The following is a 57,671-nucleotide window of genomic DNA, read 5'->3' on the forward strand; positions in this document are numbered from 1 at the left end:
GCGTCCAAGTCACCGGCGATTTCCGCGCCGGCGACATTCGCTATGCTCTGGCCGATATCTCGAAGGCACGCCGCCTGCTGAACTGGTCCCCGCAGGTCTCCGTCAGGGACGGCCTCAACCAATTCAGCACATGGGCAAAAAAGGAGCAGGGGTGATGCGCGGGTTAATCTACAATTTGGAACTTCAAAAGGGTGAAGTCCTTGGGTACGCCACGCATTGCCTTGCGTCTCTGCGACCGGATTTCGATCGTATCTGGGTTGTAACCAACGGTGCGCCCGATTCCGACGGCCTGGCCGAACTGAATGCATGCAGCGACGAGGTCGTTGTTCTGGACAAACAACCACGGGACCACATCCGGGGGTATCTGGGCTGCATCAGCCAATTGGGTTTGGATCAGATCCAGGCGCTGGATGAACTGACCCTTATGGATTGTGACCTGATCGGTCCCGTCTACCCCTATGAAGCCATGCGGGCCAGCATGGCGGCGCAAAGCGATCTGGACTTCTGGTCAATCGCCAGCAGAAAAGACGAAGCGTTGTCAGAAAACGATCGGCAACTCGTTAGCATCTTTCTGAATTTGGGGCAGAACGTGCTGCAATCGGAGCCGTTTCAAAAGTTCCTGCAAAAACACACGCCAAGGAAAGGTTCGCCTGGCAACAAACCGGGTACCACTCCGGATCTGGCGGCCTATCTGATCAAGCACGGCTTCCAAGGCGGTGCGTTTATCAAACCTGAAGACTATGAGACGGACCATCCGCTTCTGCTGGAAATAAAAGAAACGCTGGAAGAAGCGCAGTGCCCCTTTATCCTGCTGCACCCGTTCTACAGCTCGCCGGCGCTTCAGGATGCATATCAGATCAACCTGGACCGGATCATTCCCTATCTGGAAGAAAACAGCGACTATCCGACGAACCTGATGTGGCAGGTTCTGTTGAAGACGACTTCATTGCGGTCGCTACACACCAATCTGGCCTATCAATTTACGTTTGACAGCAAATCATACGAAGGAACGCCAAAATGGGATTCTTCGCTCAAAATCGCGGCCTGTGCGCATCTCTACTACACCGAAGCGTTTGAAGAGATTTTTGATCGGGTCAGCAATATTCCACACCCGTTTGATTTCTATATCACCACCGCGTCGGACGAGAAGAAAGCGATCCTGGAAGAAAAATGCGCAGCCGCTGGAATTGAGGCAGATGTGCGTGTCGTGGGCGAAAATCGCGGGCGGGATATGTCCTCGCTGTATATCGACCTCAAAGATGTGGTGATGGAAAAGGACTATGACCTGGTTTGCCGCCTGCATTCCAAAAAGTCACCTCAAGTGCATCCAACGACTGGAAAATACTTCAAAAACTTCATTTTTGACTCGGTCTTGGCGAACAGGGAATACGTGTCTCATCTGTTGGATTTCTTTGCCACCCACCCTCATGTGGGCATGGCATTCGCGCCCATGATCCATACCGGTTACCGGTCGATGGGGCACGCCTGGTACGACAACCGGCCGATCTTCGCCGAAATCCTGGAGGACCTGAACTGCTCGGTCCCGGAAGAACCCTATTCACCTTTGGCCGCATACGGCACCGTATACTGGTTCCGTCCGGACGCCCTGCGGCCGATGTTTGACGATCAATACCAGTATTCGCAATACAATCAGGAACCCAATCATGTGGATGGCGGGTTGGCGCACGGCCAGGAACGGGCCATGACCTATGTCGCACAGGCCCGGGGTTACATGTCAGCGACCGTCTGGCCGGACTATGTGGCCGCCCAGAGCACGACGTTGATGGAATACAAGATGGACAGCCTGTATTCCTATTTCCCGATGGAGCACGTCGCACCGCACGGGCACCTGATTTCCTACGTCAATGGTGAAACTCACCGCAGCCGAACACCCAGCACATTGCGGCAGTTCGAAAGGTTTTGCAGGCCGGCGCTCAAATCGGTCGGTGCAGCGCTTGGTATCAAACGCCAGAAAAAGAACAAGCATCGCGACTTGTCGCAATTCCAGAAGTGAGCAGCCTGACGGATGTTATTCAGCAGCCCGACCTTTTTGTATGCGTTCCTACCGCTGATATTGGCAGGATGCTATCTGACCAGAACGGCCCACACGCGGAATATCCTTCTGCTGTGCGGTTCCGTGATCTTTTATAGCTGGGGAGAGCTGAAGTACCTTCCGCTCATCTTTACGGCCATTGCGATCACGCATGCTGGCACGGTCTATCAGATCAAGGGAACAAAGCATAAGCGGCTGGTAGTTTCGCTGTGTATCGCGGCCCTGCTATCGCTGCTCGGGTTCTTCAAATACTACGGCTTTGTAGCCGAAAACTTGCGCTCGGTCGGGGTCGGATTCCTGCCCGAACTGACAATTGCGCTTCCATTGGGCATATCGTTCTTTACGTTCCAGGCAATCTCGCAACTGGTCGACGTGTATCGACATAGCGACGAAGAAAAATACCAGTCCCCGACGTTGTTGCGCACTGCGCTGTATATCATTCTTTTCCCGCAGCTGATTGCCGGCCCAATTGTGCGCTTTGGGTCCGTTGTGACGCAGATGGGAAAGCGGCTTGATACCGGCAGCAGGCGCTCGGTTGGGGCCAAGCTCTTCGTCCTGGGCCTGGCGTCAAAGGTCATCATCGCAGATAAGGTCGCACCAATTGCAGACCACGCTTTTTCACTCGGGCCAGCGTTGGACATGGGGGAAGCGTGGCTGGGCGCTGTGGCCTATGCCCTTCAGATCTTCTTCGATTTTGCCGGATATTCGAACATGGCGATCGGACTGGGTCTGTTTTTCGGGTTCAAATTTCCAACCAACTTCCGCGACCCATATGTGTCCAAGTCCATGACCGAGTTCTGGCGGCGTTGGCATATGTCATTGTCCAGCTGGTTTCGCGACTATCTGTACATTCCACTGGGCGGAAACCGTCACGGTCAGGTCCGTACGGTCATCAATCTGCTGATTGTCTTTCTTGCGACCGGTATCTGGCATGGTGCCGCGTGGAACTTTGTCATCTGGGGCCTGTGGCACGGTAGTTTTCTGACGCTTGAGCGGTTCTTTGGAAAACCCCGTCAGATTGTTTTTGCACGAGTCTACACGTTGTTGGTCGTGCTGATCGGGTGGGTGTTCTTCCGGGCCGAGACGTTGGGTGACGCGGTTGACTACCTTGGCCACATGTTCGGCGCCTCGGGGGATGGCGTGATATCCCCCGAGTTCTTTCTGACGGTCAGCAATGAAGTCATGGCGATCTTCGCGATTGGTCTTTTCTTCGGCTTGGTTCCACGGCCGGTTCGCGACCGCATCTGGAAACGCCCCAACAGAATTGGCTGGCTCTCTAATATGTGGTTCACTTTCCTGCTGTTGGTATGTTTGATGTTCGTGGCCAACAGCACGTATAGCCCATTCCTGTATTTCCGGTTCTGACATGGACAAAATACTGCTCATATGCCTGCTCATACCCGTCCTGGCCGGGTTTTTCAGCAGTGATCTCAATCTTGAAAACCGCGCACAAACTGAGTTTCCTGCGTTCCCGGATTCACTGTCCGGACTGGACGACTTTTTTGCAGGGGTCGATGACTTTGTCTCCGACAATATCGGCCTTCGCAATCAGATGATTTTGGCCAAGAAGTCCTTGGATAAAAAAGTGAACCGCCAGGGCAACGCGAAGGTCATCGTGGGGCGGGAAGGCTGGATGTACTACAACGCGCCGTCGGTCATTGAACGAACAAGCGGGTTGGAATTCTTGCCTTGGCGCGTCACCAGTATCACAAACTATGTGCTCGAGGCGCAGGACCTGGCAGACAAGGTTGGGGCCGAATTTCTGGCTATTCCGGTTCCGACCAAGCACGCTGTCTACAACAAGTATATGCCGTCCTGGGCGCAAACAGACGAGTTCGAGAAATCTGAACAACGGGCCATCATCAAGAATTTGGCAGACCAGAACATACCCCTGACGGATCCCTATGTCGTTTATCAGGAATATGATCTTGACGAAACGCCTCTTTATTACAAACGGGATACCCACTGGAACAGTTTCGGTGCCTATGTCGTCTTCTATGACGCGATGAGCCGACTGGGCCTGGCCGAAAATCTTCCACCCCCGCAGGCTCTGTTGATCGGCTACAATGAAGGCACGTATTTCGGTGTTCTCGACCAGTTTATGGGGCTCAGCGAAGCCGCTGATAGTGAGGCAATTCCCGAATTGGACATGACCATGTTGCGGGCCGTCGAAGAACAAAGCGTTGAGGACTTCGAAGACCATGTTTCGATGAATTCGTACATTGTCAAATTCGATGACGGTAGCTCGGGCAAACCCAAACTGCAGATTATCGGGGACAGCTTCACGTTTGGGTTCTTTCGACCTTTCCTGGGCGCAGTTTTCAGTGAAGTACGGTGGTCGCATCATGCGCACGGCGCCTACGATAGAAACGCAGTCGAAGCGTTTCAGCCTGACTATCTCATCTTTGAGTTTGTCGACTGGGAAATACCGGGCTGGCACCTGCATGAAACACTCAAGGCGTTGAACTGATGCGGGTCTTTGATCACCAGATTGTCATGGCAACAATCTTTGAAGTTTACGGCGGAAAGGCCAGCATTCTCGCCGACAAGGCGGAACAGATCGCTTAACGAAGCGGCCGGATCACAAAGTAGCAGTTGTTATGCCGTTTTGGAGATGGTCCCGAACTCCGCCTATGGAAAAAACCGGAGAAGTTTGTAGGAATAACATCCTATCTGAAATATCCACCCACTCATACGAGAAACGATAAGTGAACGGCACCTTGACGCATCCTGACTGGTTCGACCCCGAATACTACCTGAACAGCAACCCTCAGATTCGCGAGAAAGGCATAGATCCATGGTCTCATTACTTGAAGCACGGTTATCAGGAAGGACTTAAGCCGTCAGCTGCGCCAACCCATCCTGACTGGTTTGATCCTGAGTTCTACCTGAGTACCAATCCGGCCGTCCGCGAGACAGGAATGGACGCATGGGCTCATTACCTGAAGCACGGTTATCAGGAAGGGCTCAAGCCGTCGGCGACGTCAGCCCATCCTGACTGGTTTGATCCCGAGTTCTACCTGAGTACTAATCCGGCCGTCCGTGAGACGGGAATGGACGCGTGGTCTCATTACCTGAAGCACGGTTATCAGGAAGGACTTAAACCATCGGCAACGCCAGCCCATCCTGATTGGTTCGACCCCGAGTATTACGTGAAAGCCTACCCGGAAATTGGCGCAAGCGGTCAGGATCCCTGGACCCATTTCGTCAACTATGGCTATCAGGAAAAACGTCGTCCATCCGAACTAAAGGGTGTGTATGATTTTGACGGGCTCAGCACCATTCACAGCTCTGATTTCATGCAGGATCCCGCCTTCAAAAAAGCGTATGAACGGGGTTCGAAAGCCGCCCGTGGCATCGACCATCACTGGTACTGGCGGTTCCATGTCGGTCTGTGGTGCATGCGAACCGCCATGGCGCTTCCGGGCGATTTTGCCGAGTTCGGAGTGAATTACGGCATGTTGGCATCCGGTGCCATGCTTGACCTGGATTGGAACAACCAGAACAAAACCATCTTCCTCTTTGACTCATTTGCCGGGATGAAGCCCGAACATATTGAAGGCGCGGAAGAAGGCAAAGAACACCTGTCCGAATACAACACCGCCGCGTTGTCTAATGGCTTCTATGCGATCAGTGCCGATGAAGTTCGCGCGAATTTTGCGGAATTCAAAAACACCAAGATTGTGGTTGGCTTTATTCCTGACACGCTGGATCAGTTGACGAGCGAACAACTGGCGTTTGTTCATATCGACCTGAATAACCCTGCACCGGAAATAGACGCCTTGCGGTTCGTTTGGGACAGAATCGTGCCCGGTGGAATTGTGCTTCTGGATGACTATGCTCAGAAAGGGTTCGAGCTGCAGAAACAGGCGATGGATGAGCTGAGCCGTGAGATGAATTTTCACATCTTGTCTCTGCCGACAGGTCAGGGCTTGATCCTGAAAACCTGAAATTTGAATGCCGGACACGTGGCGCGTCACGTGTCCGGTACTTTCGCCAAGCAAAGTGTATCAGATCCGTTTTGCTATTGCCGTAGAGCGCAATCCTTCAAAGCGGAACCTTTGAACCGGAACCTACGAACGGGCTGGCGAGATTCCGAGGCGGTTGCACTTCTGTGATCAGTAATCTCAAAGAAGTCCACGCGGGATTGTCTCGCGCCATTCCTTTGTCAGGACTTCGGATTTTTCGGAGCCTTCGGTCGCGCGCAATTTTCTGTCCAGGTAAAAATTCTGCTCATCACAGGTCATTTGGCCTTCCGTATGTATCTCAACCTGCCAATCGCCTCGTGCGAACGTAAATGACCAGTTGGCTTTGTACTGTGCCGTTGTCGGATCGTCCGGGTGGATCGCGTAACGCATGGCCACATGGCTGCCAACTGTCATGCCATGATAAGGATCGGTGGCCTTGCCGTAATCGTCAAATGTCGTAAGGACCACGGTTCCGTCGTCTTCCACCGAGCGCTCCGAACGTCCAGAAGGTGGCCGCAGTTGACCGGCCTGAAGTGTCGGATAATCCTGAACCGGCCCGGGATTTGATGGTGCGATTTCCTCGTGTACGTCCCGCACAGGCAACAGCAGGGCTGAGTGTTCCAGCAGCAGCGTCACTTGTGCAGCGTTGGGTGCAGGCCAGACTATTGGCCAATATGAGGTGGACAGCGCCAGACGAAGGATGTGTCCCGGTAGCAGGCGGTGGGCGCATTCGTTCAATACGATTTCCGCTTCATAGACCTTTCCGGGCACCAATACTTCTGGTGTCTCATGGCTGTTGCAATGCGTCAGGTTCAGCGCGCGGTAGGTAATCCGCTGCGACGTTCCGTCGGGGGCAACGTCACACAAACGCGCGACCAGTTGCGCCACCGGCTTGTCCGCGGTGAAGGACAGTTTCAGCCGGGCGCGCCCCAACAGGTCCAGCGGTTTTTGCATTGCTGTGCTGTCGAAGCAAAGTGACAGTGCATCATCCTGAGATTGATCCTCGGACAACTCGTTATCTATCCGCATGCCAGGACAGAAATACCCGCTTGCCTGTCCGATATGCGAGGGGCTGGCCACCATCGCTTTTTCGGCGATAGGAGCGTCCGCAAATCCACCCGGTCGCAGGTGCCAGTGCTGGGTACCAACATTGGGTGAGGGCCATTGGCTTTCGGCGATCCAGTGCCCCTGTCTTGGCTTGTTTTCCTTGGTCGGATTGAAATGTTGCTGCATATACGCCCGATAGGCGGGCAGATCCTCGGCCCCGTTCTGTTGCCCTTTCAGCCATCGATCGAACCACCTGATGACTTCCGAGTGGAAGTCCCCGGCATCCAGTTTGGCAATATGCGGATAGCGGTGTTCCCAGGGCCCGATTATAGCCTTTGCGGGTACTTCAAGATTGGCGGCCAGCGTGGGTGGTGCGTTGACATAGGCGTCCGCCCAGCCGGTGATTGCCAAAACGGGGGCCCGAATGGCTGACCAGTCTTCACAGACCGAGCCATGTTTCCAAAACCCATCTCGGGTGGGATGGCGCAGCCAGTCGGCGGCTGAAAATGGCACGTTTTCAAGCCGTTTCAGCCAGTCCTCGCGCCAATCAGGTCGCAAAGCGGGATCAGCCGGGCGCGTCAGGTAGGCAAACATCTGGCACCCCCAGTTGACGTTGTCGCTGAGCAGGCACCCGCCCATGAAGTGAATGTCGTCGGCGTAACGATCGACTGTCGAGGCGACACTGACGACCGCTTTCAACGCGGCAGGACGGCGGAAAGCCAGTTGCAATCCGTTGAACCCGCCCCAGGAAATTCCGATCATGCCGACGTTTCCGTCGCACCAGTCCTGTGCTGCGATCCAGTTCAGAACGGCTTCGCCATCGCTGAGTTCCTGCTCGGAATATTCATCATCGAACTGGCCGTCACTGTCGCCGGTTCCGGCGATGTCCACCCGGATGCAGGCATACCCGGCCTTGGCAAACACAGGATGGGTAGTTTCATCCCGCGGCGCACTCCCATCACGCTTTCGGTATGGAAGGTACTCCAGAATCGCAGGGGAAGGCCCTGTTTCCGGCAACCAGATCCTTGCGGCAAGTTTTCGCCCTTCCGGTAGTGGTATCCATGTGTTTTCGATGATTTCGACTGGCATTTTCGGACGTCACCCTTTCTGCGACCGGCTTGCATACCCGGATACCAGTGAATTCGGAACTTGGCGACGTTTTACATGTTTCGGTTCCACCGCGCCGGATTTTTTCACCACGGCGCGGTGGCGTCTTAGCTGCGCATCCGTGCGCCTTCCGGATCAAACGCACACGCATATTGAAGTTTCGCCGCAAACCGGCTGCCGGCTATGTCAAGCTGGACCCTGACGCCATCAGCGTCTTTCAGTTTGACATGGGCGAGTGCAACCGGCTTGCCGATACGATAGCCAAAAGCGGCGGACGTCGTATGACCCACAATCTTGTCTCCGGTGTAGATGGGCTCATGTCCCAGTGGCACCGCCGCCTCGTCGTCTATGATCACCGTGACCAGATGGCGTGAACTCGTTTCGCGCCGCCGCGCCAGCGCTTCGGAGCCGATAAAGGGCTTTTTCTTCGGCACCAGACTGTCCAGCCCGGCCTCGACAGGGGACGTGTCGCTGTCCAGTTCATGACCCATGGCGGCAAATCCTTTTTCGATCCGCATGGCGGTCTGGGCGTACAGGCCCGCCGGTTTTGCGCCCGCTGCCGTCAGCACTGCATAAACTGCGGGGGCGTTTTCGGCGCGCATGGTGATTTCCCAGCCCGGTTCCCCGACATATGACATGCGCACGGCCCGAACATGGCATCCGGCGATGTGCGCGGGACCGACCTTGAAATAGCCCAGTCTGGTCAGTTCGGGCGCACCGGCCTCGGTGATGATCCGTGCGGCGTCAGGACCCATCAGGCCCAGAACGGCGTAGTCCTCGGTGCTGTCGTTCAGGGTCACATCAAACCCTTCCGAGTGGCGGCAGAACCAGGCGAGGTCCCGTTTGGTCGCATTGGTGCCGACGAACAGGCGATAGTGGTTATCGGCAATCCGATGGGCGGTAATATCGCTTTCATAGGTGCCGCGTTCATTCAGTACCGCAGCATAGACGGCACTGCCCGGCGGCTTGGCCATGTTGGACGCGCATGTATGTTGCAGGAACGCCTCGGCATCCGGGCCTTCAACCTCGATCTTGCCGAAGGATGACGCATCGAAGACAGCCGCTTGCTCGTGCGCGGCTTTGACTTCATTCGCCACGTTTTCGAACCAGTCGGGTTTGCCGAAACTCATTGCGGGCTCGGCGGTTTTTCCGAAGTAGAGCGGGCGCTCCCAGCCATAAAACTGGCCAAAATGCGCGCCCGCAGCCTTGTATTCCGCCTCCAGTGGCAGGGCACGCAGGTTCCGCGCGGTTGTGAGCTGACGGCCGGGATATGCGATTTCGTAGTGGGTTCCCAGAATTTCCGGCGCCCGGGCCATCAAATGATCCAGCGAGTTGAACACAGGCGCAAAACGTTTGGCATCCGCTTCGCCCAAATCATACGCCGTGTGCCCATGAACGATGCAATGGGCCAGGTTCATCCCGGCGCCGCCACCCGAAGCGATCCCGACCGAGTTCAGACCACAGCCCAGATACAGCCCGCGTGTCTCCGCCGTCTCGCCCAGCATGAACATGCCGTCCGGGGTAAAGCTCTCGGGCCCGTTGAGCAGCATTTTGACCTCGGCCGTCTCAAGCGCCGGTAACCGGTGCAGCGCGTTCATCATCATCGGCTCGAAATGGTCCCAGTCCTCGGGCAGTAGGCTGAATTCAAAGTTTTCATCCAGAATGCCGGGTTTCACCGGTTTGCCCATGGGTTCAAAACAACCCACCAGCAAGCCGCCTGAATCGTCGCGGATGTACAGATGGCTGTCGTGGTCGCTGAGCGTTGGAGTATTTCCGACAATTCCTTCGATTGGCTTGGTCAGCAGGTAGAAATGTTCGCAGGCAAGCGCAGGCACGGCGGCGCCGGCCATGGCGCCCACTTGGCGTGACCAAAGCCCGGTGCACAAGGCAATGGCATCGCATGTGATCGTGCCGGCCGTTGTTTCAACGCCCTTGATGCGGCCATTTTCAGTCAGGATGCCAGTGACCCCGGTATCCTCGAAAATCCTTGCGCCCAAACCTTTCGCAGCCTTGATCAGTGCGGCGCACACGTCCGAAGGGCTGACTCGGCCGTCGTCCGGCGACCAGACAGCGCCGATGACATCTTCGGCATTCATCAGCGGCCAGCGTTCCTTGGCCTCGCCTGCGCTGATGGATTGCGCAGTGACCCCATAGGCTCTGGCCAGCGCCTCTTGCCGTCGGATATGTGTCATACGCCCGTCCGAGGTGGCGATGGACAGGCTGCCTTTCTGGATCCAGCCAACATTCTGGCCCGTTTCCTGTTCAAGCCGGGAATAAAGATCGACCGAATACTGGATCATACGGGTCAAGTTCTGCGAATGGCGAAGTGCGCGAACCTGTGCAGCAGAGTGCCACGTCGTACCGCTGGTCAGCTTGTTGCGTTCCAGCAGGATCGCATCGCCGACCCCCATTTTTGCCAGGTGGTACAGGGTCGAGCACCCCATAATTCCGCCGCCGATAACAATTACTGAAGCGTGGCCTGGGACAGTCATTTCGCTTTCCTGTGATTCTGATTCAAAGCCAATTTTACTCAGAATATTAAATTTGAAAAACTAGTCTAACGAATTTTATCATTCGTTAAATTATGTGAACAAGCGTACAGTTCACCACCATTCCGGAAATTTCCCGAGCGGTCCTGAGCCAATCGTTTGCGTATTGCGAGGTTTGTTAGGTCAGGGTCGGAAGACGATCATAGTCTTCCAGCCGGTCCCTCAGGAAAGAATAATCGGTGCGGGCCTGATTCAGAACGGATCGTTCCAAAACGATGTGTTTCAAGGCTTCTTCATGCTGTGGAAACGCGACGGGGCCCTTGTTTTCGTCCATCCAGGGCCAGCAGAACAGCGAATTTCCATACTGCTCACCGGCGCGGTTGAGTGACATCAGGAAAATTTGGTTCTCCATCGCTCGGGTGGTCGCGAAGGCGTGCCAGGTGGGGAAGGATTCATCCCGGAAATAGGCGCCGCAATGGGTTATCAGATCAACACCCCTGTCGACAACCAGGGTGCGGCATAGCTCGGGAATGCGGATGTCGTAGCAAATGATAGGGGCGATCCTGAACCCACGGACTTCGTAAGTCAGCAGATGCGCGCCGCGCTCAAAATACTCTTTCTCCATCGAGGCGCCGTATTGGGCCAGATGTAGTTTGTCATAATGCCCGACAAGATTGCCGTCCGGTCCCACAACCGCAATCGAGATATAGTTGCCGTCTGTCCCTCTGCGCGCGAAGCTGTAGGAAACGAAAACGCCGAACTTTAGCGCCACATCACGCCACGCGCGGAATGAAGCACCGTCCAGGGGTTCGGCAATATCGTCCAGACGCGAAAACGCCGCGCGGGAATAATCTATGCTCGACAATTCGGGCAAGACCACCAGGTCCGCAGGCCTGGCGGCCAGTTCCTCGGATACTCTTTGCGTGGACTGCGCCAGATGATCGTCGCGTTCCTGCGCAGAGTTCGTTTGCGGAATGCGGATCTGACACGCCAGAATTGCCAGTGTTTCTTCCTTCGACATTGTCAGACTTCCTTGTCCTTCCAATACTCGCCCAGCCTGATGCGATCCGCTTCAATCTGTTTGATTCTGTCTGTTGCGCTGGCCCGTTCCTCGATCGTGAAGAACCCGATCAGTGCCTCGATCAGCACCGTTACGCCGGCAAAGGAGCCAAAGAAAAACGGGGCCTGATCCTGAGCCAGCAGTGTGTGATCTGCCATGATCGCAATAGGCGACGCGGGACTGTCGGTGATCGCGATTACCTTCGCCTTTCGTTCCTGCGCAAATTCGGACACCTGAATGGCCGCGTTGGCGCAAGGTTGCAGGCTGATTGTTATCACGGTGTCCTTTTCCGAGATATCGGTGATTGAGTCGGCCAGAACACCGCCAGCGGCCTGAAGCAGGCGGAATTTGCCGCTGGTCATTCCCGCCAGATAGTGCAGGTAAGACGCGTGGGTTTGCGAAGCCTGCATTCCCACCAGATAGACATGTCTGCTTTTGCTTAACATGCGGGCGATCTCGGCGATGTGTTCCGGGTCGTTGGCTTCGAACAGAGAAGATACGTTGGTCAGCGCTGCGTCGCGCAACTGCTCCCAGAACCTGATGTTGCTGCGGCTGTCTTCCGAGTCGCTCATGGTTACGGCGCGCAGGTGATAATCCTTGATGTCGTGCTGCTGCACCTGTTTGCGATAGACGTCACGCAGCTCGCTATAGGTCTCGTACCCCAGAATTTTTGCCATGCGGGAAAAATTCGGCAGGGAAACGCCCGCATTTGTTGCCACACGGCGCATGGACAGTGTCGCGATGTCGCCCGGATGCTCAAGCATGTAGGTCGCGACGATTTTCAGAACGCGGGGAAGGTCGGGGTAAAGGTCCCTCAGGCGTTCGCCGATTTGCTGATAATCGCTCATACTACAAGTGCTCAGAACAGGAGGTTGCTCACGTTGATGTTTCCGGGTGTATTGACATGGCCCGAACCCAACAGCCTGAGCGCGATGCTAGGATGATTTTCACGTTCGTGCAATATTTCCTGACAACTGTATCATTTGAAAACATCCGGACCGGACGATGCCCTGTGTCGCGGTGTCGGCATGTCAGTCCGAGTATGTGCGTTTGCTTAGCGGAGTACTGGATATTCTGGCCTTCAACATTTCAAGAAAGGCGAGTTCTGCGGGGTTCAAACGCGCGTTACTGTGGTGAACCATGAAAAAATCGATCACCGGTTCGTTGGTGTAAGGCGGCAGGCGCCAGAGTTTGCCTTGCGCCACGTATTGGCTGGCGAAGTGGACGGGCAGGGGGCCAAACCCCAGCCCGGCAATGATCATCCGCAAGGCCTCGTCCAGGTTAGACGTGAATCCGATAACCTTCTTGTCCAGCGCCTGCTGCGCCCGCAAAAGGGCCACCGGCCTTAGGGCATCCCACAACTGGTCGGTTTTAAAGGAAACGGACGGATACTCTCTCAGGTCGCTCAGCTTCAAATCCGCTTGCCCAAAAAGAGGATGCGTCGGGCCGCAAAAGAAGCTGAAGAAAGATCTATACATGATCTCGTGATTCAGTCTGGGGTGAATTTCGTGGGCCAGGCAAAAGCCCACGGCCGCGTTCTTCTCCAGAACACTGCGCTGGACGTTTGCGCTGGACATGACGTTGATTTCAAATGTCACGTTGGGATTCTGTTCGTGAAAATCAGACAGAACCCTGTCGTAGAAAGGGCTTTCAATTCGGCTGGTTGTGGCGATGGAGACCTGACCGGTCAGATGATCCCGTGTGGTTTGGGCTGTCTGCACGGCGCGCGTGATGGTTCCGAACACTTCAACACATTCCTGATACAGGGTTTCGCCGGCCGGCGTGACCCGAAAGCTTGACGGACTGCGCTCGATCAGCTTGGTGCCGGTGCGGGCTTCAAGCCGCTGCAAGGCCTGGCTTATCGTCGGCTGGCGCAATCTCAGTCGGTTGGCTGCGCTGGTCAGGCTGCCTTCCTGGACGATAAACATGAAGGTGCGCAGCAGGTTCCAGTCCAGTTCCCGCGCCAGTCTTTCCGCCTTGGATTCCTTCATGTCATTAACCAGATCTATGATATCCATTCATATTATCTATTTGGTCTATGACAGATCTGCGCGCAACATCTTCTTGTCGTCCTGATACGTTCAGGGATTCTCGGAGGCCTGTCAGTGCAGAAATCGAATTTGTTCTATCAATCCCGTCTCCGGCGGCCTCAGGTCGACCGTGCCGAAGGGATCTATTTTTGGGATACGGAAGGCCGACGGTACATTGATGGCTCATCCGGTGCGATGGTCAGCAACATCGGACATTCGAACCCGAACGTTCTGGCTGCGATGAAGGCGCAAATGGACAGTGCCACGTTCGCTTACAGGCTCCATTTCGAAAACGCCCCGGCCGAAGACCTCGCGTCGGCCATCGCCGCGCGCATGCCGGGCGGTCTGAACCGGGTCTTCTTTGTGTCGGGTGGCTCAGAAGCGGTTGAATCCTGCGTGAAGTTTGCGCGCCAATGGGCGGTCGCCACCGGGCAGCAGGACCGCTGGAAAGTGATTTCGCGGTTCCCTTCCTACCACGGAAGCACCTTGGGTGCGCTTGCACTGACCGGGTACGGGCCCTTGGTAGATGTGTTTCGGCCAATGTTTCAGGACATGCCAAAGATCCCGGCACCGCGTTGCTATCTGGACAATGACAACCTGTCCGATGACGCGCGCGGTTTGAAATACGCCGAGATGCTGAGGGATGAGATCATCGCTCAGGGTCCTGAGACCGTGCTGGCCTTTATCATGGAACCGGTGGGTGGCGCGTCGACCGGAGCGTTGGTTGCACCGGACAGCTATTATCGCCGCATCCGGGAAATCTGCGACGAATTCGGTATCCTTCTGATCATGGACGAAGTCATGTCCGGCGTTGGCCGGACGGGCAAATTCATGGCGTCCGAACATTGGGATGTTCGTCCGGACCTGGCCGCCGTTTCCAAGGGCTTTGCCGCTGGTTATGCGCCGCTCGGCGCGATGATTGCCGACGAACGGATGGTGGACGCCGTCCTGGCCGCTGGCGGTTTTGCACATGGTCACACCTATGCAGGCAACCCGCTGGCCTGCGCGGCGGGTCTGGCCGTGCTGGGCGAAATCGAACGGCTGAATCTGCTTGAGAACGCGACCCGGATGGGTGGTGTTCTGACGACCGGCCTGCACGAGTTGATGGGGCGCTATTCCTTCATCGGCGACGTGCGGGGCAAAGGTTTGCTGATGGCGTTTGAAATGGTTTCGGATCGCGCAAGCATGACGCCGCTTCCCAAGCAACTGGATGCGTATTCCCGGTTTGTGGATATCTGCTACGACCGGGGTCTGATCACCTATTCCCGCCGGACCAGGGGCGGGCTGGAAGGGGATCATTTCCTGATTTGCCCGCCGATGATCGTAACCGAAGATCAGGTTGGCGACATTCTGAACATTCTGGATGACAGCCTTTCCGTATTTGCGCGGGAAGCCGGGCTGGAGAGCTGAATATGACAAGAAAAATCATCATAACCTGTGCGGTCACAGGTTCGATCCACACCCCTAGCATGAGCCCGTATCTGCCGGTGACACCGGATGAGATCGCGACTGCGGCTATCGGGGCAGCCGAAGCAGGGGCCTCGGTGTTGCATCTTCACGCGCGCGACCCGGAAACCGGGAAGCCAAGCGCGGATATCGACGTATTCCGGCAGTTTTTGCCGCGCATCAAACAGGCTACAGATGCGGTCATCAACATCACGACAGGTGGTAGTTCGCAGATGACGATCGAAGAGCGCCTGTCCGCTCCGTCGCAACTGTCGCCTGAGATGTGTTCGCTCAACATGGGGTCAATGAATTTCGGTCTTTTCCCGATGCGCGAACGTTTCTCGGACTGGCAACACGACTGGGAAGAGCCATTTCTGGAAAACTCTCGCGACAATGTTTTCAAGAACACGTTTCATGATATCGAGCGTCTTTTCACGCTGATGGGGGATGGGTGCGGAACACGGTTCGAGCTGGAGTGCTACGACGTTGGTCACATCCAGACCGTCGCCTACTATCTTCGGAAAAAACGGATCAAGGCACCCGTCTTCCTTCAGTTTGTCATGGGTGTCTTTGGCGGCATGGATGCCAGCCCCGAGAACTTGATGCACATGAAATCAACCGCGGACCGTTTGCTGGGTGATCAGTACCAGTTTTCCGTTCTCGCTGCCGGGCGCCAGCAGATGCCTTTGGGGACAATGAGCGTGGTGCTGGGAGGGAACGTGCGCGTCGGGCTGGAAGACAACCTGATGATCGCGAAAGGGGAACTGGCCACAAGCAATGCGCAGCAGGTGCAGAAAATTCGACGCATTGTCGAAGAATTGGGGTTCGATGTCGCATCACCCACGGATGTACGCGAAACACTGGGGCTAAAAGGCGCGGATCAGGTCGCGTTTTAGGGGGATGGCATGAAAGTCTTTGTTGATCAGGAAAAACAGCGCCAACACTTTCCTTCGGGATTTCTGGTGAATGGCCTCATGCAGCCCAATCCGGAAAAACCTGAACGGCTGGAACGGTTTTTGGATGGGGTCGCGACAGGCGGGCATGACATTCTGGCCCCCGAGGATCATGGCCTGGGTCCGATTGCGGCGGTCCACGCTCCGGCCTATCTGAAGTTTCTGTCGACGGTTTACCCGCGCTGGCAACGTATTCCGGATGCGGCGCCAGAGATTTTCCCGAACATTCATCCCGACCGCCGCACGGCGAGCTATCCGTTATCCGCCGTGGCGCAAGCGGGATACCACATCGCGGATATGTCATGTCCTATCGGAGAGCACACTTGGGAAGCGTCGCGCTGGTCTGCGAACTGCGCTGTTTCTGCAGCGCAGGCCGTGAGCGAAGGCGACGATGTCGCTTATGCGATGTGCCGCCCACCCGGGCATCACTGTTTCAGCGATCTGGCGGGTGGGTTCTGTTATCTCAACAACAGCGCAATCGCAGCGCAGTACCTTCGAAAGCAGCATGACCGCGTGGCGATCATCGATGTGGATCTGCACCATGGAAACGGTACGCAGGGCATTTTCTATGAACGCAGTGACGTCTTCACGCTTTCCATCCACGCGGATCCCGCGCGGTTCTATCCGTTCTTCTGGGGCCACGCGCATGAACGCGGAGAGGGCGCCGGATTTGGTTATAACCTCAATGTTCCCCTACCACGCGGAACCAGGGATGACGGGTTCATGAAAGGGCTGGAAAGCGGGCTTGAACATGTCCGGGCCTTTGCGCCGGGCGCTGTCGTGATCGCGCTGGGCCTCGACGCTTTCGAAGGTGATCCGTTTGGCGGATTGGCGGTATCAACGCCGGGCTTCACCAGAATTGCGGAGAAGCTGAATGAGTTGGCCGTTCCGACCGTCATCGTGCAGGAGGGGGGCTATCTCTGCGATGAACTGGGTGAAAATCTGAACGCATTCCTGTCCGGGTACTCAGGTTGATGTTGAAACGCCCCAGGGGATTTAGCAAGATGACGATCTGCAATTGTTGCAACGTCCGGTGCCAATGGAGTGGTCCGAATGAGTGCGATCCTTAGCTGTTCGGGATTCAGTTCAAATCCACCGCTGACGCGTGGACCTGCAACAATTGTTGGCGTGCTCACATTTACAGGGTTGAAATCAAACTGTTTTTCGTCGGCCAAATTCGCCTTTCAGATGTTTCAATCGAAAAAGATTCGCAAAAACAAATTGCAGATGATAAATTCCAGCTTTAGTGATAACAAAATATTAAGAACTGGCCACGTGGCGATGCTGCTGGCCAAAACGATTCTAAAAGCCCGGTGTTCAAGGGCAAAAACCCCAAAGGGAGGAAAATTCTCATGAAATTCGACAAACTGGCCAAAGGGCTGGTCATTGGCGCCACCAGCGCGCTGATGGCCACCGCTGCATTCGCCGAAGATATGACTTTGCGGTTTGCCGGTGTTTTCCCAATCGACCATCAGGGTACTAAGATGATGGAACAGGTTGCGGCAGACGTCGCGGCGGCGAATGTCGGTCTGAAGATCGAAGTGTTCCCCGCAAACCAGCTGGGCTCGGGCGAGGCGCTGTTTGAAGACGTAGCCCGCGGCAACATCGATCTGGCGGCGGCCTTTATCTATGCCGACACCGATCCGCGCCTGGAGTTCCTGTCGATGCCCTTCCTCGTGGGTGGCTGGGACGACATGAACAACATCATGCGCAACATGGATTCCGAATATAACAAAATCCTGCAGGAAATCACCGACGAGTATGGTGTGAGCGTGATGGCCCAGAACCCCGAAGGGTTTGTCGGCATCGTGGCCACGCAGGAGCCGACCAACTGGAACACCTTTGACGACAAAGGCATGAACATTCGCGTCTGGTCGTCTCCGGCTGTGAAAGCCATGGTAGAAGCACTTGGCTACAAGGCCACGACCATGGCATGGGGCGACATTTTCCCCGCGATCCAGTCCGGTATCGTGGACGGCGCGATCTGCTGCACCAAGACGGCAACCTACTCGATCTTCGCGCAGTCGGATGTCGGCACGCATTTCGTAGAGTACAACTCAATCTCGGAACTGACCACGTTCTATGCCTCGCAGCGCACGCTGGACAAGCTGAACGACGAGCAGCGTGCGGCATTGCAGGCCGCAATGACCAAGGCGTCCGACGACTTTTTCCAGTATAACCGCGACAACGATGCGGCCTTTGGGGAGAAGTTGATCGAAAAAGGCTATACTATCCTGTCCCTGAACGAAGAAGAGCAGGCCGCAATGGCTGCCCACATTCAGGAAAATATCTGGCCCATGATGGCGCAAAGCGTCGGTCAGGATGTGATTGACCGTTTGCTTGCAAGCAAAAACTGATAGTCTGAAACCCAGGTGGGCCGGCAAACTTGCCGGCCCTTTTTCTAATACCTGACAAAAAAACAAAAAGCGGGGACAGACATGTCGATAGAAGACGATGACATGACGAGATGGGTTGGCGACGAAGACGCCGATAAACCGCAGAAAGTTACCGACGAATTGCCGCCCGTCATCGGGTATCCCATGAAAGTGATCGCGTTTGTTTGCAGACAAATCGTCATGGCCTGCGGCTTCCTGATGGCCTTCACCTTTGGCGCTGTTGTTGTAATCCGATACGGTTTCGGCGGCGACCTGTTTGCTTATGAAGAATGGCTGTTGGCCTTCTCGATCATCGGCTTCTTTGCCGGTGCGGTTCTGGCCTCTGCGCGCAATCTGCATATCAACGCCGATATTCTGGGTATCGTGATCCACAATCCCAGGATGATCTGGTGGCGCGGCTTCGTGGTGCTGTTGGTCGAGCTTCTTGTGATCCTCTTTATGGTCTACGCCTGCTACGTCTCGCTGCTGGACGACTTTTCTTTCCCCCGGCTGCGATCCACTCCGGTCCTGCGTATTCCGTTCGTCTCCTGGCGCATTGCGATCATGTGCTCTTTCGGCTTCATGGCGATGTTCACCGCTGCATATCTCTACGTTCATATCCGCAAGGGGCTCGGGCTTCCGTTGCGCTCTGAAATTCTTAAGGGAGCCGCGAAATGATTATCGCCGGAAGTCTTGTTATTGTCTGCCTGATGCTCCTGCTGGGGGTCAGCGTCTATGTGGCGTTCGGAGCCGTCCTGATCTTTATCGCGATGGTGGGAGACCAATCCATCACGGGCTATTTGCCGACCGGAGCGACGGGGATCCGCTCTCTGGTGCTGCTCGCCATTCCGCTTTTCATGATTGCCGGTGGCATTATGGAGAAAGGCAGAATTGCGGCGCCTCTGGTGGCGCTGGCCGAAATGTTCATTGGCCACATCAAAGGTGGACTGAACGCGGCCTCCGTGCTGGCCTGCGGCGTGTTCGGCTCGATCTCGGGCAGTGCGAATGCGACCCTGACCTGCATCGGCGGCATTATGATGCCGCACCTGAAAAAGGCGAATTATCCGAAAGGGCAATCCGCGGCCCTGATTGTGTCGGCAAGCCCCCTGGGCCTTTTGATCCCGCCCAGTTCATCGCACATCCTCTACGGCTGGGTCGCACAGCAACACGTGCTGAAGTGCTTCCTGTCGACGGTCATTCCCGCGATCATCCTGATCACGCTGCTGATCATCACCAATCAGTTCATGCTGCGGAAGTATGACGATATCCAGCTGAAAGAGCGTCCGGATCCTTTCATGCCCGCATTGTTGGGCCAGGGTCGGTTGGCGGGTCCGGCGCTGATGATGCCAATCATCATACTGGGCGGTATCTACGGCGGTATCATGACCCCGACCGAAGCCGCTGGTATCGCCGTTGTTTACGCGATTCCCGTGGCAATCTACTTCTATCGCGGCCTGACCTGGAAAACCCTGGCCCAGACCATCCAGACTTCGGGTGTTACGATCGGGGTGGTCATGGTGATGATTTTCATGGTGCTGATCGTATCAGACAACCTGATCTCGCAGGGCGCGCCGCAGATGGCCAAGGATATGGTCTATTCGGTTTCGGACAACCCGGTCGTGATTTTGCTGATGATCAATGTCGTCATGATCCTGATCGGCATGCTGATGGACGATATCTCGGGGCTGCTGCTGTCCACGCCGATCCTGCTGCCGATTGCGCAGAGCGTGGGTGTGGATCCGATCCACTTTGCCGCGATCATCGGCGTCAACCTTGGGATGGCCAACATCACGCCGCCCACGGCGCCGCTGCTGTACTTGGGGGCGCAGGTTTGCGACACGCCGGTTGCCAAGATGCTGTGGCCGACTTTGATCTTCATCGTGTTTGCATGGCTGCCGACACTGATGCTGACCACGTTTGTTCCTGAACTGGCATTGTGGTTGCCGGACCTGTTGCTGGGCCGGTAATCCGACACTCAAAATCCAAAAAAGGCATCCGACCCGTGCGGGTTCGGATGCCTTTTTTCAGAGCGGCCGTTTCCGTTGAGGGTGTGCCTGCCTGACCTCACATGGGCACCGCTGAGAACACCCGGTTCAATGGCGCAAGCCCAATAAAAAAGCCGGAGTGTTCCTCCGGCTTTCAGACAATTCGAAAGTGATGCCTGTCTTTAGGCCGCTTTGCCCGATTAGCTGTAAAATAGGATCGAGAGTGCGGCAATGAATGCCAGCCCGGCAACAACAAAGCTGACGTAGTGTACGGTTTCACGTAGTTCTTTGGTCATCGTGTCATTCCAAGTGTTTCAGGGACAGAAGTTCTTGTTTCTGCATCTATCCCTAAAACCTATGAAAAATAAGTAGGTGCAATGCATGTCCGGCATGCGTTGCGGGCATGACTTGGTTGCAGGATCTGACGGGCAACAGGGGTTGCTGCACACTCTGTCTTACGCCTGACTCACTGCCACAGGTTTGCAGCGGCAGGAAAACGGCCAAGACCTGAGTTCGGTTTTTTCGAATGGCTGTGAAAGCGGATTTGTTCAACCGGCACCAACCAGTTGAAAGCCAGCCCAGTTCCCGGGATGCGCCAACGGGCGTTCGCGGTGATCTTCGCTGGTGTCCTGTATCAGCGCCTCAATTTCCTGACGCAGCGCTTCGCTGCGGACCCGCTCGGTCGAGGGCGTTACAACCTCGGTGATCAGGCGGGATGTCAGATCATCCCGAACCGGCCAGTGAGTCACCAGGAGGTTCCTGGCACCGGCAAAAAAGAATGCGCGGGCCAGCCCGGACAGCCCTTCCGCCCCCGGTTTTGCCCCCGCCGCGGTGTTGCATGCGGACAAAAGAACCCATTCTGTATCTAAGGACAACGTGGCCGCCTCGGATGCGGTCAAAAGTCCGTCAAACTTGGGACTGTCCGGCGAAGGCGGGGGCGAAAGCGCCAGGGCAGGCTCGTCCAGATTGTCGAAATCACCGGATATCAGCCCGTGCGTTGCGAAATGCAGAACGCGCGTCTGGCGCAATTGCCCGGAAGCGTCCAGTTTTCTGAGTTCACTTTCGTTGGCCCGAGAACCAAGAAAAACGGAATGCTCGCCTGCCCCAAACTGCGATGCCAGCGACAGGATCTCGGTCCGCGTTCCGGGCAGTCTTGGCAGGTTTTTCAACCCTTCGCGCAGGTCCTGGGCCGATCTGTGAAGATTGCGGGTCTCCAGCCGCAGGGGTTCGGGTGTCCCATAAAAATCGGGATCGCCGAACCCGACGTAACTGACGCGCGTGTCTGCCCGAGCCGTGGTGCTTGTGTTGTCTCGCAACGCCAGTTGCAGGGAAGGGATGACACTCAGGGCGCGTTCGACGCCAAGCCAGCGCGTATTTCGAAGGGTTTTCGCCACGGACCCGAATTCCTTTTGAGGGGCGGTCGCCAGCGCGCCGAATGGCAGGCTCAGCAGCGAACTTTGCGGGGCAATCAGCCACCGCTTCTTCGGCGCGATTGCCTCTGAAATCTCCGGTGCGCCGAACAGGTCAAGAAACAGATCGTGGGCCAGTTCAATGTCAAACCTGCGTGTGCTGTCCTGTTGCTCGGGACCGGAGGGGTTAATGGGTGCGCGTGCCGCGACAAGGAACTCCTCGTCTGGGTTGATGGAACGGCGAAGGGCCGAGACTCGGGCTTCCAGCTCTGTTGCATCGAATTCCAATCGGGACCATGTGACGCCTTCACGTGTTACGGCCCAGACAAAGCCGGGTCCGAAATGCGTTGAACGATCATTTCCACCTTCCGGAACGATCAGGATCAGCGCCTCGTCGTCATCGAGTTCGGCATCGCCACCCGGCAGGAAATCAGTCACCCGGACCACGCGCGGATTAATCAGGTCAAAAAACGCGGGAAAGGCATTCTGCAAGGCCTGCGTTGTTGTATCCAATCTGTCCATCAGCCGATCAAGCGTATCGGGCGCGGCCACTGTCGATGTCTCTGCGCCGGATGCGGCGGCAACGGACTTGGTCTCAAATGCCGCCAAATCGCGTTTGGCGCCAATCCAGTCGTTCAAAAAGGGCTCGACGCGGGCATTGTCTGCCGCAATGCGCCCGGCAGCCCGCGATATGGCAAAGGCCGAAGGCCCAAGCCCGATCGTTTGTGCTGCCTCGAAAGCATCCCGCGCCAACTGGTCAGCCTCGGCTTTGTCAGCCCGTTGGGAAACCGCCCAGGACGCCTGAATGAAAGCCCACGCCGCGCGGGAGGCCTGTTCCAGCGCAACCCGCTGTTCGTCGGCCGTGAGGTTGCCGGTGCGGCGCAATCGATCTGACAAGACGGAATGAGCGTGACGGGACAAGTGCAGTGCCTTCCGGAACGAACCCGAAGACAGAGAGGATTCGGCCAGCCGCAACCGGAACAATTGTGGCCTGACGGACGTCGGGCCGTATACGGCGTCCGCTTTGGGAATCATCCCCTCAAGCTCCTGTGCTGCTTCAAGTGGCAGTCCGGCATCGTGAAGGGTTGAAGACAGATTGAACGCCAACCGCAATTCCTCAACCGGTCCGAAATGCGGGTGCGTACCAAGATGTTTGCGGATGTCACGCAGCAAAGCGATGACGGCTTCGCTATCTCCGGCCTGTGCTTGAATGGCCGCAAGGTTTATGGCGGATTCTACCGTTCGGGGATGAGCAGCCCCGTACAATCCCACAAATCCATCCAGGGCGCGCTCCATCAACTCCCTTGCCTGCGCAACCTGACCGCTTTCCATCAGGTCGAGGGCAACATCGTTCATGGCAATCAACGTGTCTTCGCTACGCTCGCCATTGGTTTTCCGGGAAATCGCTAAAACGCGTTGGCGGATGGTTTGGGCATCCGCTAACCGCCCAACCGCCTCCAGCGCGCTGGCATAGTTTCGCATCGCCCGAACCGTATAGACGTGCTCCGGGCCTGCCGAGCTGATCATGAGGTCCAGATCCCGCCTGCGCAACGCAAGCGCTTCGTCCCCTCGGCCCAGTTTGGACAAAGCGTTTCCCAACATGATCCGCGCCGTCATCGTCTGAGGATGTTGAGGCCCCAGGGTTTGCTCATGCGCATTCAGGACCTCGGTAAACAACGGAACAGCCTTAAGCATCCGGCCCTGACTCATGAGGCTGAAACCAAAATTGTTCTTGGCCGTCAGAACTCTGGGTGAAGTCGGACCCTGCCGGCGACTGAGGCCAGCGATAATTCTCGCGTTCAAGGCGTTTGCATCTTCAAAACGCGCCATTGTGTCCAGTGCCAGAGCCAGATTGACGGACCAGGACAGGACCTCGGCATTGTCTTCACCAAGCGTTTGGCCGCCCAGTTCCACCGCGCGCCTCAGAACCTGCTCAGCCCGCTCTGGCTGATTGGCGCGCAACAGGGTATGGCCCAGCATGTTGATGCGGGCCAACGTCTCGGGCGCCGTCTCGCCGTGGGTAATGTTTGACCCTGCGATTGACGCGTCGAGTATTTCGACCGCTTCTAGAAACCTGTTGAGATCCCGAAGAGTGGTTCCCAGATTGCTCATCGCCCGAAGTGTGGCGGGTGAGTTTGGGCCAAGATGCTTGCGGCGCGTCTGAAGAACCAAGCGATGCAACGGTTCCGCTTCATCGGGTCGCCCTAGAATATCCAGCACAACGGCCAGGTTTTCGGTTGTGTCGACCGTATTCGGATGGGTTGGCCCAAGGTTCGCACGGTCCTGCGCCAGAGTTCTGCGCAAAAGCGCTTCGGCCTCGGCATAACGTCCCTGATTTGCCAGTTGTACGGCCAGTGCATCTTGCGGTCGGTCGGTTGCATATGACTGTGAAATCAGTGGCCCGGACCACACAACAGAAAATGCAATGACAATTGAAACAACGAAACCAAAACGCAACATGGACAGAGAGTGTAGCGTTTTGAAATGATTAGTCCATTGCCCCGCGGCGGACTGGTCAGGACAAGAGCAGCCTTCTGAGCTTGTCCGCCCCATCCTGCAAGGTGTTCAGGAATTTCTTCAAGCTTTCAAGATCGTGGCGTTGGGTGGGTGCGTGAACGGACAGTGTCGCGGCCAGCCTGTCCTGATCGTCGTTAACAGGCACGGCGACGGCGGCCATTCCCGGCATGAATTCCTCGTTGTCGGTGGAATACCCGTTTTCCGCAATGTGCCCGATCTCGGTGCGCAGGGTCTCGGGGTCCGTCAATGTCCGCTCGGTTTGCGGAAGAAGCTTCCGCGCTGAAAGAAAGCCGTCCAGCGTGGCCTTGCGCAAGGTGGACAGATACATCTTTCCGCTGGCGGTACAATGGAACGGAACCTGGGTGCCGATCGGCAACTGAATGCGCAGCGGCCATTTGGTTTCGACCCGATCCAGATAGATCATCCCCTCGCGATCCGGGATCGCAAGGTTGCAGGTCTCTCCGATTTCGTCCGCAACCCCACGCAGGATTGCTAGACGTGCAGTGCGCAGGTGTTCAGCAGACATAGTGTTGACGGACAGCCTGCGCAGACGTGGACCGGGCCCGAACGAGCGTCCGTCCAGATCGCGCTGCAGGAACCCCTCCGCTTCGGCTGTTTGCAGCAGCCTGTGAACCGTTGGTTTCGCCAGCCCCAGGGTGTCGATCAGGTCGGCCGGTTTAACAGCAACGCCGCGCTTTGCGACTTCTTCCAGGATGAGAAGCAATCGCAGATTTGTCGGTATCTGAGTTTCTCGTTCCGAAGTGTCCGTGTCGACCATCCCCTTACATTCTATTTGTTTGGCAGCAGGATCAAGGCCAGATCAGGTACCAGAGACACCAATATCCAGACGGACAGCAGTGCGACCAGATAGGGCACGGTGTAACGCAGCAGCCGGAAATAGGGCACGCCCGTTACGCCTGACGCGACATAAAGGTTCAGGCCATATGGCGGCGTAATGAACCCGATTGATGCGCCCACAAGGAAGATCACCGAGAAATGGATCGGATCTACGCCGACCGACGCCGCAATGGGGGCCAGAATCGGCGCGAGGATGATTGTCACCGGAAGGCTCTCCAGCACCATGCCCGAGAAAAAGACGATGACCATCGAGGTAAACAGCACCGCATGGTACCCGCCCATCGAAGTCACGAAGTCCCCGATGGTTTGCTGAGCGCCGAGCAGCGACAGGATTTGTTGCATGACGACCGAAATGGCGATCAGCGGTGCAAGTATCCCTGTAATTTGCGCGGAACGGATTACGATCGATGGGATTTCCGGGATCGTGAACCCTTCGACGACCATCATTTCCGCATAACTCTTGTCCGTCGGGGAAATGTCGTCGCGCGCACCCATGATGCGGTTGATCGGATAACTCACCAGACCGGCGATGACGCAGAAGCCGACGGTCACACCCGCCGCTTCGGTCGGAGAGAATTTGCCGGTGTAGATGCCCCACAGCACCAGCCCGATTGCAAAGAAACCCAGCCAGGCACCAAAGGCGGTTTTCAGAACGCGGTTCAGTTGCAGCGGGATCAGATGGCCCCAGCCGTTGATACGGCAGATGATCCAGCATGCGACCTGCATTCCGATAACCATCAGTGCACCGGGCAGGATGCCGGCCACAAACAGTTCGGAAATGGGCAGGTTCATAAGGAAGCCATAGACAATGAAAATGATCGACGGCGGAATGATGATCCCGACCGTGCCGCCTGCCGCCGCCGTGGCGGCGCTGAATCGTTCGTCATACCCGCCCTTGACCATCTCGGGGTGCAGCATCGATCCGATTGTTGCCGTCGTCGCCGAGTTCGAGCCCGAAATCGCGGCGAACAGCCCGCATGCGCCAAGCGAGGCCATCGCCAGCCCCCCGCGTATCCAGCCCAGACAGGCATATGCGAAATCGCTCAGCCGTCGTGCGATGCCCGATTTGTTGATCAGATCGCCGGTGAGAATGAACAGCGGCATCGCCAGCAAGGCAAAGCCCTTGTTGAACACATTCAGAAGCTCGGCCCCCATGTTGTCGAGTGTCAGACCCAGAACAAATGAACAGCCTATGACCCAATAGCCGATTACCAGCAGGACCGGCACGCCCAGCATGAACAAGAACGTCACGCCCAGTGAAATCAATGTAACCCAGGTTCCGTCTGCCATCAGTCCGCCCCAATCACGGCTTGCTTGATCAAGGGCTCGCCGTTTTTCCAGTTGTGTAAATCGTCCGCCAAATTCTGAAACACGCGGCCGACCATCAGAAAGAACGACAGTGGCGCTGCAAGCAGGAACCACCACTGCATCACGTTGTCGGTGCCAAGCACGATCTGGAAGTTCGAAGCCGACAGTGCCACCAGCCGAGATGTTGTTACGATGACGATCACCGCAAAGATGAACCACAGGATCGCATCCAGGATCAGGCAGGCCAGTTGCCCGCCGCGCGGCATCGAGGTGCGGAATTCGCTGAAACTCAGATGCGTGCGCAGGCGAACGTTGTAGGACGCGCCGAACCACGCCATCACCATGAAAAGCAGCGGCGGAATGGTTGTGGACCACGGCTCCTGATCGTTGAACACAAAGCGGTCGATCACGCCCCAGAAAATGATCAGCGCAATGGCCAGATAGGAATAGACCATGACCGACCGTTCCAGTTGGCGTTCAATGAAGGGAACCTTTCGATAGATCGCCATAACGATAAGACCGCCCAGGGCAGCGACCACAGTCCCTACTACCCATGTTGCGTCAGACTGCAGCGCAGACTGAATCTCGAACGAATCCTGGCTTAGAATGGCGCTGAATATTGCGCCAACATCGGTCCAAAATGACATGAACCCCGTCCTCCCAGTCGGTGTTTAGTGGAACCGGCCCGCGTGGGGCCGGTTCGGTAGTCTTATCAGGCTTCGCCTTTCCACCAACGGCGTGGCTCGACATTTTCCGGCAACATGTCCGCCGGAATCTCACGCGCGATGTCGTAGATTTCCTGATATGTGTCGATGCCGCCAGCCCATTTGTCCAACCGCTCGCGCCATTGTGCCCATGGATCGGGGTTGAAGTTCGGAGCGCACATCTCTTCGGCCAGTTTGATCTGATCGTCCGGCAGGAATGCGGGGCGGACCCCGTTTTCGGCAAAGATCGTCCCCGGCAATTGCGGGTCCGAGAACCCGACGGTGTTCAGCAGCGCGGCTTCGTTTGCGCCCTGAATCAGTGCCTGGGTGAAGTAGGACGATTCCATGACCGCGTCCTGCAGTTCACCGCCCAGACTGTCAAAGACCTTTGCGGACATCGAGGTATGTTCGGTGCCGCAGAAGAACTTGAGGTTCACGGACTGTGACACCACCGGCGACATGTTGGCGTAAGCCACCGCCGAAGCCCAGGTTTCAGCGCCGTCGATCAGCCCGGTCTTGAGCGCGTCCAGCGTCTCTTCCCACGCCACTGGCACCGGGTTCAGGTTCAGCAATTGCATCGCAATGCGGCCGAGCTGAGTTCCGGTAACACGGTTCTTGGTTCCGAACAGTTCCTCAAGCTTGGTGACCGTCGGCTTGTCCGAGAATGTCGAACCCATTTGCAGTCCACGCAGTTCACAGTGGGTGAACAGGAACTTCAGACCGTGCCGTTTTTCCAGCGGGTCCCGCAGAATGCGCTGACTGGCCGGGCTGTAGAAGAAATGATACTGGGCCGCGCGGCTGGGGAACATATAGGCATAGTCCAGCACGTTCAGATAAGGTGCGCCGCCTGCCGAGTTCTGCGTTGAAGCCGCGTAGATGTCGACAATGCCCTGTTGGGTTTTTTCGACACAGCTCAGCTGACCGCAGATCTGGTTGTCGCCGATGAACTCAACACGAATCTCGCCATCGGTCCGTTCTTCAAGGTCGCGTGCAAACTCGATGGCGCCTGCGCGCTCGATCAAAAGGTTGCGGGTGTTGAACCCGGCAGCGCCGAATTTCAGGGTGTGCTTGGGTTCTTTCGAGAACCGTTTTTCATAATTCGATTCAGCGGCCTGCGCCAGATTCGCCAGGCTCATCGCGCCACCGAACCCTCCTGCGGCCAGCAGCGTTGAGCTCATGCCGTATCGGCCCGCCACGCGGAAGAAATCCCTCCGTGAGATTCCGCTTAGTTTCCGACCAATCTCCATCTTTTTCCTCCCGATGAAAAATTATTGAGACGTTTTGTATCAAAAAATGCTAGTATATTTGATGCAACTTGCATAGACTTTTTTTAATTTCGCTAAGAGGAGACGGTTATGGAGGTGGATTATGCAGTTGTCGGGGCTGGCTCTTCCGGCTGTGTCATCGCCAACCGTCTGAGCGCCGATTCCGGTACGTCCGTTGCACTGCTCGAAGCCGGTGGGCCAGACACAAATCCGTGGATTCATATTCCGGTCGGCTATTTCAAAACCATGCATAACCCGTCGGTGGACTGGTGCTACCGGACCGAGCCAGACGCGGGTCTGAACGGTCGGTCAATCGACTGGCCGCGCGGCAAGGTTCTTGGGGGGTCGTCCTCGTTGAACGGTCTTCTCTATGTGCGCGGTCAGAAAGAGGACTACGACCGCTGGCGGCAGATGGGGAATATCGGCTGGGGCTGGGATGATGTCCTGCCATTGTTCAGGCGCAGCGAGGACCAGGAGCGCGGAGAAGACGATTTTCATGGGGTCGGAGGCCCGCTTGCCGTATCCAACATGCGTATCCAGCGCCCGATTTGTGATGCCTGGGTCGCTGCCGCGCAAGAAGCGGGCTACCCGTTCAATCCGGACTACAATGGCGCGCAGCAGGAAGGTGTCGGCTATTTTCAGCTGACAACGCGCAACGGACGCAGGTGCAGTTCGGCGGTTGCGTATCTGAAGCCGATCCGGAACCGACAGAATCTGAAGATCATAACGCGCGCCCTTGTAACGCGCATCAAGCTGGAAGGAAAACGCGCGGTCGGTGTGGTGTATCGGGACCGTTCCGGTGCCGAACAGACTTTGACCGTACGGCGTGAGATTATTCTGTCTGGCGGCGCGATCAATTCCCCTCAGATTCTGATGTTGTCAGGTATCGGCGATCCGGATCATCTGAGGGAAAACGGTATCGAACCGCGACACGCGCTGCCCAAAGTGGGGAAAGGTCTGCAGGATCACCTGCAGGCGCGGCTTGTGTTCAAATGTAACGAACCCACTTTGAACGACGAGGTGAGGAACCTGTTCAATCAGGCGCGAATAGCCTTGAAATACGCGTTGTTCCGTGCCGGCCCGATGACAATGGCCGCCAGTTTGGCGACAGGCTTTCTGAAAACGCGACCAGAAGTTCAGACGCCCGATATTCAGTTCCATGTTCAACCCTGGTCGGCCGACAGCCCTGGCGAGGGCGTTCACCCGTTCTCGGCATTTACCATGTCGGTCTGCCAACTGCGCCCCGAAAGCCGGGGAGAGCTGCGTCTGAATGGCCCCGACCCGTCGAGCTATGTCAAGATTTTCCCGAACTACCTGTCGACCGAGACGGATTGCCGAACCATTGTCGATGGCGTCAACATTGCGCGCGCCATCGCAAAGGCAAACCCGCTGGCGTCCAAGATTTCCGAAGAGTTCCGGCCATCTGCCGATCTGGCCATGGACGATTATGACGGAACGCTGGATTGGGTCAGGTCCAACTCGGCATCGATTTACCATCCGACAGGCACTTGCGCGATGGGAGTATCGGATGACGCCGTCGTTGATCCGCAGCTCAAGGTCAGAGGCATTGAAAGCCTGCGGGTGGCTGACTGTTCCATCATGCCCGAAATTGTCAGCGGAAACACAAACGCACCTGCGATCATGATCGGCGAAAAGGCCAGCGATCTGCTTTCCGCGGCAAGGTGAATCCCGGCCCTCGACGAAACCCACTCGTGTTTGCGCATTCCCAAACGCGCCGAGTAAGGACGTTCGGTTCCAAGAGTGATCCGGCGCGATCCTGAGTAATCTTCACTTCGCATCTTGAATATTTCATTTTTTGAAGTATATCGCGCCCAACCTATCCGAGGGCACCGAAATGACCGAGACGGTCGAACCATCAACGCAGAAGTACAGTCCTGAAATTCAATCGATGATGGGCGTCTACGCGCTGTATTGGAAGTTGGAGGAAAGCATCGATCTGTTGCGGACCGATCTGAGCCATCAGGAATGCCACATGCTGATCAAGCTGGAACAGCCCAAGCGGATGGGCGTTCTGGCACATGACATGTTATCTTTGCCCTCTACGATAACCGCGACTGCGGATTCGCTGGCCAAGGCCGGGTACCTGGTTCGACAGCGCGATCCCGAAGACCGCCGCGCGTGGCTGCTGGTTCTGACCGGGCAGGGCGAAGACGCCCGAAAACAACTTGTGACCGAAGCCGGGGAACTGTTTCGCCGTGCCTCGGGGCTCAATGATGAAGAAACCGCTGAATTCGCGCGATTGGCGCAGAAGATCCGCGAAACCGTCCTGAAAACAGGCATACCCGAAGGTTTGAAGAAATGAAGATCCTGTCAACTTTGGCTCTTGGCCTGATCGTGCTGGCGACATCGCTGACCGCACAGCAAGCCCCGAAACCGGTGAAACTGCTGATGGTCAGCGAAACGTCACCCGGCTTTTCGCGACAGTTCTTTGGCCGGGTCGCGGCCCGCCAAACGGTCGATCTGGCCTTTCAGGTGGCCGGACAGATTATCGAGATGCCCGTCACCGAAGGTCTGGTTATTCCGAAAGGTGGGCTGATCGCCAGACTCGATCAGGAACCGTTCGAGCTGCAGCTCAACCGCGCCCGACTGCAAAAGGATCAGGCCGACCGCACGGTTGCACGCCTGTCCCGGCTCAGGGGGACCACGGTCAGTCAGGTGGCCCTGGATGATGCGGATACAAACGCCCAGCTGGCGGCAATTGCCACACGTGACGCGGAATACGCGCTTGAACATGCGACCCTCACGGCTCCCTTCGACGCGCTAGTTTCCAGCCGCACGGTCGAGGCATTCACCACCGTTTCCGCCGGAACGCCCATCGTACGTATCCACGACATGTCGGAATTGCGGATCGAAGTCGATGTGCCCGAAATTCTGTTTCAGCGCCGGGGCAGTCAGGATGACGTGACGATCACTGCTAAATTTCCCGCCAGCGATGAAGTTTTTCCTCTGCAAATTCGCGAATTTGATGCTGAAACGTCCAGCGTCGGTCAGACGTTCCGGATCAACTTCGGATTGACACCGCCGGAAGGCATTCAGGTTCTTCCCGGCTCGTCGGTAACGGTAAACGTGCAGGTTCAGGATAATCAAACCGGCATCGTCGTCCCGCCGACCGCCATTGTTGCGGATGCCGAAGGTCGTCTGGGTGTCATGCTGTTTTCCCCGGCGGGCGCGGACGAAGGAACCGTGCAGCGCGTTCCGGTCGAGATCGAGCCGACCCAATCGGGGGATGTGCGTGTCGTGTCCGGTCTTTCCGACGGGGACGAAATCGTTGTGGCCGGCGGTAACGCGCTGAGTGACGGACAGGCGGTGCGTCGCTTTGCCGGCTTTGCGAACTGAAGGGCGGACCGATGAACATCGCGCGCGCATCCATCGACAGGCCGCTTTATACGTGGCTCATCATTCTCGTCGCACTGTTTGGCGGTATCTGGGGCTTTTTCTCGCTCGGAAGGCTGGAGGACCCGGCCTTTACCATCAAACAGGCCGTCATTGTGACAACCTATCCCGGCGCCACCGCCGAGCAGGTTGCACTGGAAGTGTCCGAACCGCTGGAATCGGCCATCCAGCAAATGGGCGAGGTGGACACCATCACCTCGGTCAACCGCCCCGGTCAGTCTCTGATCGAGGTCGAGATCAAGTCGACCTATGACGGCAGCGAGCTGCCGGATATCTGGACGCAGCTTCGGGCCAAGGTCAGGGACGCCGCCCGCGGATTGCCGCAGGGCGTGGACCAGCCATATGTGAACGATGGCTTCGGCGATGTGTTCGGCCTGTTCTATGCGGTGACCGCCGAAGGTTTCTCGGACGCCGAAAAGCACGAACTGGCCACTTACCTTCGACGGGAGTTGCTGACCGTTGACGGGGTTGCCGATGTCGAGGTTCAGGGCCTTCCCGAGGAAGCAATCTTTATTGAACCTGACCTCGCCATTTCCGTAAACCAGAACGTACCGTTGCAGGCGATCAACGAAGCGATTGCCAACGCCAACTCGGTCAACGCATCTGGTTCACTGCGATCCGAGAACAACCTTACGACGCTGCTGACGGCCGAAGGCTCGGACAGTGTATCCGCAATCGCCGGTTTGTCGGTCGGCTCTCAGGGCCACGTGATCAACCTGTTCGACATGTCAGATGTCTATCGCGGCCGCCAGAACGATCCTGACCTGATCGTCCGTTTTGACGGCGTCGAGGCGTTCACGCTTGGTATTGCGGGTCTGGCGACCGAGAACATTGTCGAAGTCGGCAAACGCGTTGACACCAAGATGGCAGAACTGGATCCGAACATCCCCTTTGGTGTCGATATTCTGCCAATCTACCAGCAGCACGTCGTGGTTGAACAGGCGTCCAACGACTTTCTGGTGAATCTGGCGATGTCGGTTGCGATCGTAGTTGCGGTGCTTGGCCTGTTCATGGGGTGGCGCGCCGCAATCGTTGTCGGCAGCACGCTGTTGCTGACCGTTGTGGGCACGGTTCTGTTCATGTCGATGTTCTCGATCGAGATGGAGCGGATTTCACTTGGCGCGCTGATCATTGCGATGGGAATGCTTGTCGACAACGCCATCGTTGTCGCCGAAGGCATGCAGATTGCCATGCTGCGCGGTAAAAACTCGCGCGATGCCGCAGACGACGCGGCCTCCAAAACCCAGATACCATTGCTTGGCGCGACTGTGATCGGAATCATGGCCTTTGCCGGCATCGGCCTGAGCCCCGATGCTACAGGTGAATTTCTGTTCTCGCTGTTCGCAGTGATCGGAATTTCGCTGCTGCTGAGCTGGGTTCTGGCGCTGACCGTCACCCCGCTGTTGGGCCACTACTTTTTCAAGCAGGGTAAGGAAGGCGAAATCGACGCCTATGGCGGTTTGCTGTTTCGGATCTATGGCACGATCCTCAGAGCAGCGCTCAGGTTCCGCTGGCTGGTAATCATCGCACTGGTCGCGGTGACGGCGGCCTGTTTTGCAGGCTTCGGTCTGATGAAGCAGCAGTTTTTCCCGAACTCGAACACCCCGCTTTTCTTTGTCCATTACAAGCTGCCGCAAGGCACCCCGATTGCGCGGACGTCCGAGGATCTGGCGCAGATCGAGGACTGGCTAAGCAAGCGCGACGATGTGGTCTCGGTGGCAACCTTTGTGGGGCAGGGGGCGACCCGTTTCATGCTGACCTATTCCGCTGAAAAGCCCAATCCCAGTTATGGGCATATGATCATACGTACGGAAACTCTGGACGATATCCCGCAGCTTCAGGCTGACCTGGAAGAGTATGGCATGGCGTTGTACCCCGAAGGAGAGTTCCGCACCAAGCGGCTGGTCTTCGGCCCCGGCGGTGGTGATCCGATTCAGGCCCGGTTTTCCGGCAGCGATCCGATGGTGCTCCGCCAACTCGCCGAAGAGGCCAAGCGGCGCATGGCTGATGCTTCGGACAATGTCATCGGCGTTCGTCACGACTGGCGCGAGAAGGAACTGGCGCTTCAGCCAATCTACGCAACCGAACGGGCGCAAACCGCTGGTGTAACGCGCGAAGACGTTGCGGCGACACTTTTGTTTTCCACCGATGGCATCACCGGCGGAGTGTTCCGTGAACGCGACCGCCTGATCCCGATCATCCTGCGCAGACCGGTTGATGGCGACTATTCCGTGGTCGATCAGGTTGTCTATTCAACGCAGGCCGAAAAGTGGGTGCCAATCGAACAGATGGTCGATGGATTTGAGTACAAAACCCAAAATACACGTGTACATCGCCGAAATCGTGTCCTTACGATAACCGTCGGTGCCGACATTCCGCCGGACATGACAGCCGCGCAAGTGCACGCCGAGGTGCGCGAAGCGATCGAGGCAATGGAAATTCCACCCGGATATAAAATGGAGTGGGGCGGTGAATACGAGAACTCGCGCGATGCTCAGGAAAGCCTTGGAAAACAATTACCGCTGAGCCTGCTGATTATGGTGCTGATATCGGTGTTGCTGTTCAACGCCATCCGCCAGCCTCTGATCATATGGCTGCTGGTGCCCATGTCCGTGAACGGAGTGGTGATCGGCCTTCTGGGTACCGGGTTGCCCTTTACGTTTACCGCGTTGCTGGGGCTGCTCAGCCTGTCAGGGATGCTTATCAAGAACGGGATTGTGCTGGTCGAAGAAATCGATCTGGTCCGCGCGACCGGAAAGCCGTTGAAAGACTCGATCATCGAAGCGTCGATTTCGCGCTTGCGCCCTGTCATTCTGGCCGCGATCACCACCATTCTGGGAATGGCGCCCTTGTTGACGGATGCGTTCTTTGTATCGATGGCTGTCACGATCATGGGAGGTTTGGCCTTTGCCACAATCCTGACAATGGTCGCCGCGCCGGTCCTCTACGCAGTGTTTTTCGCAAGGGATGAACGGCAAGAGGTTGCCGCGGTCGCTGCCTAGGTTGAGATATCAGCCAGGTTGACCGCGCCGTTTTGTACACGTCGCCCACCCCAAATCCATAGGTTTTGGGGTGGGCAGCGTTGCAAATCCACACCCGCAGGTCGAAGGTAGAGCGATCGTACTTCGATTGAGATTTGTGGCCGGAAAACGCGACCGTGAAGACTATGGATGGCAAAACCCGATTGTTGGTGATTGTTGCGCCAAATTTCAATTTGTCCGCAACCATGAGCTTTATTGACCCGTTTCGTGCGGCAAATTACCTGGACGGACGGTCTTATTTCAGTTGGGAATTTGTCTCAGCATCCGGTGGATATTGCACCTCAAGCAATGGTGCAGGGATTGAAACCAAGGTGATCGATCAAAGCGCTGCAGGTCAGCGGGATATCGTGATCGTTTCGACCAGCTGGACCCCGGAAAAACATCTGACGCCCAAGATCGGCAATACGTTGCGCGGTTGGGCGCGAGGTGGCGTAACGCTGGGCGCACTGGATACGGGTGCGTTCATTCTGGCGCAGGCCGGATTGCTTTCCGGTCGTCGGGCGACTGTTCACTATGAACATATCGACGCATTTCAGGAACTGTTTCCAGGCGTGGAAGTGGTTGAGAACCTTTACGTTTTAGACGGCAACCGAATCACGTGCTGCGGCGGCAGTGCTTCGGTGGATTTTGCGCTGCAGATACTGCAGGGTATTCACGGCAGCGCGCTGGCCAACGCGGCCGCCAGATACATTTTTCACGACCGCTTGCGGGGCCCCGCTTCGATGCAGCAACCTGAAGGCAGCGAGCCTTTAGGGGCGGTTGTTCCGGCGACGTTGAAATCTGCGATCCAGATCATGGAGGCACATCTGGAAGAAACGGTGTCTATCCCCGAGATATGCAGGCGCGCGGGTGTCTCGCACCGTCAACTTGATCGGATGTTTGCCACCTTTATCAAGAAGACTCCGGCGCTTTATTATCGCGATATCCGGCTGGACCGGGCGCGGGGGCTTGTGACGCAAACAGAAATGCCGATTTCCGAGATTGCAATGGCATCGGGTTTTTCCAGCCCGGTGCATTTCAGCCGCTCGTACAGAGACAGGTTTGGCTTGCCGCCCAGTCAGGATCGGATCGAAGGGCGGGTCCCGTTTGAATACCGGGCTTGGCCGATGCATCGCAAGCCCAGGCAGTCTTGATGCACAACTCTGCGGATGGCGAAAATAGTCATTTGAGAGGCGAAAAAAGGCAACAACGTGAGTTGATTTCAAAGGATCATACGCTTTGCAAGCCAGCCTACCGGACCGCAAGGGTCCGAAATCTTGGAGTCACCAATGAACGAGCTGCCAACCCAAGAACAATTCGAGCGGATTTCCGATGGTTTCAGTCCAGATCCATTCAACACAAGCTCGTTGAAGGCCGAGGCCTATGTTGATCCGGTTTGGCATCAGGTGGATTTGAATGAAATCCTTGCCAAGACATGGCAATGGGTTTGTCACGTCGAAAAGCTGCGCGCGCCAGGATCTTATGTGACGGTTGAAATCGCCGGTCGGCCCATTGCCGTCGTGCGCGACCGCGAGGGGGAATTACGGGCATTCTACAATGTCTGCAAGCACCGCGCGCATCACCTGCTGTCGGGTGAGGGGGAAACGACCCGCATTATGTGCCCCTACCACGCCTGGGTTTACAAGCTGGACGGCCAATTGGTGCGCGCGCCCGAAACGGAAAGCCTGACCGGGTTCAGCACCCGGGACATTTGCCTTGATCAAGTGCAAGTCGAAGAATTTGCAGGTTTCGTTTATGTCAACCTGGACCCCCAAGCGCGCCCCCTGCGCGAAGTGTCGGGCAACCTTGAAACGGAAATTCGCCATTGGGCCCCGGATATTGAACAGCTGACTTTTGGCCATCGCCTGACCTATGACATCAAGTCGAACTGGAAGAACGTCGTCGACAATTTTCTTGAATGTTATCACTGCCCGACCGCGCATAAGGATTTTTGCGATCTGGTGGATATGGACACCTATAAGGTTACAACCTACGGCATCTATTCCAGCCATATGGCCGACGCAGGCAAAAGCGCAAACTCTGCCTATGACGTGTCGAATGCGTCTGTGCGTACTCATGCCGTCTGGTGGTTGTGGCCCACCACCTGCCTGATGCGTTACCCGGGCCGGTCATCGATGATCGTGCTGAACATCATCCCCGTGGGACCTGACCGCACGCTTGAGACCTATGACTTCTTCCTCGAAACTCCGGAACCGGACGAGGCAGAGCAGGAGGCGATCCGCTATCTCGACGAGGTTCTGCAGCGCGAAGACATCGATATCGTCGAAAGCGTTCAGCGCGGGATGGGTACGCCTGCCTTCACGCAAGGGCGTATCGTTCATGACCCGAGCGGCTCGGGCAAGTCCGAACATGCGGTGCATCACTTCCATGGGCTGGTTCTGGACGCTTACGCAAGGGCCGCGCCGTGACACGGCCCAACATCGTTGTGGTCATGGCCGATCAACTTGCCCCGCATTTCTGCGGGGCTTACGGCCACCCGACGGTCAGGACACCGAACATCGATGCGCTGGCGGCACGCGGTATGCGGTTTGATGCGGCTTACTGCAACTCTCCTCTGTGTGCGCCGTCCCGCTTTGCCTTCATGTCTGGGCAGTTGATCAGCCGGATTGCGGCCTATGACAATGCCAGTGAGTTTCGCGCTTCGGTCCCGACGTTTGCACATTACCTTAAGGCGCTGGGATACCGAACCTGCCTGTCAGGCAAGATGCATTTTGTCGGACCGGATCAGAAACACGGATTTCAGGACCGCATTACAACCGACATCTACCCTGCCGATTTCGCCTGGACACCAGATTGGGAAGCCCCTGACGAGCGGATCGACAAGTGGTATCACAATATGCAAACGGTCAAGGAAAGCGGCGAAGCCATCGCGACGTTCCAGACCGATTACGATGATGAGGTCGAGTTCGCAGCCCGCCGCTGGCTGATTGACCGGGGCCGCGATCGGGCGGCCGGGGACAAAGCGCCGTTCTGCCTGGTCGCCAGCTTCATCCACCCTCATGACCCCTACGTGGCCAAGCCTGAATGGTGGAACCTGTATACGGATGCGGATGTTCCGATGCCGGACACCTCACTGACGCCCGAGGAACAGGACCCGTTCTCGCGCAGGGTAATGGACGGAATCGAGGCGAGCTATGTCTCTCTGTCGGATGAGGAGGTGCGCCGCGCCCGCCGCGCCTATCTGGCCAATGTCAGCTATTTCGACAGCAAGGTCGGGGCGATTGCGAAGGCGCTGGAAGATATACGCGAACTGGACAACACCATCGTCGTCGTGACCGCCGATCACGGGGATATGCTGGGCGAGCGGGGGTTGTGGTACAAGATGAACTTCTTCGAGCATTCTGCCCGCGTCCCACTGATTATGGCCGGGCCGGGTGTTGCGCAAGGGACAGCACTCAACGCCTGTTCGCTGCTGGACCTGCTGCCGACTTTCGTTGAAATCGCTGGGGGGCAAGAGGAGATGTTTGGCGAACCGGTGGATGGTCGCTCACTCATGCCGCTGGCCCGCGGCGAAGCTGACATCGTCGACGAAGCGATCGGTGAGTATTGTGCAGAGATGACCCCTTATCCGGTCTTCATGATCCGGCGCGGGCCGCTGAAATACATCCATTGTGACCCCGACCCACCGCAACTATACGACCTGTCCGTCGATCCACTGGAAACGGTGAATGTCGCGGACGATCCGGCTTATGCCGCCCATTCTGCTGCCTTCGCCGCCGAAACCGACCAGCGCTGGGATAGTGAAAAGCTGCGTGCGGATATCATCGCAACACAAAAATCCCGTCATGCGCTTCATGCCGCGATGGAAGCCGGGGCGGGTGAGGCCTGGGATTACAATCCGCCGCGCGACGCTTCTCAGGAATATGTGCGCAATCACATGGACTGGACTGTTGCCGCGGCCAGATACCGCTTTTCACCTTTGAAGGAGAACCAAGAATGATGCTGAAGGGCAAAACCGCGCTGGTCACAGGCGGTCGAGGCGGCATCGGGCGCGCCATCGTCGCCCGTTTTCTGCGAGAAGGTGCACGGGTCTATGCGGCTGACCTGACGCCCGAGGGATCGTTGGCCACCCGTGACGGCGACGGCAGCGTGTTTGTCAAACTCGACGTCACGCAGGAAGCGGATGCCGTTGCGGCTATGGCGCAGGTCGCCGAAAACGCTGGCCAGTTGGACATTCTGGTCAACGCGGCTGGGATCGAGATCGAAAAGACCATCGAACAGACCACTCTGGAGGAATGGAACCTGTCCTTTGCCGTCAACGTGACCGGCACCTTCCTGACGTCAAAACATGCGCTGCCTCTGATGCGAAAGGTCACTGCCGCCGGGACGACGGCATCGATCATCAATTTTGGCAGCTACGACGGCTTCATCGCTGACCCGGGACTGGCGGCTTATTGCGCAACCAAAGGCGCGGTTCACGCCCTGACCAGGGCAATGGCCTGCGACCACGGGCCCGAAGGTATTCGGGTCAACGCAATCTGCCCGGGCTATGTCGACACACCCATGCTGCAAAGCTTTTTTACCGGCGAGGGTTCGGGTGGCGGCGGCAAAACCATCGACCAATTGCAGAAGGCGGTCCGCGATGTGCATCCGATGCGCACCTATGGCACGCCGGACGACATCGCCAACCTGGTCAACTGGCTGGCATCGGACGAGGCGCGCTATGCCAGCGGCCAGCTTTGGGTTCTTGACGGAGGGCTGAGCGCGCAGGTCCAGCAGATGAAACTATGAGTGAAGCGTTGGGATACGAAACGAGAAACCCCTTCTTTGGTGCCAGGAAGCGGCAAAGCTGTCTAATTATCCGGACCGCTCCATCGGCTAAACTGGCTATCAATCCGGGCGGCGCCGAGATCGTGCGCAGCGCAATGTTAGGGCTTGTCGGAACACGTCCGCGTGGCAAGGCAATGGTGGCGAACTGATGCGGCTGGCTGGAAAAAGAGCACTTGTGACCGGTGGCCGCCAAGGCATTGGGCGCGGGATTGTCGAGGCCTTTCTGCGCGAGGATGCGACGGTTTCGACCTGCGGGCGTGGCCCGAGGCCCGAAGGGCTGCCAGACAGTGTCACTTGGTACCCGCTGGATGTCACGGACGCCGCTGCCGTAGAGGAACTGGCCAGCGCGACGGACGGGATGGATATTCTGGTCAACAATGCCGGTGTTCAGGTCGAAAGAACGGTGGCTGACAGCACCGACGCTGACTGGGATACCGTGATCGGGACCAATTGCCGGGGCGTGTTCAATATGTGTCGCGCATATATCCCCCGAATGCCCCAAGGCGGGTCGATCATCAACATCGGCTCGATCTCGGGGCAGGTCGCGGATCCTTCGATGGCGCTTTACAATGCGTCCAAGGCCTTTGTGCATGGACTGACCCGGTCGATTGCCGTGGATCATGGTCCCCGTATACGCTGTAACGCAATCTGCCCGGGCTGGATCGAAACGGGCATGTTGGATTCAGGTTTCGACCTTGCATCAAACCCCGAGGCCGCGCGGCAGGATGCGCTTGCCCGACATGCGATGCGCCGTTTCGGCAAGCCCGAAGACATCGCCAGCATGGCGGTCTGGCTTGCCTCGGACGAAGCGAGTTTCGCCACAGGCCAGTTGTTTACTGTGGATGGCGGCATGACCGCCGCATCCCCTCTCAATCCGGGATTGTTCTGATGGAGTTCAAACACACGGCCTGCCTTGGCGGCGGGGTGATCGGCGCCAGTTGGGCGGCCTTGTTTCTGGCATCCGGCCGTTCGGTCGCGATGTTCGACCCGGCCTCCGATGTTGAGCGTAAGGTGCGCGACTACATCGAAACGGCGTGGCCCACGATGACCGAGCTTGGGTTGACCAAAGATGGCACGCCCGACGCGATCACCTTCCATACAAACGCGGCCAGCGCGGTCGAAGGCGCCGGATTCGTGCAGGAAAACGTGCCTGAGCGGCTGCCGGTCAAGCATGAAACCTTTTCCGTGATCGAGCCCGCCCTGGCCCCCGGTGCAATTGTCGCCAGTTCGGCGTCCGGCCTGACTCTGGGCCAGATGCAGCCCGGCTGGAAGGATCCCTCGCGTTTTGTGCTGGGCCATCCGTTCAATCCGCCGCACCTGATCCCCTTGGTCGAGGTGTTGGGAAACGACAAAACGGCCCCCGGGGTGGTCGAGACGGCGCAGGGATTCTACGAAAGCGTTGGAAAAACAACGATCCGTTTGCGCAAGGAAGTGCCCGGTCACGTGGCCAACCGTCTGCAGGCGGCCATTTGGCGCGAGGCCGTCAGTCTGGTTGTCTCGGGTGTGGCTTCTGTCGAGGATGTCGACAAGGCCGTCTGGGCCGGTCCCGGGCTCAGGTGGGCGGCCATGGGGCCGACCATGCTGTTCAACCTTGGGGCGGGTGAAGGTGGGCTGAAGGCATTTTGCGATCACTTCGCCGATACGTTCAACGGCTGGTGGGACGATCTGGGTCAGATCCATCTGTCCGATCAGGTCGCTCAACAATTGACCGAGGGCGTTCAGGCCGAAGCAAGGGGCATGACACCGGGCGAGTTGTCGCAAAAACGCGATGCGTTGATTGTAGCCATGCAAAAGTCAATTGCGGGGATGCGTTGAGGAAACGGGTCGTTTCGCGCCGATGTCATGTGACCGCCGAACCGGTGAAGGTGCGGGGCCGTGTCGAGTCAAATCCAACGGTTTTACAACTGGCCAGCAGAAAGCGCAGAAGTCACAGGAAACCTCATAACAAACCTTCGTTAAACAATTAATTGCGCTGGCCTGTTGGTAGATTGCACCATCATACCCGCGCGTATATCTGGACGATCTGTCTGTTGGCACCCGAAACTGTTTCCGAAACCAAACGTCATTCCGCGTGCCATTAATTTTCGAAAAAATCAAATTTGAGTGCCAGGACTCGACTCAGAACCAACGGCAAGTCCTGCCCACGAAATGGCAGTGCGACCAGCTTTTCACGGAACGCTGGCCAGCGACGTTTAACGGTTTTTGAGCGCAGAGCGCAGAGCGTCACCCAGTGCGCCGTTCTGCGCGTTTCCGCCTGAGCCCGGTCGCTGCGTGTTGCGGTGTTTTGGTTGACCGCTGGCCTTTCCCGCGCCGCGCGAGGTTTGGTCCTGACGCGCAGAGGCGCCTCCGTCCTTGCGCATGGTCAGACCGATCCTTTTGCGGGGTACGTCGACCTCCACCACACGAACCCTGACGACCTGACCGGTCTTGACGATCTCGTGCGGGTCTTTGACAAACCGGTCGGCCAGCTGGCTGACATGCACCAGCCCATCCTGATGAACGCCGATATCAACGAATGCCCCAAAGGCCGCAACGTTGGTGACGGTCCCTTCCAGCATCATGCCGGGTTTGAGATCAGTGATGTCTTCCACCCCGTCGGTGAATGAGGCGGTCACAAAGCTTGGGCGCGGGTCGCGTCCGGGCTTTTCCAGCTCGGAAAAAATGTCCCGTACCGTCGGCAGGCCAAAGCGGTCGTCGACGAACTGCTCGGCCCGCAGACCTTTCAGGGCGCCGTCATGTCCCATGATTTGCCGAATGTCACGTCCACATGCCGCCACGACGCGGCGCGCGACGTCATAGGCCTCGGGGTGGACCGAGGACGCGTCCAGCGGGTCGGCCCCGTTGCGGATACGCAGGAAGCCCGCACATTGTTCGAAGGCCCGCGGACCAAGGCGGGCGACATCCAGCAGCTCTTTGCGGGATTGAAACGCGCCATGCAGGTCGCGATGCATCACAATCGCTTCGGCCAGCCCAGGCCCCAGACCGGAAACATGCGACAGCAACGGGGCCGAGGCCGTGTTCAGGTCGACGCCCACGGCGTTCACCACATCCTCGATCACGGAATCAAGCGATTGGGAAAGGCGGTGCTGGTCGACGTCGTGCTGGTACTGCCCGACACCGATCGATTTCGGCTCGATCTTGACCAATTCGGCCAAGGGGTCCTGCAGTCGCCGGGCGATCGACACCGCGCCGCGTAGTGACACATCGAGGTCGGGAAACTCCCGCGCGGCCAGTTCCGATGCCGAATAGACCGAGGCACCGGCTTCCGAGACCACAACCTTTGTCGGGGCCTTCACCGTCTTAGGCAAAAGGTTCAGCGTGTCAGCTACCAATCGCTCGGTCTCGCGGCTGGCGGTGCCGTTGCCGATCGCAATCAGTTCGATCTTGTAGGCTGAGATCAGGTTCAGGATTGCAGCCTGCGCCCCGCGCAGATCGTTTTTGGGCTGGAACGGATACAAGGTATCCGTGGCTACCACTTTCCCGGTTGCATCCACCACAGCCGCCTTAACGCCGGTACGAATTCCGGGGTCCAGGCCCAGCGTTGCGCGTGCGCCGGCAGGCGCCGCGAACAGAAGGTCCTTGAGGTTGCGGGAGAACACCTGAATGGCCTCTTCCTGCGCCCTGCCGCGCAGGTCCGCCATCAGTTCGACCATCATCGACAGTGACAGTTTCACCCGCCAGGTCCAGCCCGCCACTTTGCGAAGCCATTTATCTGCCGGCCCATCGCTGCGTGTCTGCAGATGTGCGGCCACAATCGCTTCGGCCCGTGTTGCGCCGGTTTCGGGTTCGGGCGCGATGTCCAGCGTCACGATCCCCTCTTTCGAGGCGCGTAGCATTGCCAGCGCGCGATGCGAGGGCACTTTGGACCACAGCTCGGAATGGTCGAAGTAATCGCTGAATTTCGCGCCTTCCTGCTGCTTGCCTTCAATCACCTTTGCGCTCAGCACTGCCTCGCGTTGCATGAAGCTGCGCAGTTCACCCAGCAGCGAAGCATTTTCGGTCAGGCGTTCAGTGATGATGTCGCGGGCACCGTTCAGCGCGTCCCTGGTTGTAGGTACCGCATCGTTCACAAAACCTTGGGCCAGGGCTTCAGGGTCGGCAGAACGGTCGGCCAGAATGGCATCGGCCAGCGGCTCCAGCCCGTTTTCGCGGGCGATCATCGCCTTGGTCCGACGTTTGGGTTTGTACGGCAGATAGATGTCTTCCAGCTGCGCTTTGGTGTCGGCTTGCGCGATGGATTTGGCCAGGTCTTCGGTCAGCTTTCCCTGATCCTTGATTGAGTTCAGGATGCTGTCGCGGCGGGTATCCAGTTCGCGCAGATAGGTCAGGCGGTCCGACAGAACCCGCAACTGCGTATCATCCAGCCCGCCTGTCGCCTCTTTCCGGTAACGGGCGACAAAAGGCACGGTGGCCCCTTCGTCCAACAGCTTGACCGCTGCGCCCACCTGTTCGGGACGCGCGTTGATCTCGGTAGCGATAGTGCGGGCGATGCGGTCCAATGAGGCCTCCTGAACTACGGTTGGAAGGACTTCTTATCCAGCGCCGCCCAAGAGGGGAAGAGGTGAAAACGACCCGCCTCTACAGTTACAACAAAGCCTGCAAATCGTCGTACAGGTTTTTGGAGATTTCGACATACCCGCGTGCAGTATTGCAGGCGCGGGCCGCAAATCGCCGCTGCGACGGCAACCGCGCGCCCTGATCCAGAATGTCGGCAAAAAGCCGTTCGGCCCTTGCGTCGTTCTCCTGCGTTTTGCCGCCGCTGAACTGATCGGGGTCAAATGCCAGAATGATCTCGCCGTGATAGGGCGCACCGCCCGCGCCCTCGGCAAACGCCATGCTTTCCAGACTGGTCAGGTCGTCGATCAGGGGGCCGGCCAGCAACTCGATCATGATCGACAAGGCTGACCCCTTGTAGCTGCCGAAGGTCAGCATGGCACCGTCCATGGCCGCCTGAGGATCGGTGGTCGGGTTGCCGTGTTTGTCGATGGCAACGCCCTCGGGCAGCAGTTTTCCTGCCCTTCTATAGAGTTCGATTTCACCGCGGGCAAAGGCGCTTGTGGCGAAATCGAAGGTGAACGGATCTTTTCCTGACCGGGGCCAGCTGAAGGCGAGCGGGTTGGTGCCCAGACTGCCGCGTGTTCCGCCTGCAGGGGCCACCCAAGAATGGCTGGGAACCATTGCCATCGCGGCAAGCCCGGCCGATGACAGGCGTTCTACTTCGGGCCAGAGCGCAGAGAAGTGAAAGCATCGATTGATCGCCATCGCGGCGATGCCGTGGGTGCGGGCCTTTTCAATCAGAACCGGCAAGGCCTGCTGAAACGCCAGCAGCGACATGCCGCCCTGGGCATCCACGCGAACGATCGCGTTTTCCGATGGGGCCAAAACCGGCGCGGCATGGCCATCGATCTTGCCCGCCTGCATCGTCTCGGTACACATGAACAGGCGAAACAGCCCGTGCGACTGGCAATCATCGATCTGGCAAGTGGTCAGCATGTCTGCGATGGCCGCTGCGTGGGCCGATCCAAACCCGGATTTTATGAGTACGTTCAGGCTTAGCTGCCGGATTTCGTCCAGATTTAGTTTGACCATATCGCTCATGCCTGTCCCTTGCGCCGGTAGTTCAGCACAAGGGATAGCGTGGCAACCCAGCGATTGAAAAGCGGGATTTCTGTTTAGCCCTGCGATTCAGATTGCAGATAGGCGATGAGATTGGTGATGTCGGTCCGGTTCTTCAGTCCGGGAAACTGCATCCGGTTGCCGGGAACGGTGTTTTTCGGATCGGACAGAAACGCGCTGAGCGCGTCTGCCGTCCAGACAATTTCAGAGGTCTGCAAGGGGTCGGAGTATTTGAAACCGTCGCTCTGACCCGCTGTTGCGCCGATGATCCCGTGCAGAGAGGGGCCGACACCGTGGCGGCCCTCTTGCAACTGGTGACAGGCCTTGCATTTGCGATAGACCTTTTTGCCAGCCTTAATGTCGCCCTCGACGGCGGCGAGGGCGATCGGGGCCGAGGGTTCTGTCTCGGCCTTTTTGTCGTCCTTGGTGAAGATCAGTCGCGCGGTGATCGGCACGGTTCGGGTAATGCCCGGCAGGTCCGCCAGTTCCATCAGCGTATCGATCCCGGCGTTGACGCCTGCATCTTCCGTGCTGAGGAACACCATATCGTTGGTTGAGACCATGACCGATGTTTCGGACAGGCGCGCCACGAACATTTCGGCATCGAACGCGGCGTCAGTGCCCGCCAGCGACAAGACAGCTTCGGCATCGACGATTGTGGTTTTGCCAATACCAAGCCCGGAAACCTCATCCATATCGAGCTGGGCGGTCAGCGTTGCGCTTCCGGCTTTGCGAAACACGTATCCGATCATCCGTTCATTTCGAATGTCGATATTCGTTTCGACTGAAGACAGGTCGATCTTTATGTCCGCCTTGCCGTCCGGGCTGACGTGACCGCTGAGACGGGTAAAGCTGTTGACCTCGCCCACCGTGTCTTTCTTGATCGAGCCATATGCCAGGTGCGAGCCTTCCGGGGCCAGTGTCCAGCTGTCTGCCAGCGCCGGGCCTGCAACAATTGCCGACGCAATCGTGACTGCTGTAAGCAGAAGTTTCATTTCTTTCCTCCTGAGTCTGTGTCAATCCTGACCCCGCGGGCCCGGTCCGTGAAAAACAAACCCACACAGGTCGCAAATTATTCGATGAGTGGTGAGATCAGTTCTGAACAGGCCGTGCGCGGCGCGATCCAGTCATACTCAAAACGTGTCTGGCGGTTTGGGCTGGCATTGTCGGGCGCGTCGGACGTTGCAGACGATCTTTTGCAGTCCACGTGCCTGCGTGCGCTGGAGCGTCACCATCAGGTGACATCGCATGATCGGCTGGACAGCTGGCTGATGACGATCTGTCGCTCGATCTGGCTGAACGAGGTGCGCGCGCGATCGGTTCGCAAAGCCCAGGCACTGTCGGTCACGCCCGAGGCGGATTTAATTGCACCCGGAAACGATTCTGAGACGAATATTTTCGCCACTGAAGTGTTTACACAGGTGATGCAACTGCCAGAAGCGCAGCGCGAGACGGTAATGCTTGTGTTTGTCGAAGGCTATAGCTACCGCGAGGCTGCCGCGTTGTTGGAGGTGCCGATAGGGACAATCATGAGCCGGCTTTCCAACGCCCGGCAGAAACTGAAAAACGTGATGCAGCAAGACGCAGCGGATGTCGTTCGACGGAGTGGCAAATGAAGTTTTCCGACGAGACGCTAGTGGCGTATCTGGAAGGCACCCTGGACGCGGGTGAGGCCCGCGCGATCGAAGATGCAGTTGCGGATGATCCGACATTGGAACAACGTCTGATGGCGCTGGACCCGTTTGCACCGGTGGTGAAGCAGGTGTTCGAGGCGATGCCTGCCCAAACGCCGCACGTCGATTTGCCGGATACCTACGTATCAACACCTGCAAGGTCGGTCGCTGGCTCATGGCGTCTGCTTGCCATTGCGGCTTCGGTTGCCGTCATTGCGGTGTCGGCGACGTTCTGGGCAACGCGCCCGGCCGAGATGGGCTGGGCGGAACAGGCCGCGATCTATCAGTCGCTATACGTGCCGGATACGATTGCAACGCTGGACAACTCTCCTGCCGCGCTGGATGTGCAATTCGCACAGGCCGAGGAACAGCTTGGACGGTCCCTGAACCGTAATGCGCTCGAGGCGCTGCCGGGCCTTGATTTGAAGCGGGCGCAGGTCCTGTCGTTCAAGGGCAAACCTCTGATTCAGATTGTATTCGCGGATGCGCAGGGGCAGCCTTTGGCCTTTTGTGTCATACGGCAGGGACCGGCGGCCCCGAATAAGGACGTAAAACAGGCGGTTCTCAGCGGGTTGGCCACGGCCACATGGGCGCAGGGTGGCTATGGTTACATGCTGCTGGGCAGCGACGCGCAAACTGACCTTGGTGGGCAGTTGGACACGTTGACTGCGCTGTTTGCTGGCTGAGCCGCGAAATAGCCTTGTGAACCCGCGAATTTGCCCGAAGAATAGCGGGCATGAAGCCCCGAACCGTCCTGCCTGACCCGGATGATGAGGCCGACCCGCTCGGCCCGCAAAGTATCTATGACGCGGACCCGTCCGAGGACGAAGACCTTTGGTTCCTGCCTCCGGACGAAGATGAAACGCTTCCGGACTATCTGACGCCCGGAACGCGGGCGCAGGAACGCCTGTTGTTTGACCCTCGCGACTGGTATGCAGGGCAGTCGGAGTTGTCCAGTGAACTGGCCGATGTCGCGGTCACTTTCGGCGCGTTGGACGAGCGTCTGCGGGCAGGGCCCAAAGGATGGGGCCATCGTCTGGCCTTGATGGAAGTGTCTGACCTGGGTTGGTGGACAGGGGACCGGATCAGCGCCGATCGTCTGGCGCTGTGGACCGGTTTGCGGCTGGGCTCGACCGGCGATGACATTCAGGCCCTGTTTCGCGCGGGCTGGGCCGTGCGCCGCCTGACGACAGGTGCCGACCCGTCAGAAGGCGGGTGGGAGTCTGGATTGACCGCGTTTCTGGACCGAATGGGTCAGGGGGTCGAAGAAGTACCCGAAGCAGTGGCCGATCTGGCTGACGTCATGCGCAACACGGACAGTTTGCACCCGATAACGCAGGCAGCAGTTGGGTTTCACGCATGGCGCAGTCTGGCGCAGGGCATCGGACAGGACACCGAGGCGGCAATCATAGCCGCGCGCCTTGCCGCGAAGATGGGGCGGGGCGGGGCACTGTTTCTTCCACTTGCGTTGTCCGGCCCGGGCGCGTTGCGCGGGACTGGCGAGCCGAGAGAAAAACTGGAGGCATGGCTGAGCGGAGCAGGGCAGGCGGTTCTGGCCGCACTGCTGCATCTGGATCGTGTGAGCGCGTGGGAACAGCGCGCCCGTGACGCCACGCAGGATCTGAGCGGCCGGACGCCTCCGCTATTGCTTGACGCGTTGACGGCCTGGCCCATGATATCGGCACCTTTGGCGGAGGAACTGACCCAAGCCTCGCGTGCGGCGGTTCAGAGAAACCTCGACCGTTTCACACGTCGCGGCTTGATCCGGGAGGTCACGGGGCAGGGACGTTACCGCGTCTGGACGGCTGCACTATAGTCCAGCAGCCAATCGCGAAACACACGAGCCGGAGGACGCAGCGCGGTGCGCGATGGATAGATCAAATGATAGGCTTCCTGTCCCGGAACACTGATACCGGGCAGGCAGGGGACAAGTCCCGACAGTTGCATTATCCTGTCCGATGCGGGCGCGCGGGCCAGCGCAATGCCGCCGCCACTGGCCGACAACTCGGCCGCCATCAGGGAATTGTCGGCGAAGAAATAGCGGGCTTGACCGGCGGGCAGGCGCACGGCCTCGAACAGGTGCGGCCAGCTTGCGCGGTGTGTTGAGACCTCGATCAAGGTGAACTTGAACAGGTCCTGGGGCGATTTGATCTGCGCGGCTTTCTCTGGCGGAGCGATCGGGAAAAGGCGCTCTTTCAGCAACTCGTCCCATTCGGTGTTCAAGAGGGCCGGATTGCCGAACACGATTTGCAGATCAGAAAACTGGTTTGCGAAATCCGAGATCATGTTGCCTGTGGACAGTGACAAGTTGATGCGAGGCTGTTCCGCCTGAAAGGCGGGCAGACCACCGGCAAGAACCCCATGTGCAAACAGCAGAACGGATTGAACATAAAGCCGTTGTTCCCGTGTTTCCCCGAACAGCCCCGTCGTTGCCGTTTCCAACATCAGCAGCGATTGCTGAACCGATGGCAGATAGGCGCGGCCTGCCTCGGTCAATGTCACTGCGTGGGCGTGGCGGTGAAACAGTGGTGTACCAAGGCGGGTTTCCAGCGCCTTGACCTGCTGGCTGACGGCGGCGGCGGACATGTTCAGCTGTGCGGCCGCGCGGGAAAAGCTTTCGGTACGTGCTGCTGCTTCGAAAACGCGCAGCCAGTTCAGCGAAGGAATTCGGGTTGCCATGAAATCAGGCTAAGCAAAACTTAGGCTGACCGGCAAGACAATAAGTTCTGAGCTTTCCCTCACAGATCCTAAGGTGGCGATCAGCAAATTGAACAGACGAGCCACATCATGTCGGATTCACCCCCCCAGCCGCGTCCAAAGCGCAAGATCTGGAACTATACCCCGCAATTGCCAATTCAGACCTCGCCCTATTGGGACTGGCCGATGAAGCCACTGGCCACCTTGCGATACCTGCTGCAAAGCTGGAATCCCTTGGCGTTGCGCGCGTTGCTTTTGGTCTTCGCGATCATCACTTGGACCTATCTGACTCCGTCTCTGGCCCGGGTCGAAACGCTGAGCTGGGATTGGGTGGCCGAGATCTGGTTTCGCAATTTCTGCATCCTTATGGTGCTTGCAGGCGGCTTGCATTTGGCCTTGTGGAAATTCCGCACCCAGCAGGATGAATACCGCTATGATATGCGCCCGATGATGAAAGGCGCCAAGGTCTTTACCTTCAAAAACCAGGTCTGGGACAACATGTTCTGGACCCTGGGTCCGGCGCTGACATTCTGGACTTTCTGGGAATGCTTCATTCTGTATGCCTACGCCAATGGCTGGGTGACGATGATTACCTTTGATGGAAACCCGATCTGGTTCATTGCCATGGTTGTGTTCATTCCGATCTGGGCAGGTTTCCATTTCTACTGGCTGCACCGGCTGCTGCATGTCGGCCCGCTTTATACCAAGGTGCACGCCTGGCATCACCGCAACATCAATACCGGTCCATGGTCAGGTCTGGCGATGCATCCGGTCGAAAGCTTCTTTCTGATGTTCGACACGATGATTTTCTTCCTGCTGCCGTCTCACCCGATCCACGCCATCTTTCTGCTGTTTCACCACGGGATTGGCGCGCCGACCTCTCATGCCGGGTTCGAGCACGTGAAGTTCGGCAGCAAGGGTAAATTCCTGGTCGGAGACTTCTTTCATCAGCTGCACCATAGGTTCTTTGACTGCAATTACGGCACCTGGGAAACGCCGTGGGATGAGTGGTTCAATACTTTCCATGATGGAACCGACGAGGGCAACGAGATGGTCAAGGAACGCCGCCGTAGGATCTGGGCAGTCGAGTAAGCCAACCGAAAAGGGGCATTGCCGGGTCTTATTGGGCCCGGCAACTGCGATCTGAAAACAGGGAAGATCATGAAAAACATCTATACTTTCGGCCGCCGCCCGGCCCGGCGAAACTATACCGTCAAGGATCTGCTGGACCTGAAGAAAACCGGCCGGCGCCTGACTATGTGCAACCCGGCGAACGAGGCCGAAATACAGGCCTGTGTCGATGCGGGGATCGACCTACTGACGCTGTGGGATGTGCACCTGGACATGGCGCGTGAGATTGCACCGAACCATTTTGCAGGTACTGCCATGAACTGGGGCCAGTTCGCCACCAATGACGAGATCATGCGCCATGCCATCGAGTGTATGGAAAAGGGCGCGGACATGTATTTCACCAACCGCTCGTACGACGTGGTGGAAATGCTGGCGCGTGAAAGCATTCCGGTTCAGGTTCATATGGGGCTGGTTCCGTCGCTCAGCCATTGGGCCGGGGGATTGCGAGCCTTTGGCCGTACCGCCGATGAGGCGATGCAGATCTACAAGACCTTCAAGCGCTATGAGGACGCAGGCGCGATGGCCTGCGAAATCGAATGTGTCGCCGAAGACACGTTGAACCTGCTGAACGACAAAACTTCGATCGTCACGGTTTCATTGGGGTCGGGCAATGCGGGTGACGTGATTTTCCTGTTCATGGCCGATATTTGCGGCGAAGCGGAAAATCCTCCGCGTCACGCCCATGCCTTTGGCAATCTGGGCCGTCTGCACAAGCAGATGTATCACGAGCGGGTCGCGGCGCTGAAGGAATTTCAATCCGAGGTGCAGGCCAAAGCCTTTCCATATCCGGCGCAGTCCATTGGGATGCACGAAGGTGAGATGGCAAAACTGCAGGAACAGTTGGATAAGGTCTGATGGATAAGTCGGGCGCGTTCAGCGCCCGACACCTACATAGGTATCAAAACCGGATTTCAACGCGGTGCTGCCGGAATAGACGTTGCGCAAATCGACCATCCTTGCGGTTTTCATGGTCCCGGCCAGTTCCGTCAGGTTCAGTGCGCGAAATTCGTTCCATTCCGTCAGGATAACCACCGCATCCGCATCCTTTGCCGCGGTATACGGATCGTCAGACCATTCGACGCCGGGCAACAGTGCTTCACCCTCGGATCGGCCCTGAGGATCAACAACGCGGACCTTTGCACCACCGCCGATCAGGGCAGGGACAATGGTCAGTGACGGAGCATCCCGCATGTCGTCGGTATTTGGTTTGAACGTCACGCCCAGAACGGCGATGGTCTTGCCGTTGAAACTGTCGTCACAGGCGTCCCGGATCTTGCCGATCATGCGTTTCTTGACCTCGTCGTTCACGCGAATGACGGTTTCGGTGATCTGCATCGGGTGCGCATGCTCCTGCCCGATCCGGGCCAGCGCAGCGGTGTCCTTGGGAAAACACGAACCGCCATAGCCGGGGCCTGCGTGCAGGAACTTGTTGCCGATCCGGCCATCCAGGCCAATGCCGCGCGCCACTTCCTTGACGTCGCCCCCCGCCTTTTCACACAGGCCCGCGATTTCGTTCATGAAGGTGATTTTGGTCGCAAGAAAGGCGTTCGCCGCGTATTTGATCATCTCGGCGCTTTCCAGATCGGTGGTCAGGATCGGGAAATCGCGCAAATAGAGCGGGCGGTAGATTTCGGCCATCACGTCTGCCGCGCGGTCGCTTTCGACGCCGACAACCACACGGTCGGGGCGCATGAAGTCGTCAATTGCGGCACCCTCGCGCAAAAACTCGGGGTTCGAGGCGACGTCGAAATCGGCTTGGGGATTTGCGGCAGAAACGACCTGATGCACCCGGCGATTGGTTCCGACCGGAACGGTCGATTTGGTGACAACAACGGTGTAGCCGGTTATGGCCTGTGCGATCTCTTCTGCGGCGGCCATCACATAAGTCAGGTCCGCGTGTCCGTCGCCCCGGCGGGTGGGTGTCCCGACAGCTATGAAAACGGCATCCGCGCCATCGACAGCTGCAGTCAAATCAGTGGTAAAGCTCAGCCGGCCGGCCGCCACGTTCTTGGCCATAAGCACATCAAGGCCCGGTTCATAAATCGGAACCTTTCCGGCCTGCAGCATCTCGATTTTTTCTCGGGCCTTGTCGACGCAGATTACGTCATGGCCAAAATCCGAGAAACAGACACCGGATACCAAACCGACATAGCCAGTTCCGATCATCGCAATACGCATTCGTTAAAATCCTTCTTACCAATTACCAAGTCTGGCGACCGCACATTCGAAGAATCTTCCGCCGGATTCAATGCCTGACTGTGACCTTGGCTTGCATTCCATGGTTTCTTGCTGTTTTTGAGACGCTAAACTGACACATTGATATTTGTGAGGCGCAGATATGACCAAAAAGGCATTGATTACCGGTATCACGGGCCAGGATGGGTCGTATCTGGCCGAGTTTCTGCTGGAAAAGGGCTACGAGGTTCACGGAATCAAACGGCGGGCATCGTCCTTCAACACGCAGCGCATCGATCACATTTATCAGGATCCGCATGTACCGAACCCGAAGCTGCATTTGCATTACGGGGACCTGAGCGACACCTCGAATTTGACCCGGATCATGCAGGAGGTGCAGCCTGACGAGGTCTACAACCTTGGTGCACAGTCTCATGTTGCCGTCAGTTTTGAAGCTCCGGAATACACCGCCGATGTGGATGCAATTGGCACCCTGCGCCTGCTTGAAGCGATCCGGTTCCTCGGGTTGGAGGACAAGACGCGGTTCTATCAGGCCTCGACGTCGGAATTGTATGGTCTGGTTCAGGAAACACCGCAGCGGGAAACGACGCCGTTCCACCCCAGATCGCCCTATGCGGTGGCCAAGCTGTATTCCTACTGGATCACTGTGAACTACCGCGAGGCTTATGGTCTGTATGCCTGCAACGGAATTCTGTTCAATCATGAAAGCCCACGCCGAGGCGAAACCTTCGTGACGCGCAAGATCACCCGCGGTCTGGCCAACATCGCGCAGGGGCTTGAAGATTGCCTTTATATGGGCAACATCGACAGTTTGCGCGACTGGGGACATGCCAAGGATTATGTCCGTATGCAGTGGATGATGTTGCAACAGGACAATCCCGAGGATTTCGTGATTGCAACCGGCAAGCAGTATTCTGTGCGTCAGTTCATCGAGTGGTCAGCGGCTGAACTCGGCATTTCGCTGAAGTTTTCGGGCGAAGGGGTGGATGAGGTTGCGACGGTCACCGCCATTGAAGGCGACGACGCGCCAGCATTGAAGCCCGGTGATGTCATCCTGCGGATCAACCCCCGTTATTTCCGCCCGGCCGAGGTGGAGACGCTGTTGGGTGATCCGTCAAAGGCAAAACAGAAGCTCGGGTGGGAGCCGGAGTTGACCGTGCAGGAAATGTGCGCCGAGATGGTTCTGGAAGACCTGAAAACAGCCAAACGCCATGCGCTGTTGAAAGAGCACGGGTTCGAGCTGCCGGTCAGCCTGGAAAACGGCTGAGGGGGACAACATGCGCAAGATCTACGTAGCAGGGCATCGCGGCATGGTCGGCGGTGCCATCCTGCGCCGGTTGCAGGATCGTCAGGCTGGGGGTGAAGCGATTGAGCTTGTGACCCGAACGTCAGCCGAGCTTAATCTGACGGACCAGACAGCTGTGCGGGAATTCATGCAGGTTGAACGACCCGATGTGGTCATTTTGGCGGCGGCCAAGGTTGGCGGCATTCACGCCAACAATACGTACCCCGCTGATTTCATTTATGAAAACCTGATGATTGAATGCAATGTGATTCATCAGGCCTTTTCGGCCGGGGTCACAAGCCTGCTGCAACTGGGCAGTTCCTGCATCTATCCACGCGCAGTTCCGCAGCCGATGCGGGAAGATGCATTGCTGACGGGCGTGTTAGAGCCGACAAACGAACCGTATGCGATTGCCAAGATCGCGGGGATCAAGCTGTGCGAAAGCTACAACCGTCAGCACGGTGTCGACTACCGCTCGGTCATGCCCACAAACCTTTATGGTCCGGGGGACAATTTCCACCCTGAAAACAGCCACGTTCTGCCTGCCCTGATCCGGCGATTTCACGAGGCAAAGCGCGACGGGCTGGAAGAGGTTGTGATCTGGGGAACCGGAAAACCGAGACGCGAGTTCCTGCATGTGGATGACATGGCCGAGGCGTCGCTGTTCGTCCTCGACCTGCCGCGCGACAAATATGAGGCAAACACGCAACCGATGCTGAGCCACATCAATGTTGGCACCGGCTCGGACATCTCGATTGCTGAACTGGCGGTGCTGGTGGCCGAAGTTGCCGGGTTTGAGGGGCGGATCACACAGGATGTGTCCAAACCTGATGGCACAATTCGCAAGCTGATGGACGTCATGCGATTGGCCGATATGGGCTGGCGCTCGCGCGTGTCGCTTGAGGATGGTTTGCGCGAGACTTATGCGTGGTTTCTTGAACAGAACGACGTAGATCTGCGTTCAAAGTGATTGCCCGGACTAAGGCCCGGGCAGCCTGATGTTCAGAACCAGCGACCGATTGCAATGGCCGTCGGCGCGTGCGTGGCTGCATCCGAGGATGCAGACAGTACCTTGTAGGTCACCTGCGTTTCTGAAGGCGAAGCGAAGCCCACAAACCGGGATGCCGCACCCGCTGAGCCACTGATGACTGGAGCCGACCCCGGGGCGAAGCTTACAGGGAAAGTCCAGGTGTCTGTATTGCTTGCAAACATCGTCCCTTCGGCGGTGGTACACGCAACGGCATTCAATGCGGCGGTGCAGATCTGCGTTCCATCGGCAAAACGAACATAGTCTCCGTTTGCTGGACTGCCGCGTTCGATGACCGCACCGGTTGGAACGCCGCCGGATTCGGATACAGACCCCAGCAAATTGCCTGGACCATATCCGTAATCCGCCCGCATCAGGCGGCCTGTAGTTGTGTCGTCGGCACTGGCCTGAACGGCGGCGCCGTCCGCGATACCGGTGGTCGGATCAAGGCGCAGCGCTTCGGTCCAGCTGCCCCCATCAGGAGAGACCTTGATGGAAAACCCTGTGTTTCCAGCCAACCCCATTTCCGCATGGCCGGTCCAGTTGGACTGGAACAAAAGCGATGCGGTATCACCGGAACCGGCCTTGTTGATCTTGACCTGATGTCCGCCGCCATCATGGCTGAACAGCGTGGCAGGGCCGCGCACTGAAAGGCGATTTGTGTCGTCATAGCTGGTGGCGATGCCGACACCGTTCAGATTCTGTGTCGCCACCGGCGGATCAATCCAGGCAGATCCGTCCCAAATCCTGATCTGGCCAGCGGTCTGATCCCAGGCGCGCCATCCGATGCCGGGGGAAAGGAAGTGCCAGGCGTTGTCCAGCCAGGCTGCAAGGTTACCTGCCTGACCCGCCCATTCATCGGTTGGCGCAGATCCCAGCGCATGAACCTCGCCCTGCTCCGGAACCGGGGGAGGCGTGGTCGCGTTGGTGGCCACCACGCTGAGCTGCACCACGAGATCCAGCCGGCGCAGGGCCTCGTTATGGGTGACGTGTTTCTGGGCCTGCGAAGGTTGAAGAAATGGCAGGTCCAATCGGGGTGAGGTCTGTGACACGGGCGTCCTCCTGTGGCTGTCGGTCCGACAATTGCATTGCGCGCCACCCTGCCGTGGCACACATGAATCCTGTCCGACCTGGCCGAACGCCCGCGAAACGATTTGCTAATTAACTGCTGGTTGCCTGACACAGGGCCAGGAACCGCGTGCGAGAATCGGTCGCCTAGTCGCGCGCGTAGATATCCTCGTAACGGATGATGTCATCCTCACCCAGATATGTTCCGGTCTGCACCTCGATCAGAACCATCGGCACCTTTCCGGGGTTTTCCATCCGGTGCGTGGCACCCAGCGGGATGTAGACCGACTGGTTCTCGGACACGAGGCGCACGTCGTCGTCAATCGTGACTTTTGCCGTGCCTTCCACAACGATCCAGTGCTCCGAGCGATGGTGGTGTGACTGAAGGCTCAGCGCGGCACCGGGATGGACATGGATACGCTTCACCTGAAACCGGTCCCCGATCACAAGGCTTTCGAACCAGCCCCACGGGCGATGATCCACCGGCAGAGATTCCGCCTGCTTCGCGCCTTTCGCTTTAAGTGCAGCGACGGCCAGTTTTACGTCCTGCGCCTTGTCCATGCTGGCCACAAGTACCGCATCGGGCATGGCAACCGTGATCACGTTTTCCAGCCCCATGGCCACAACTTCCTGCGTCGGGGATTCCGACCGGATCAGGACATTGCGGCAATCGATTGCAGTCACTTCTCCGGTTGTGGCGACGCCATCGGCGTCAGGATTGCTCAACTCCTGCACGGCGGACCAGCTTCCGACGTCAGACCAGCCAGCGGCATAGGGCACGACGCTCAGGTTAGTTGCTTTTTCCATGACCGCATAGTCGATCGAAATATCGTTGACCTCGCTCCAAGCGGTCGCATCGAGACGCAGAAATCCAAGGTCGGTCTGCGCATCGGTAACCGCTTTTTGCACCGGCGGGATCAGGTCCGGGGCGTGTTGTTCGAAACTTGCAATGATGTCTTTCACCGCAAACAGGAAAATACCCGAGTTCCAGAGATAGCTGCCATCGGCGACCATTGCCTGGGCGTTTTCGAGATCGGGCTTTTCAACAAACCGGTCCAGCGGAACTGCAGTGTCTGCGTTCGGGGCGTGGCTGAGTTTCAGATACCCATACCCCGTTTCCGGCCGGTCCGGAGTGATGCCGAAGGTCACCAGATCACCGCGTTCGTGGATGGCTTCGAC

Annotated in this window: 45 protein-coding genes (1 of these 45 running past the window's edge); 28 read left to right on the forward strand and 17 right to left on the reverse strand. The window is 57.5% G+C overall.

Going from position 1 to position 57,671, the window contains the following annotated elements; genetic code table 11:
• Window positions 1–154: 154 nt before the first annotated feature.
• From ACR0MI_RS18240 to ACR0MI_RS18255, 4 genes are all read left to right on the forward strand, one after another.
• Window positions 155–2,014, forward strand: coding sequence for a rhamnan synthesis F family protein (locus ACR0MI_RS18240; protein WP_170611463.1), 1,860 nt, complete (start codon window positions 155–157; stop codon window positions 2,012–2,014).
• 12 nt (window positions 2,015–2,026) lie between these two features.
• A complete protein-coding gene (locus ACR0MI_RS18245; protein WP_170611461.1) occupies window positions 2,027–3,418 on the forward strand; it encodes an MBOAT family protein in 1,392 nt (463 codons plus the stop codon).
• Window position 3,419: 1 nt separating this feature from the next.
• Window positions 3,420–4,523, forward strand: coding sequence for an alginate O-acetyltransferase AlgX-related protein (locus tag ACR0MI_RS18250; RefSeq protein WP_170611459.1), 1,104 nt, complete (start codon window positions 3,420–3,422; stop codon window positions 4,521–4,523).
• Window positions 4,524–4,761: 238 nt separating this feature from the next.
• On the forward strand, window positions 4,762–6,003 hold the full coding sequence (locus ACR0MI_RS18255) for a TylF/MycF/NovP-related O-methyltransferase (RefSeq protein WP_170611457.1): 1,242 nt from the start codon (window positions 4,762–4,764) through the stop codon (window positions 6,001–6,003).
• Between the two features lie 177 nt (window positions 6,004–6,180).
• Here the strand turns inward: ACR0MI_RS18255 and ACR0MI_RS18260 are convergent, their stop codons facing one another.
• The 5 genes from ACR0MI_RS18260 to ACR0MI_RS18280 form a co-directional block, all read right to left on the reverse strand.
• Window positions 6,181–8,157 carry a CocE/NonD family hydrolase gene (locus ACR0MI_RS18260; protein ID WP_170816884.1) on the reverse strand — a complete coding sequence of 659 codons (1,977 nt, stop codon included), beginning with the start codon at window positions 8,155–8,157 and terminating at the stop codon, window positions 6,181–6,183.
• Between the two features lie 125 nt (window positions 8,158–8,282).
• Window positions 8,283–10,667, reverse strand: a complete 2,385-nt coding sequence (locus ACR0MI_RS18265) for a GcvT family protein (protein WP_170611453.1) — start codon at window positions 10,665–10,667, stop codon at window positions 8,283–8,285.
• A gap of 175 nt (window positions 10,668–10,842) precedes the next feature.
• Entirely contained in the window at window positions 10,843–11,685 is an 843-nt protein-coding gene (locus ACR0MI_RS18270) for a carbon-nitrogen hydrolase family protein (protein ID WP_170611451.1), read from the reverse strand.
• Between the two features lie 2 nt (window positions 11,686–11,687).
• Window positions 11,688–12,572, reverse strand: a complete 885-nt coding sequence (locus tag ACR0MI_RS18275) for a MurR/RpiR family transcriptional regulator (protein ID WP_170611449.1) — start codon at window positions 12,570–12,572, stop codon at window positions 11,688–11,690.
• A gap of 183 nt (window positions 12,573–12,755) precedes the next feature.
• The gene (locus ACR0MI_RS18280; protein WP_480441610.1) at window positions 12,756–13,742 is read right to left on the reverse strand and encodes a LysR family transcriptional regulator; all 987 of its coding nucleotides are present in this window, start codon (window positions 13,740–13,742) and stop codon (window positions 12,756–12,758) included.
• Between the two features lie 81 nt (window positions 13,743–13,823).
• Here ACR0MI_RS18280 and ACR0MI_RS18285 point away from each other — a divergent pair, with 81 nt between their 5' ends.
• From ACR0MI_RS18285 to ACR0MI_RS18315, 7 genes are all read left to right on the forward strand, one after another.
• Window positions 13,824–15,164, forward strand: a complete 1,341-nt coding sequence (locus tag ACR0MI_RS18285; protein ID WP_170611837.1) for an aminotransferase family protein — start codon at window positions 13,824–13,826, stop codon at window positions 15,162–15,164.
• 2 nt (window positions 15,165–15,166) lie between these two features.
• A complete protein-coding gene (gene kce, locus ACR0MI_RS18290) occupies window positions 15,167–16,096 on the forward strand; it encodes a 3,5-dioxohexanoate:acetyl-CoA acetone transferase (protein ID WP_170611447.1) in 930 nt (309 codons plus the stop codon).
• Window positions 16,097–16,105: 9 nt separating this feature from the next.
• The gene (locus ACR0MI_RS18295) at window positions 16,106–17,128 is read left to right on the forward strand and encodes a histone deacetylase family protein (protein ID WP_170611445.1); all 1,023 of its coding nucleotides are present in this window, start codon (window positions 16,106–16,108) and stop codon (window positions 17,126–17,128) included.
• A 78-nt stretch (window positions 17,129–17,206) separates the two neighbouring features.
• Window positions 17,207–17,509, forward strand: a complete 303-nt coding sequence (locus tag ACR0MI_RS18300) for a hypothetical protein (protein WP_170611442.1) — start codon at window positions 17,207–17,209, stop codon at window positions 17,507–17,509.
• Window positions 17,506–18,510, forward strand: a complete 1,005-nt coding sequence (dctP, locus tag ACR0MI_RS18305; protein ID WP_170611440.1) for a TRAP transporter substrate-binding protein DctP — start codon at window positions 17,506–17,508, stop codon at window positions 18,508–18,510. The genes ACR0MI_RS18300 and dctP overlap by 4 nt, the downstream gene beginning before the upstream one ends.
• Before the next feature lie 81 nt (window positions 18,511–18,591).
• Complete coding sequence (locus ACR0MI_RS18310; RefSeq protein WP_170611438.1) at window positions 18,592–19,206, forward strand: TRAP transporter small permease subunit; 615 nt, start codon at window positions 18,592–18,594, stop codon at window positions 19,204–19,206.
• The gene (locus ACR0MI_RS18315; RefSeq protein WP_170611436.1) at window positions 19,203–20,495 is read left to right on the forward strand and encodes a TRAP transporter large permease; all 1,293 of its coding nucleotides are present in this window, start codon (window positions 19,203–19,205) and stop codon (window positions 20,493–20,495) included. Before ACR0MI_RS18310 ends, ACR0MI_RS18315 begins: the two co-directional genes overlap by 4 nt.
• A gap of 566 nt (window positions 20,496–21,061) precedes the next feature.
• On the opposite strand, the gene ACR0MI_RS18320 is transcribed toward ACR0MI_RS18315, so the two are convergent.
• The 5 genes from ACR0MI_RS18320 to ACR0MI_RS18340 all read right to left on the reverse strand — a co-directional run bounded on the left by ACR0MI_RS18320 (window position 21,062) and on the right by ACR0MI_RS18340 (window position 28,556).
• A complete protein-coding gene (locus tag ACR0MI_RS18320) occupies window positions 21,062–24,382 on the reverse strand; it encodes a CHAT domain-containing protein (protein ID WP_170611434.1) in 3,321 nt (1,106 codons plus the stop codon).
• A 55-nt stretch (window positions 24,383–24,437) separates the two neighbouring features.
• Window positions 24,438–25,217 carry an IclR family transcriptional regulator gene (locus ACR0MI_RS18325; RefSeq protein WP_170611432.1) on the reverse strand — a complete coding sequence of 260 codons (780 nt, stop codon included), beginning with the start codon at window positions 25,215–25,217 and terminating at the stop codon, window positions 24,438–24,440.
• An 11-nt stretch (window positions 25,218–25,228) separates the two neighbouring features.
• On the reverse strand, window positions 25,229–26,587 hold the full coding sequence (locus tag ACR0MI_RS18330) for a TRAP transporter large permease (RefSeq protein WP_170611430.1): 1,359 nt from the start codon (window positions 26,585–26,587) through the stop codon (window positions 25,229–25,231).
• Window positions 26,587–27,252: a TRAP transporter small permease subunit gene (locus ACR0MI_RS18335; protein WP_170611428.1), complete on the reverse strand. Its 666-nt coding sequence runs from the start codon at window positions 27,250–27,252 to the stop codon at window positions 26,587–26,589. Before ACR0MI_RS18335 ends, ACR0MI_RS18330 begins: the two co-directional genes overlap by 1 nt.
• Window positions 27,253–27,317: 65 nt before the next feature.
• A complete protein-coding gene (locus tag ACR0MI_RS18340) occupies window positions 27,318–28,556 on the reverse strand; it encodes a TRAP transporter substrate-binding protein (protein WP_170611426.1) in 1,239 nt (412 codons plus the stop codon).
• Between the two features lie 108 nt (window positions 28,557–28,664).
• Here ACR0MI_RS18340 and ACR0MI_RS18345 point away from each other — a divergent pair, with 108 nt between their 5' ends.
• The 10 genes from ACR0MI_RS18345 (at window position 28,665) to ACR0MI_RS18390 (ending at window position 41,614) form a co-directional block, all read left to right on the forward strand.
• Window positions 28,665–30,260 carry a GMC family oxidoreductase N-terminal domain-containing protein gene (locus ACR0MI_RS18345; protein ID WP_170611424.1) on the forward strand — a complete coding sequence of 532 codons (1,596 nt, stop codon included), beginning with the start codon at window positions 28,665–28,667 and terminating at the stop codon, window positions 30,258–30,260.
• A 169-nt stretch (window positions 30,261–30,429) separates the two neighbouring features.
• Window positions 30,430–30,897 (forward strand): MarR family winged helix-turn-helix transcriptional regulator, encoded by a 468-nt coding sequence (locus ACR0MI_RS18350; protein WP_480441606.1) that lies wholly within the window; start codon window positions 30,430–30,432, stop codon window positions 30,895–30,897.
• Complete coding sequence (locus tag ACR0MI_RS18355) at window positions 30,894–31,931, forward strand: efflux RND transporter periplasmic adaptor subunit (RefSeq protein WP_170611422.1); 1,038 nt, start codon at window positions 30,894–30,896, stop codon at window positions 31,929–31,931. Before ACR0MI_RS18350 ends, ACR0MI_RS18355 begins: the two co-directional genes overlap by 4 nt.
• A gap of 11 nt (window positions 31,932–31,942) precedes the next feature.
• Entirely contained in the window at window positions 31,943–34,990 is a 3,048-nt protein-coding gene (locus ACR0MI_RS18360; RefSeq protein WP_170611420.1) for an efflux RND transporter permease subunit, read from the forward strand.
• A 164-nt stretch (window positions 34,991–35,154) separates the two neighbouring features.
• Entirely contained in the window at window positions 35,155–36,162 is a 1,008-nt protein-coding gene (locus tag ACR0MI_RS18365; protein WP_170611833.1) for a GlxA family transcriptional regulator, read from the forward strand.
• Between the two features lie 135 nt (window positions 36,163–36,297).
• Window positions 36,298–37,437 carry a ring-hydroxylating oxygenase subunit alpha gene (locus ACR0MI_RS18370; protein WP_170611418.1) on the forward strand — a complete coding sequence of 380 codons (1,140 nt, stop codon included), beginning with the start codon at window positions 36,298–36,300 and terminating at the stop codon, window positions 37,435–37,437.
• Window positions 37,434–38,969, forward strand: a complete 1,536-nt coding sequence (gene betC / locus ACR0MI_RS18375; RefSeq protein WP_170619399.1) for a choline-sulfatase — start codon at window positions 37,434–37,436, stop codon at window positions 38,967–38,969. The genes ACR0MI_RS18370 and betC overlap by 4 nt, the downstream gene beginning before the upstream one ends.
• A complete protein-coding gene (locus tag ACR0MI_RS18380; RefSeq protein ID WP_170611414.1) occupies window positions 38,966–39,760 on the forward strand; it encodes an SDR family oxidoreductase in 795 nt (264 codons plus the stop codon). Before betC ends, ACR0MI_RS18380 begins: the two co-directional genes overlap by 4 nt.
• A gap of 187 nt (window positions 39,761–39,947) precedes the next feature.
• Window positions 39,948–40,688, forward strand: coding sequence for an SDR family oxidoreductase (locus ACR0MI_RS18385; protein ID WP_170611412.1), 741 nt, complete (start codon window positions 39,948–39,950; stop codon window positions 40,686–40,688).
• A complete protein-coding gene (locus tag ACR0MI_RS18390) occupies window positions 40,688–41,614 on the forward strand; it encodes a 3-hydroxyacyl-CoA dehydrogenase NAD-binding domain-containing protein (protein WP_170611410.1) in 927 nt (308 codons plus the stop codon). The genes ACR0MI_RS18385 and ACR0MI_RS18390 overlap by 1 nt, the downstream gene beginning before the upstream one ends.
• A 377-nt stretch (window positions 41,615–41,991) precedes the next feature.
• On the opposite strand, the gene ACR0MI_RS18395 is transcribed toward ACR0MI_RS18390, so the two are convergent.
• The 3 genes from ACR0MI_RS18395 to ACR0MI_RS18405 form a co-directional block, all read right to left on the reverse strand.
• Window positions 41,992–44,298 carry a Tex family protein gene (locus ACR0MI_RS18395; RefSeq protein WP_170611408.1) on the reverse strand — a complete coding sequence of 769 codons (2,307 nt, stop codon included), beginning with the start codon at window positions 44,296–44,298 and terminating at the stop codon, window positions 41,992–41,994.
• Window positions 44,299–44,383: 85 nt separating this feature from the next.
• Window positions 44,384–45,397 carry an Ldh family oxidoreductase gene (locus tag ACR0MI_RS18400; RefSeq protein ID WP_170816885.1) on the reverse strand — a complete coding sequence of 338 codons (1,014 nt, stop codon included), beginning with the start codon at window positions 45,395–45,397 and terminating at the stop codon, window positions 44,384–44,386.
• Window positions 45,398–45,471: 74 nt separating this feature from the next.
• Complete coding sequence (locus ACR0MI_RS18405; RefSeq protein WP_170816886.1) at window positions 45,472–46,410, reverse strand: c-type cytochrome; 939 nt, start codon at window positions 46,408–46,410, stop codon at window positions 45,472–45,474.
• 48 nt (window positions 46,411–46,458) lie between these two features.
• On the opposite strand from ACR0MI_RS18405, the gene ACR0MI_RS18410 reads away from it, so the two are divergent.
• From ACR0MI_RS18410 to ACR0MI_RS18420, 3 genes are read left to right on the forward strand one after another with little or no spacing between them, the layout of a single operon-like run.
• Window positions 46,459–47,031 carry an RNA polymerase sigma factor gene (locus ACR0MI_RS18410; RefSeq protein WP_480441601.1) on the forward strand — a complete coding sequence of 191 codons (573 nt, stop codon included), beginning with the start codon at window positions 46,459–46,461 and terminating at the stop codon, window positions 47,029–47,031.
• Window positions 47,028–47,774, forward strand: a complete 747-nt coding sequence (locus ACR0MI_RS18415; RefSeq protein ID WP_170611403.1) for a hypothetical protein — start codon at window positions 47,028–47,030, stop codon at window positions 47,772–47,774. The genes ACR0MI_RS18410 and ACR0MI_RS18415 overlap by 4 nt, the downstream gene beginning before the upstream one ends.
• A gap of 50 nt (window positions 47,775–47,824) precedes the next feature.
• Entirely contained in the window at window positions 47,825–48,904 is a 1,080-nt protein-coding gene (locus ACR0MI_RS18420) for a hypothetical protein (protein WP_170815953.1), read from the forward strand.
• Here the strand turns inward: ACR0MI_RS18420 and ACR0MI_RS18425 are convergent.
• Entirely contained in the window at window positions 48,877–49,767 is an 891-nt protein-coding gene (locus tag ACR0MI_RS18425; RefSeq protein WP_480855132.1) for a LysR family transcriptional regulator, read from the reverse strand. The genes ACR0MI_RS18420 and ACR0MI_RS18425 overlap by 28 nt on opposite strands.
• 108 nt (window positions 49,768–49,875) lie before the next feature.
• Between ACR0MI_RS18425 and ACR0MI_RS18430 the strand changes: the two genes are divergently transcribed.
• Window positions 49,876–50,877, forward strand: coding sequence for a sterol desaturase family protein (locus ACR0MI_RS18430; RefSeq protein ID WP_170611397.1), 1,002 nt, complete (start codon window positions 49,876–49,878; stop codon window positions 50,875–50,877).
• Window positions 50,878–50,946: 69 nt separating this feature from the next.
• Complete coding sequence (locus ACR0MI_RS18435) at window positions 50,947–51,771, forward strand: 3-methyl-2-oxobutanoate hydroxymethyltransferase (RefSeq protein ID WP_170611395.1); 825 nt, start codon at window positions 50,947–50,949, stop codon at window positions 51,769–51,771.
• Between the two features lie 18 nt (window positions 51,772–51,789).
• On the opposite strand, the gene ACR0MI_RS18440 is transcribed toward ACR0MI_RS18435, so the two are convergent.
• Window positions 51,790–53,094, reverse strand: coding sequence for a UDP-glucose dehydrogenase family protein (locus tag ACR0MI_RS18440; RefSeq protein WP_170619394.1), 1,305 nt, complete (start codon window positions 53,092–53,094; stop codon window positions 51,790–51,792).
• Window positions 53,095–53,254: 160 nt separating this feature from the next.
• Between ACR0MI_RS18440 and gmd the strand changes: the two genes are divergently transcribed.
• Window positions 53,255–54,379 carry a GDP-mannose 4,6-dehydratase gene (gmd, locus tag ACR0MI_RS18445; RefSeq protein ID WP_170611391.1) on the forward strand — a complete coding sequence of 375 codons (1,125 nt, stop codon included), beginning with the start codon at window positions 53,255–53,257 and terminating at the stop codon, window positions 54,377–54,379.
• A 10-nt stretch (window positions 54,380–54,389) separates the two neighbouring features.
• Entirely contained in the window at window positions 54,390–55,367 is a 978-nt protein-coding gene (fcl, locus tag ACR0MI_RS18450; protein ID WP_170611389.1) for a GDP-L-fucose synthase, read from the forward strand.
• A gap of 32 nt (window positions 55,368–55,399) precedes the next feature.
• On the opposite strand, the gene ACR0MI_RS18455 is transcribed toward fcl, so the two are convergent.
• Window positions 55,400–56,476, reverse strand: a complete 1,077-nt coding sequence (locus tag ACR0MI_RS18455; RefSeq protein ID WP_480441597.1) for a DUF2793 domain-containing protein — start codon at window positions 56,474–56,476, stop codon at window positions 55,400–55,402.
• 163 nt (window positions 56,477–56,639) lie between these two features.
• Window positions 56,640–57,671 carry the 3' portion of a mannose-1-phosphate guanylyltransferase/mannose-6-phosphate isomerase gene (locus ACR0MI_RS18460; protein WP_170619392.1) on the reverse strand. It continues 402 nt past the right edge of the window, so only the last 1,032 of its 1,434 coding nucleotides appear in the window; its start codon lies off the right edge, out of view; it ends in the stop codon at window positions 56,640–56,642.

The organism is Ruegeria sp. D4, assembly GCF_056534475.1.

Bases quoted from the DNA above. Each gene is read 5' to 3' on its own strand.
- ACR0MI_RS18275 (WP_170611449.1), bottom strand. From the start codon at position 12,572: ATGAGCGATTATCAGCAAATCGGCGAACGCCTGAGGGACCTTTACCCC.
- ACR0MI_RS18385 (WP_170611412.1), top strand. From the start codon at position 39,948: ATGCGGCTGGCTGGAAAAAGAGCACTTGTGACCGGTGGCCGCCAAGGC.
- ACR0MI_RS18310 (WP_170611438.1), top strand. From the start codon at position 18,592: ATGTCGATAGAAGACGATGACATGACGAGATGGGTTGGCGACGAAGAC.
- ACR0MI_RS18340 (WP_170611426.1), bottom strand. From the start codon at position 28,556: ATGGAGATTGGTCGGAAACTAAGCGGAATCTCACGGAGGGATTTCTTC.
- ACR0MI_RS18360 (WP_170611420.1), top strand. From the start codon at position 31,943: ATGAACATCGCGCGCGCATCCATCGACAGGCCGCTTTATACGTGGCTC.
- ACR0MI_RS18335 (WP_170611428.1), bottom strand. From the start codon at position 27,252: ATGTCATTTTGGACCGATGTTGGCGCAATATTCAGCGCCATTCTAAGC.
- ACR0MI_RS18415 (WP_170611403.1), top strand. From the start codon at position 47,028: ATGAAGTTTTCCGACGAGACGCTAGTGGCGTATCTGGAAGGCACCCTG.
- ACR0MI_RS18390 (WP_170611410.1), top strand. From the start codon at position 40,688: ATGGAGTTCAAACACACGGCCTGCCTTGGCGGCGGGGTGATCGGCGCC.
- ACR0MI_RS18250 (WP_170611459.1), top strand. From the start codon at position 3,420: ATGGACAAAATACTGCTCATATGCCTGCTCATACCCGTCCTGGCCGGG.
- ACR0MI_RS18265 (WP_170611453.1), bottom strand. From the start codon at position 10,667: ATGACTGTCCCAGGCCACGCTTCAGTAATTGTTATCGGCGGCGGAATT.
- ACR0MI_RS18345 (WP_170611424.1), top strand. From the start codon at position 28,665: ATGGAGGTGGATTATGCAGTTGTCGGGGCTGGCTCTTCCGGCTGTGTC.
- gmd (WP_170611391.1), top strand. From the start codon at position 53,255: ATGACCAAAAAGGCATTGATTACCGGTATCACGGGCCAGGATGGGTCG.
- ACR0MI_RS18430 (WP_170611397.1), top strand. From the start codon at position 49,876: ATGTCGGATTCACCCCCCCAGCCGCGTCCAAAGCGCAAGATCTGGAAC.
- fcl (WP_170611389.1), top strand. From the start codon at position 54,390: ATGCGCAAGATCTACGTAGCAGGGCATCGCGGCATGGTCGGCGGTGCC.
- ACR0MI_RS18425 (WP_480855132.1), bottom strand. From the start codon at position 49,767: ATGGCAACCCGAATTCCTTCGCTGAACTGGCTGCGCGTTTTCGAAGCA.
- ACR0MI_RS18315 (WP_170611436.1), top strand. From the start codon at position 19,203: ATGATTATCGCCGGAAGTCTTGTTATTGTCTGCCTGATGCTCCTGCTG.
- ACR0MI_RS18400 (WP_170816885.1), bottom strand. From the start codon at position 45,397: ATGAGCGATATGGTCAAACTAAATCTGGACGAAATCCGGCAGCTAAGC.
- ACR0MI_RS18350 (WP_480441606.1), top strand. From the start codon at position 30,430: ATGACCGAGACGGTCGAACCATCAACGCAGAAGTACAGTCCTGAAATT.
- ACR0MI_RS18405 (WP_170816886.1), bottom strand. From the start codon at position 46,410: ATGAAACTTCTGCTTACAGCAGTCACGATTGCGTCGGCAATTGTTGCA.
- ACR0MI_RS18240 (WP_170611463.1), top strand. From the start codon at position 155: ATGCGCGGGTTAATCTACAATTTGGAACTTCAAAAGGGTGAAGTCCTT.
- ACR0MI_RS18355 (WP_170611422.1), top strand. From the start codon at position 30,894: ATGAAGATCCTGTCAACTTTGGCTCTTGGCCTGATCGTGCTGGCGACA.
- ACR0MI_RS18320 (WP_170611434.1), bottom strand. From the start codon at position 24,382: ATGTTGCGTTTTGGTTTCGTTGTTTCAATTGTCATTGCATTTTCTGTT.
- ACR0MI_RS18330 (WP_170611430.1), bottom strand. From the start codon at position 26,587: ATGGCAGACGGAACCTGGGTTACATTGATTTCACTGGGCGTGACGTTC.
- kce (WP_170611447.1), top strand. From the start codon at position 15,167: ATGACAAGAAAAATCATCATAACCTGTGCGGTCACAGGTTCGATCCAC.
- ACR0MI_RS18370 (WP_170611418.1), top strand. From the start codon at position 36,298: ATGAACGAGCTGCCAACCCAAGAACAATTCGAGCGGATTTCCGATGGT.
- ACR0MI_RS18260 (WP_170816884.1), bottom strand. From the start codon at position 8,157: ATGCCAGTCGAAATCATCGAAAACACATGGATACCACTACCGGAAGGG.
- dctP (WP_170611440.1), top strand. From the start codon at position 17,506: ATGAAATTCGACAAACTGGCCAAAGGGCTGGTCATTGGCGCCACCAGC.
- ACR0MI_RS18295 (WP_170611445.1), top strand. From the start codon at position 16,106: ATGAAAGTCTTTGTTGATCAGGAAAAACAGCGCCAACACTTTCCTTCG.
- ACR0MI_RS18420 (WP_170815953.1), top strand. From the start codon at position 47,825: ATGAAGCCCCGAACCGTCCTGCCTGACCCGGATGATGAGGCCGACCCG.
- ACR0MI_RS18280 (WP_480441610.1), bottom strand. From the start codon at position 13,742: ATGGATATCATAGATCTGGTTAATGACATGAAGGAATCCAAGGCGGAA.
- ACR0MI_RS18365 (WP_170611833.1), top strand. From the start codon at position 35,155: ATGGATGGCAAAACCCGATTGTTGGTGATTGTTGCGCCAAATTTCAAT.
- ACR0MI_RS18380 (WP_170611414.1), top strand. From the start codon at position 38,966: ATGATGCTGAAGGGCAAAACCGCGCTGGTCACAGGCGGTCGAGGCGGC.
- ACR0MI_RS18440 (WP_170619394.1), bottom strand. From the start codon at position 53,094: ATGCGTATTGCGATGATCGGAACTGGCTATGTCGGTTTGGTATCCGGT.
- ACR0MI_RS18245 (WP_170611461.1), top strand. From the start codon at position 2,027: ATGTTATTCAGCAGCCCGACCTTTTTGTATGCGTTCCTACCGCTGATA.
- ACR0MI_RS18435 (WP_170611395.1), top strand. From the start codon at position 50,947: ATGAAAAACATCTATACTTTCGGCCGCCGCCCGGCCCGGCGAAACTAT.
- ACR0MI_RS18325 (WP_170611432.1), bottom strand. From the start codon at position 25,217: ATGGTCGACACGGACACTTCGGAACGAGAAACTCAGATACCGACAAAT.
- ACR0MI_RS18270 (WP_170611451.1), bottom strand. From the start codon at position 11,685: ATGTCGAAGGAAGAAACACTGGCAATTCTGGCGTGTCAGATCCGCATT.
- ACR0MI_RS18300 (WP_170611442.1), top strand. From the start codon at position 17,207: ATGAGTGCGATCCTTAGCTGTTCGGGATTCAGTTCAAATCCACCGCTG.